59 protein-coding genes (2 of these 59 only partly in view) are annotated in these 53,519 nt (G+C 64.2%); 24 read left to right on the top strand and 35 right to left on the bottom strand.

Annotated features, from left to right (window positions below):
• Positions 1 to 104, bottom strand: the beginning of a protein-coding gene (locus C1A35_RS29210; RefSeq protein ID WP_104667739.1) for an MmcQ/YjbR family DNA-binding protein. The gene continues 277 nt to the left of window position 1, outside the view; the window shows 104 of its 381 coding nt (coding positions 1-104); the start codon lies at positions 102 to 104; the stop codon falls past the left edge of the window.
• A gap of 38 nt (positions 105 to 142) precedes the next feature.
• Positions 143 to 337, bottom strand: a complete 195-nt coding sequence (locus tag C1A35_RS29205; protein WP_104667738.1) for a hypothetical protein — start codon at positions 335 to 337, stop codon at positions 143 to 145.
• Between the two features lie 89 nt (positions 338 to 426).
• Between C1A35_RS29205 and C1A35_RS29200 the strand changes: the two genes are divergently transcribed.
• The gene (locus C1A35_RS29200; RefSeq protein WP_104667737.1) at positions 427 to 1,365 is read left to right on the top strand and encodes a LysR substrate-binding domain-containing protein; all 939 of its coding nucleotides are present in this window, start codon (positions 427 to 429) and stop codon (positions 1,363 to 1,365) included.
• A 25-nt stretch (positions 1,366 to 1,390) separates the two neighbouring features.
• On the opposite strand, the gene C1A35_RS29195 is transcribed toward C1A35_RS29200, so the two are convergent.
• The gene (locus C1A35_RS29195) at positions 1,391 to 2,053 is read right to left on the bottom strand and encodes a glutathione S-transferase family protein (protein WP_104667736.1); all 663 of its coding nucleotides are present in this window, start codon (positions 2,051 to 2,053) and stop codon (positions 1,391 to 1,393) included.
• A gap of 200 nt (positions 2,054 to 2,253) precedes the next feature.
• Between C1A35_RS29195 and C1A35_RS29190 the strand changes: the two genes are divergently transcribed.
• From C1A35_RS29190 to C1A35_RS29175, 4 genes are all read left to right on the top strand, one after another.
• On the top strand, positions 2,254 to 2,622 hold the full coding sequence (locus tag C1A35_RS29190) for a hypothetical protein (RefSeq protein WP_104667735.1): 369 nt from the start codon (positions 2,254 to 2,256) through the stop codon (positions 2,620 to 2,622).
• A gap of 127 nt (positions 2,623 to 2,749) precedes the next feature.
• Positions 2,750 to 4,120: a PepSY-associated TM helix domain-containing protein gene (locus tag C1A35_RS29185; RefSeq protein ID WP_104667734.1), complete on the top strand. Its 1,371-nt coding sequence runs from the start codon at positions 2,750 to 2,752 to the stop codon at positions 4,118 to 4,120.
• A gap of 174 nt (positions 4,121 to 4,294) precedes the next feature.
• Positions 4,295 to 6,628, top strand: a complete 2,334-nt coding sequence (locus C1A35_RS29180; protein ID WP_104667733.1) for a putative bifunctional diguanylate cyclase/phosphodiesterase — start codon at positions 4,295 to 4,297, stop codon at positions 6,626 to 6,628.
• A 140-nt stretch (positions 6,629 to 6,768) separates the two neighbouring features.
• On the top strand, positions 6,769 to 7,557 hold the full coding sequence (locus tag C1A35_RS29175; RefSeq protein WP_104667732.1) for a L,D-transpeptidase family protein: 789 nt from the start codon (positions 6,769 to 6,771) through the stop codon (positions 7,555 to 7,557).
• Between the two features lie 74 nt (positions 7,558 to 7,631).
• On the opposite strand, the gene C1A35_RS29170 is transcribed toward C1A35_RS29175, so the two are convergent.
• Positions 7,632 to 8,108, bottom strand: a complete 477-nt coding sequence (locus C1A35_RS29170) for a MarR family winged helix-turn-helix transcriptional regulator (protein ID WP_104667731.1) — start codon at positions 8,106 to 8,108, stop codon at positions 7,632 to 7,634.
• A 116-nt stretch (positions 8,109 to 8,224) separates the two neighbouring features.
• On the opposite strand from C1A35_RS29170, the gene C1A35_RS29165 reads away from it, so the two are divergent.
• On the top strand, positions 8,225 to 8,647 hold the full coding sequence (locus C1A35_RS29165) for an organic hydroperoxide resistance protein (protein ID WP_104667730.1): 423 nt from the start codon (positions 8,225 to 8,227) through the stop codon (positions 8,645 to 8,647).
• 79 nt (positions 8,648 to 8,726) lie between these two features.
• Here C1A35_RS29165 and C1A35_RS29160 read toward each other — a convergent pair whose 3' ends face one another.
• Positions 8,727 to 9,014: a DUF1236 domain-containing protein gene (locus tag C1A35_RS29160; protein WP_104667729.1), complete on the bottom strand. Its 288-nt coding sequence runs from the start codon at positions 9,012 to 9,014 to the stop codon at positions 8,727 to 8,729.
• Positions 9,015 to 9,122: 108 nt separating this feature from the next.
• On the opposite strand from C1A35_RS29160, the gene C1A35_RS29155 reads away from it, so the two are divergent.
• A complete protein-coding gene (locus C1A35_RS29155) occupies positions 9,123 to 9,365 on the top strand; it encodes a hypothetical protein (RefSeq protein ID WP_104667728.1) in 243 nt (80 codons plus the stop codon).
• Between the two features lie 56 nt (positions 9,366 to 9,421).
• Here C1A35_RS29155 and C1A35_RS29150 read toward each other — a convergent pair whose 3' ends face one another.
• Together C1A35_RS29150 and C1A35_RS29145 are read right to left on the bottom strand one after the other, a co-directional pair.
• The gene (locus C1A35_RS29150; protein ID WP_104667727.1) at positions 9,422 to 9,634 is read right to left on the bottom strand and encodes an alkylphosphonate utilization protein; all 213 of its coding nucleotides are present in this window, start codon (positions 9,632 to 9,634) and stop codon (positions 9,422 to 9,424) included.
• Between the two features lie 85 nt (positions 9,635 to 9,719).
• Positions 9,720 to 11,294 (bottom strand): helicase HerA-like C-terminal domain-containing protein, encoded by a 1,575-nt coding sequence (locus C1A35_RS29145; RefSeq protein ID WP_104667726.1) that lies wholly within the window; start codon positions 11,292 to 11,294, stop codon positions 9,720 to 9,722.
• Between the two features lie 249 nt (positions 11,295 to 11,543).
• On the opposite strand from C1A35_RS29145, the gene C1A35_RS29140 reads away from it, so the two are divergent.
• Positions 11,544 to 11,936, top strand: a complete 393-nt coding sequence (locus C1A35_RS29140) for a hypothetical protein (protein WP_104667725.1) — start codon at positions 11,544 to 11,546, stop codon at positions 11,934 to 11,936.
• A 75-nt stretch (positions 11,937 to 12,011) separates the two neighbouring features.
• On the opposite strand, the gene C1A35_RS29135 is transcribed toward C1A35_RS29140, so the two are convergent.
• Both C1A35_RS29135 and wrbA read right to left on the bottom strand, forming a co-directional pair.
• Positions 12,012 to 13,214 carry an MFS transporter gene (locus C1A35_RS29135; protein ID WP_104667724.1) on the bottom strand — a complete coding sequence of 401 codons (1,203 nt, stop codon included), beginning with the start codon at positions 13,212 to 13,214 and terminating at the stop codon, positions 12,012 to 12,014.
• The gene (wrbA, locus tag C1A35_RS29130; RefSeq protein WP_104667723.1) at positions 13,214 to 13,846 is read right to left on the bottom strand and encodes an NAD(P)H:quinone oxidoreductase; all 633 of its coding nucleotides are present in this window, start codon (positions 13,844 to 13,846) and stop codon (positions 13,214 to 13,216) included. The genes C1A35_RS29135 and wrbA overlap by 1 nt, the downstream gene beginning before the upstream one ends.
• Before the next feature lie 100 nt (positions 13,847 to 13,946).
• Between wrbA and C1A35_RS29125 the strand changes: the two genes are divergently transcribed.
• The gene (locus C1A35_RS29125) at positions 13,947 to 14,858 is read left to right on the top strand and encodes a LysR family transcriptional regulator (protein WP_104667778.1); all 912 of its coding nucleotides are present in this window, start codon (positions 13,947 to 13,949) and stop codon (positions 14,856 to 14,858) included.
• Positions 14,859 to 14,900: 42 nt separating this feature from the next.
• On the opposite strand, the gene C1A35_RS29120 is transcribed toward C1A35_RS29125, so the two are convergent.
• The 3 genes from C1A35_RS29120 to C1A35_RS29110 form a co-directional block, all read right to left on the bottom strand.
• Complete coding sequence (locus C1A35_RS29120) at positions 14,901 to 16,061, bottom strand: MFS transporter (RefSeq protein WP_104667722.1); 1,161 nt, start codon at positions 16,059 to 16,061, stop codon at positions 14,901 to 14,903.
• Positions 16,062 to 16,327: 266 nt separating this feature from the next.
• The gene (locus tag C1A35_RS29115; protein WP_104667777.1) at positions 16,328 to 17,164 is read right to left on the bottom strand and encodes an aldo/keto reductase; all 837 of its coding nucleotides are present in this window, start codon (positions 17,162 to 17,164) and stop codon (positions 16,328 to 16,330) included.
• 97 nt (positions 17,165 to 17,261) lie between these two features.
• Positions 17,262 to 18,443: an MFS transporter gene (locus C1A35_RS29110; RefSeq protein ID WP_104667721.1), complete on the bottom strand. Its 1,182-nt coding sequence runs from the start codon at positions 18,441 to 18,443 to the stop codon at positions 17,262 to 17,264.
• A gap of 139 nt (positions 18,444 to 18,582) precedes the next feature.
• Here C1A35_RS29110 and C1A35_RS29105 point away from each other — a divergent pair, with 139 nt between their 5' ends.
• Positions 18,583 to 19,476 (top strand): LysR family transcriptional regulator, encoded by an 894-nt coding sequence (locus C1A35_RS29105; RefSeq protein ID WP_104667720.1) that lies wholly within the window; start codon positions 18,583 to 18,585, stop codon positions 19,474 to 19,476.
• Between the two features lie 11 nt (positions 19,477 to 19,487).
• Here the strand turns inward: C1A35_RS29105 and tam are convergent, their stop codons facing one another.
• The 6 genes from tam to C1A35_RS29075 form a co-directional block, all read right to left on the bottom strand.
• Positions 19,488 to 20,258 carry a trans-aconitate 2-methyltransferase gene (gene tam / locus C1A35_RS29100; RefSeq protein ID WP_104667719.1) on the bottom strand — a complete coding sequence of 257 codons (771 nt, stop codon included), beginning with the start codon at positions 20,256 to 20,258 and terminating at the stop codon, positions 19,488 to 19,490.
• 11 nt (positions 20,259 to 20,269) lie between these two features.
• Positions 20,270 to 20,932: a haloacid dehalogenase type II gene (locus C1A35_RS29095; protein ID WP_104667718.1), complete on the bottom strand. Its 663-nt coding sequence runs from the start codon at positions 20,930 to 20,932 to the stop codon at positions 20,270 to 20,272.
• A gap of 191 nt (positions 20,933 to 21,123) precedes the next feature.
• Positions 21,124 to 21,684 (bottom strand): phosphatase, encoded by a 561-nt coding sequence (locus tag C1A35_RS29090; protein ID WP_104667717.1) that lies wholly within the window; start codon positions 21,682 to 21,684, stop codon positions 21,124 to 21,126.
• 106 nt (positions 21,685 to 21,790) lie between these two features.
• Positions 21,791 to 22,474 (bottom strand): YoaK family protein, encoded by a 684-nt coding sequence (locus tag C1A35_RS29085; RefSeq protein ID WP_104667716.1) that lies wholly within the window; start codon positions 22,472 to 22,474, stop codon positions 21,791 to 21,793.
• A gap of 108 nt (positions 22,475 to 22,582) precedes the next feature.
• The gene (locus tag C1A35_RS29080; protein ID WP_104667715.1) at positions 22,583 to 23,623 is read right to left on the bottom strand and encodes a zinc-dependent alcohol dehydrogenase family protein; all 1,041 of its coding nucleotides are present in this window, start codon (positions 23,621 to 23,623) and stop codon (positions 22,583 to 22,585) included.
• The gene (locus tag C1A35_RS29075; RefSeq protein WP_104667714.1) at positions 23,620 to 24,147 is read right to left on the bottom strand and encodes a GNAT family N-acetyltransferase; all 528 of its coding nucleotides are present in this window, start codon (positions 24,145 to 24,147) and stop codon (positions 23,620 to 23,622) included. Before C1A35_RS29075 ends, C1A35_RS29080 begins: the two co-directional genes overlap by 4 nt.
• A 153-nt stretch (positions 24,148 to 24,300) precedes the next feature.
• Here C1A35_RS29075 and C1A35_RS29070 point away from each other — a divergent pair, with 153 nt between their 5' ends.
• Positions 24,301 to 25,182 carry a branched-chain amino acid aminotransferase gene (locus C1A35_RS29070; RefSeq protein WP_104667713.1) on the top strand — a complete coding sequence of 294 codons (882 nt, stop codon included), beginning with the start codon at positions 24,301 to 24,303 and terminating at the stop codon, positions 25,180 to 25,182.
• A gap of 16 nt (positions 25,183 to 25,198) precedes the next feature.
• Here C1A35_RS29070 and C1A35_RS29065 read toward each other — a convergent pair whose 3' ends face one another.
• Together C1A35_RS29065 and C1A35_RS29060 are read right to left on the bottom strand one after the other, a co-directional pair.
• Positions 25,199 to 26,080, bottom strand: coding sequence for a phosphotransferase family protein (locus tag C1A35_RS29065; protein WP_104667712.1), 882 nt, complete (start codon positions 26,078 to 26,080; stop codon positions 25,199 to 25,201).
• A gap of 2 nt (positions 26,081 to 26,082) precedes the next feature.
• Entirely contained in the window at positions 26,083 to 26,421 is a 339-nt protein-coding gene (locus C1A35_RS29060; RefSeq protein WP_104667711.1) for a hypothetical protein, read from the bottom strand.
• A gap of 218 nt (positions 26,422 to 26,639) precedes the next feature.
• Between C1A35_RS29060 and C1A35_RS29055 the strand changes: the two genes are divergently transcribed.
• On the top strand, positions 26,640 to 27,242 hold the full coding sequence (locus C1A35_RS29055) for a superoxide dismutase (protein ID WP_104667710.1): 603 nt from the start codon (positions 26,640 to 26,642) through the stop codon (positions 27,240 to 27,242).
• An 84-nt stretch (positions 27,243 to 27,326) separates the two neighbouring features.
• Here C1A35_RS29055 and C1A35_RS29050 read toward each other — a convergent pair whose 3' ends face one another.
• Positions 27,327 to 28,022: a helix-turn-helix transcriptional regulator gene (locus C1A35_RS29050; RefSeq protein WP_104667709.1), complete on the bottom strand. Its 696-nt coding sequence runs from the start codon at positions 28,020 to 28,022 to the stop codon at positions 27,327 to 27,329.
• Positions 28,023 to 28,153: 131 nt separating this feature from the next.
• Here C1A35_RS29050 and C1A35_RS29045 point away from each other — a divergent pair, with 131 nt between their 5' ends.
• The 4 genes from C1A35_RS29045 to C1A35_RS29030 all read left to right on the top strand — a co-directional run bounded on the left by C1A35_RS29045 (position 28,154) and on the right by C1A35_RS29030 (position 31,222).
• Positions 28,154 to 28,789 carry a LysE family translocator gene (locus C1A35_RS29045; protein WP_104667708.1) on the top strand — a complete coding sequence of 212 codons (636 nt, stop codon included), beginning with the start codon at positions 28,154 to 28,156 and terminating at the stop codon, positions 28,787 to 28,789.
• Between the two features lie 231 nt (positions 28,790 to 29,020).
• Entirely contained in the window at positions 29,021 to 29,467 is a 447-nt protein-coding gene (locus tag C1A35_RS29040) for a c-type cytochrome (protein WP_104667707.1), read from the top strand.
• Positions 29,468 to 29,574: 107 nt separating this feature from the next.
• Positions 29,575 to 30,489, top strand: a complete 915-nt coding sequence (locus C1A35_RS29035; protein ID WP_104667706.1) for a c-type cytochrome — start codon at positions 29,575 to 29,577, stop codon at positions 30,487 to 30,489.
• 58 nt (positions 30,490 to 30,547) lie between these two features.
• Entirely contained in the window at positions 30,548 to 31,222 is a 675-nt protein-coding gene (locus C1A35_RS29030; protein WP_104667705.1) for a nitroreductase family protein, read from the top strand.
• 59 nt (positions 31,223 to 31,281) lie between these two features.
• On the opposite strand, the gene C1A35_RS29025 is transcribed toward C1A35_RS29030, so the two are convergent.
• The 4 genes from C1A35_RS29025 to C1A35_RS29010 form a co-directional block, all read right to left on the bottom strand.
• Positions 31,282 to 31,869: a DJ-1/PfpI family protein gene (locus C1A35_RS29025; protein WP_104667704.1), complete on the bottom strand. Its 588-nt coding sequence runs from the start codon at positions 31,867 to 31,869 to the stop codon at positions 31,282 to 31,284.
• A gap of 10 nt (positions 31,870 to 31,879) precedes the next feature.
• Complete coding sequence (locus tag C1A35_RS29020; protein ID WP_104667703.1) at positions 31,880 to 32,383, bottom strand: GNAT family N-acetyltransferase; 504 nt, start codon at positions 32,381 to 32,383, stop codon at positions 31,880 to 31,882.
• A 226-nt stretch (positions 32,384 to 32,609) separates the two neighbouring features.
• Positions 32,610 to 33,023 carry a MerR family transcriptional regulator gene (locus C1A35_RS29015; RefSeq protein ID WP_104667702.1) on the bottom strand — a complete coding sequence of 138 codons (414 nt, stop codon included), beginning with the start codon at positions 33,021 to 33,023 and terminating at the stop codon, positions 32,610 to 32,612.
• A 125-nt stretch (positions 33,024 to 33,148) separates the two neighbouring features.
• Complete coding sequence (locus C1A35_RS29010; protein WP_104667701.1) at positions 33,149 to 34,030, bottom strand: alpha/beta fold hydrolase; 882 nt, start codon at positions 34,028 to 34,030, stop codon at positions 33,149 to 33,151.
• Positions 34,031 to 34,369: 339 nt separating this feature from the next.
• Between C1A35_RS29010 and bla the strand changes: the two genes are divergently transcribed.
• Positions 34,370 to 35,260, top strand: coding sequence for a class A beta-lactamase (bla, locus tag C1A35_RS29005; protein WP_104667700.1), 891 nt, complete (start codon positions 34,370 to 34,372; stop codon positions 35,258 to 35,260).
• 98 nt (positions 35,261 to 35,358) lie between these two features.
• Here bla and C1A35_RS29000 read toward each other — a convergent pair whose 3' ends face one another.
• The 4 genes from C1A35_RS29000 to C1A35_RS28985 all read right to left on the bottom strand — a co-directional run bounded on the left by C1A35_RS29000 (position 35,359) and on the right by C1A35_RS28985 (position 41,315).
• On the bottom strand, positions 35,359 to 35,823 hold the full coding sequence (locus C1A35_RS29000) for a hypothetical protein (protein WP_104667699.1): 465 nt from the start codon (positions 35,821 to 35,823) through the stop codon (positions 35,359 to 35,361).
• Positions 35,824 to 35,927: 104 nt separating this feature from the next.
• Positions 35,928 to 38,261: a glucose/quinate/shikimate family membrane-bound PQQ-dependent dehydrogenase gene (locus tag C1A35_RS28995; protein WP_440271574.1), complete on the bottom strand. Its 2,334-nt coding sequence runs from the start codon at positions 38,259 to 38,261 to the stop codon at positions 35,928 to 35,930.
• A gap of 438 nt (positions 38,262 to 38,699) precedes the next feature.
• A complete protein-coding gene (locus C1A35_RS28990; RefSeq protein WP_104667698.1) occupies positions 38,700 to 40,205 on the bottom strand; it encodes a protein adenylyltransferase SelO in 1,506 nt (501 codons plus the stop codon).
• 153 nt (positions 40,206 to 40,358) lie between these two features.
• Complete coding sequence (locus tag C1A35_RS28985) at positions 40,359 to 41,315, bottom strand: homocysteine S-methyltransferase family protein (protein ID WP_199773063.1); 957 nt, start codon at positions 41,313 to 41,315, stop codon at positions 40,359 to 40,361.
• A 236-nt stretch (positions 41,316 to 41,551) separates the two neighbouring features.
• Here C1A35_RS28985 and C1A35_RS28980 point away from each other — a divergent pair, with 236 nt between their 5' ends.
• The gene (locus tag C1A35_RS28980; protein ID WP_077962036.1) at positions 41,552 to 42,169 is read left to right on the top strand and encodes a TetR/AcrR family transcriptional regulator; all 618 of its coding nucleotides are present in this window, start codon (positions 41,552 to 41,554) and stop codon (positions 42,167 to 42,169) included.
• Between the two features lie 46 nt (positions 42,170 to 42,215).
• On the opposite strand, the gene C1A35_RS28975 is transcribed toward C1A35_RS28980, so the two are convergent.
• The 3 genes from C1A35_RS28975 to C1A35_RS28965 all read right to left on the bottom strand — a co-directional run bounded on the left by C1A35_RS28975 (position 42,216) and on the right by C1A35_RS28965 (position 45,948).
• Entirely contained in the window at positions 42,216 to 42,734 is a 519-nt protein-coding gene (locus C1A35_RS28975) for a DUF1697 domain-containing protein (RefSeq protein WP_104667696.1), read from the bottom strand.
• Positions 42,735 to 42,807: 73 nt separating this feature from the next.
• Positions 42,808 to 44,916, bottom strand: a complete 2,109-nt coding sequence (locus tag C1A35_RS28970; protein ID WP_104667695.1) for a S9 family peptidase — start codon at positions 44,914 to 44,916, stop codon at positions 42,808 to 42,810.
• A 111-nt stretch (positions 44,917 to 45,027) separates the two neighbouring features.
• Positions 45,028 to 45,948, bottom strand: coding sequence for a LysR family transcriptional regulator (locus C1A35_RS28965; RefSeq protein WP_199773062.1), 921 nt, complete (start codon positions 45,946 to 45,948; stop codon positions 45,028 to 45,030).
• Positions 45,949 to 46,097: 149 nt separating this feature from the next.
• On the opposite strand from C1A35_RS28965, the gene C1A35_RS28960 reads away from it, so the two are divergent.
• From C1A35_RS28960 to C1A35_RS28950, 3 genes are all read left to right on the top strand, one after another.
• A complete protein-coding gene (locus C1A35_RS28960; protein WP_104667693.1) occupies positions 46,098 to 46,370 on the top strand; it encodes a DUF2798 domain-containing protein in 273 nt (90 codons plus the stop codon).
• A 167-nt stretch (positions 46,371 to 46,537) separates the two neighbouring features.
• On the top strand, positions 46,538 to 46,900 hold the full coding sequence (locus C1A35_RS28955) for an SH3 domain-containing protein (protein WP_234823047.1): 363 nt from the start codon (positions 46,538 to 46,540) through the stop codon (positions 46,898 to 46,900).
• Positions 46,901 to 47,011: 111 nt separating this feature from the next.
• Positions 47,012 to 47,770, top strand: a complete 759-nt coding sequence (locus tag C1A35_RS28950; RefSeq protein WP_104667692.1) for a class I SAM-dependent methyltransferase — start codon at positions 47,012 to 47,014, stop codon at positions 47,768 to 47,770.
• Between the two features lie 62 nt (positions 47,771 to 47,832).
• Here the strand turns inward: C1A35_RS28950 and C1A35_RS28945 are convergent, their stop codons facing one another.
• Both C1A35_RS28945 and C1A35_RS28940 read right to left on the bottom strand, forming a co-directional pair.
• On the bottom strand, positions 47,833 to 49,992 hold the full coding sequence (locus tag C1A35_RS28945) for a right-handed parallel beta-helix repeat-containing protein (RefSeq protein ID WP_158665191.1): 2,160 nt from the start codon (positions 49,990 to 49,992) through the stop codon (positions 47,833 to 47,835).
• 222 nt (positions 49,993 to 50,214) lie between these two features.
• Entirely contained in the window at positions 50,215 to 51,054 is an 840-nt protein-coding gene (locus tag C1A35_RS28940; RefSeq protein WP_104667690.1) for an SDR family oxidoreductase, read from the bottom strand.
• Between the two features lie 131 nt (positions 51,055 to 51,185).
• Between C1A35_RS28940 and C1A35_RS28935 the strand changes: the two genes are divergently transcribed.
• Complete coding sequence (locus C1A35_RS28935; protein WP_104667689.1) at positions 51,186 to 51,542, top strand: winged helix-turn-helix transcriptional regulator; 357 nt, start codon at positions 51,186 to 51,188, stop codon at positions 51,540 to 51,542.
• A gap of 63 nt (positions 51,543 to 51,605) precedes the next feature.
• Here the strand turns inward: C1A35_RS28935 and C1A35_RS28930 are convergent, their stop codons facing one another.
• On the bottom strand, positions 51,606 to 52,484 hold the full coding sequence (locus C1A35_RS28930; RefSeq protein WP_104667688.1) for a VOC family protein: 879 nt from the start codon (positions 52,482 to 52,484) through the stop codon (positions 51,606 to 51,608).
• 301 nt (positions 52,485 to 52,785) lie between these two features.
• Between C1A35_RS28930 and C1A35_RS28925 the strand changes: the two genes are divergently transcribed.
• Positions 52,786 to 53,208 (top strand): universal stress protein, encoded by a 423-nt coding sequence (locus C1A35_RS28925; protein ID WP_104667687.1) that lies wholly within the window; start codon positions 52,786 to 52,788, stop codon positions 53,206 to 53,208.
• 62 nt (positions 53,209 to 53,270) lie between these two features.
• Positions 53,271 to 53,519 carry the 5' portion of a TraR/DksA family transcriptional regulator gene (locus C1A35_RS28920; RefSeq protein WP_104667686.1) on the top strand. The gene runs 96 nt beyond the window's last position, so the window shows 249 of its 345 coding nt (coding positions 1-249); its start codon is at positions 53,271 to 53,273; its stop codon lies beyond the right edge, outside the window.

The raw sequence follows: 53,519 nt of genomic DNA, 5'->3' as shown, positions 1-53,519 counted from the left end.
AGCGCAGGTGTGCCGTAGGAGGTGCCGACCGTCACTTCGGGCAGGCCCGCCGCCTCGGCCAGCCTGACGACACGGGCGAAATTGCTGTCGAGATCCTCGCTCATTCCAACAGCATACCACGGCACGGCTTGCCGTCATCGCCCTACAGGCATCGTCCGGTGCACTCGGCCGTGCGGGGCCACGGCCAGCCGGGAAACGGCAGGTCGCCGAGTTCGCGCTCGTCCATGCGCTCCAGATCCGGATGCATGAGCGGATCGCGCGCCCAGGTGAGCGGCCCATCGTCCTTATGGCCCTCCGGTGTTTTGAGCAGGATCAGCTTCGAGAGAAACTTCAACATGGCGGTTCATCCTTTCCACGCCTGGATGATCCGCCTGTCCGGTCTTCTTTTCAATTGAGAATGGCAGAGAACGGGTTTAGAAAAACTATATGAGAGATCTGAATTCCGTCCATCTGAACGGGTTGCGCGCCGTCGAGGCCGCCGGTCGGCTGGGATCGCTGGCCGCCGCCGCCGAGGAGCTTGGCGTGACCCCCGGTGCCGTCAGCCAGCAGATTGCCAAGGCGGAGGCCCAACTTGGTCGCACAGTGTTCGAGCGCACGCCGCGCGGCCTCGTGCCGACCGACTTCGGCCAACGGTTCCTCGCGCGCATCAGCAATGCCTTTCACGAACTGGCGGAGGCCGTGGCGTCGGCGCGGCGGCGTGACGAGTCGGTCTTGACGATTTCGGTGGCGCCGGTCTTTGCGGCCCGCTGGCTGGTCTATCGGCTGAACCGTTTTGCCGAGCGCCATCCCGACATTCGACTGCGCATCGACGCGACGACGAAGCTCGTCAATCTCGACACGTCCGACGTGGATGTCGGCATTCGCGTCGGCACCGGGGAGTGGCCGGGCGTGAGGTCCGAGCTGCTGTTGCAACAGGAAGTGTTTCCGGTCTGCTCGCCGGCGATGGCATCCGGTCTGCGGGTGCCTGCAGATATTCTAAAATTGCCTGCCGTCATCGACGGCCACTCGATGTTCAGCTGGGAAGTGTGGTTTCGCGAGGTCGGGCTCTCGGGCGCGCAGATGAGCGTGCGCCACACCTTCAACGAGGCGTCGCTGGTGCTCGATGCGGCGATCTCCGGGCAGGGGGTGATGCTCGCCTGGCAGACGCTTGCCGGTTTCGCGATCGCGCAAGGCAGCCTGGTGGTGCCGTTCGGTATCCGGGTGGAGACGGGTTTCGGCCACTACTTCGTCAGTTCGCCGTCGCGGCGCGAGAGCAAGGCTGCGAGGGCCTTCAAGCGCTGGGTGCGTGACGAGGTGGAGGAAGGCATGCGCCTGATCGACATCAAGGCGCCGCGCGTCCGCTTCGACGCGGCGACCATGGGCTGATCGTCGGAAGCGCCTTTTTGTCCGCTCAATCCGCCGGCTCTTTCAGCCGCTCCTCCATCATCGCCTTGAACGCCGGGCGGGCATGGCAGCGGGCAAGCCAGGCCGAAACGCGCGGATGCGTCTGAAACAGCTGCGTCTGGCTCATGGCGTAGCGGAAGACTTCCGCGAGATTGAGGTCGGCGACGGTGAAGCGGTCGCCGACGAGATAGTCGCGCCCGTCGAGGTGCTGTTCCATGCGGGCAAACACCCGTTCGAGCGACTTCGCGCAGGCCGCGATCGTGGCCTTGCCCGCCGCGGTTTCCTCGGCGCCATAGTCATAGGTCAGGATGATCTCGACGGCATGCGGCTCGACCTCCGTCGCCGCCCACATCGTCCAGTTGCCGATCAGCCCCTCCTCGGCGATGTCGGCGGGTGCGAGCGGGCCACCATGCTTGCGCGCGAGATAGAGATTGTTGGCAAGCGATTCCGTCAGCACGACGCCGTCATCTTCGATCGCCGGGATCAGCCCCATCGGATTGACGGCGAGAAAGGCGGGAGACTTGGTGTTGATCGGCGCGTCGGCGGCCAGCGGATCGGCGACCCGCCGCGCCTGTAGGACCGGGACGGACTTGAAGGGAATGCCGAGCTCCCGCGCCATCCAGTAGTTGCGCGATGCGCGCGAGCGATAGACCCCATAGATCGTCAGCATGCCGAATTTCTCCCGTCGTTGCCGTGCGCTTGTCTTAGGCAAGTGCGACCAGGGGCGAAAGTGCATGCCGCTGATGTCACGCATGAAATGTTTTGATGCGAGCTGCGGCTCATTGCCCGCTTGCCATTCGTGCCCCGGGCCTTTAGCTGTCGCTCTCGATTATGGGGGCACATTTGGCGCGACGGTTTCTGGGGGATCGGTTGACGGACTGGGCGGCGCGCACGCTGTGCGCGCTGGTTCTCATCCTGTCGGCGCTCGTCCAGCAGCCTGCCGTCGCGATGCCGGTCGCACCGGACATGGCGGCTTATGTCCTTCCCGACGGCACCCTTGCGGACCTCTGCCTTTCGGATCATGCCGACAGCGATGGCAAGGATGGCAAGACGTGCCACGGGTGCCAGTCGTGCTGCCTGGTCGCGCCGGGCGCGTTGCCGACGCCGTATCGACTTTCGGCCCCGCCACAACTGCCGGCGGTCCAGCCGTCCCTCCCATCGGGCGCGCTTGTGCTCGTTCGTGCCGTTCGTTTGACCGGTGCCGGACCAAGAGCGCCCCCGTCGGCCTTCTCCGCCTGATATCCGCTAGACGGCGACTGACCGGCCGCAGAGGCGTCGAACTTGTTTCGGCGCGGTTGCGCGGTCCAGAGCCGCCCCGGTCCTCAAGAGGCGAAGGCGCACAAGGCGGCCTTCCCCGGAGACATCCATGACAACCGCATCCTTCACCGGCGCCGCTGCGCAGCCGATGGCCGCCGAGCGCGGCATTTCGCTCTATCGCGCCATCTGGCGCTGGCACTTCTTTGCCGGCCTGCTGGTCATTCCTTTCATGATCAGCCTGGCACTCACAGGCGGCCTCTACCTTTTCAACGATGAGATCGACGACACCGTCTTTGCCTATCGCAACATTGTGCCTGTCGGTGCCGAACGGCTGTCGCCCTCGGCGATCGTCGCCACCGCCGTGGAGTCCGTGCCCGGCAGCGCTGCCGTCTCCTACCGCACGCCGGCCGGCGCGGACCGCTCCGCGCGGGTCACGGTCGGCATCGGCAAGGCCCGCCTGCTGGTCTTCGTCGATCCCTACACCGGCGCCGTCCTCGATCGGGTCGCACCATCCGAGGAGTTCAACCAGGTGGTCGAGGACCTGCATAGTCTCGACTATTTCGGCAAGTCGGTCGAAAAGATCATCGAGATCGTCGCGGGCTTTGCGATCCTGCTGGTCTTTACCGGCATCTATCTCTGGTGGCCGCGCCAGCAGACAGGCGGCGTCCTGACGGTGCGCGGAACGCCCGCGCGCCGCGTCTTCTGGCGCGACCTTCACGCCGTGACCGGTATCGGCGCGGGCCTGCTGATCGTTTTCCTCGCGTTCTCGGGGCTTTTGTGGTCCGGCTACTGGGGCGCAACCGTCAACGGCAAGCTGACGGCGATGGGCCTTGGTTATCCCGCAGCGCTCTGGGACGAGGTTCCGAGCTCCGGCAAGGTCTCGACCGACGTGCTGCCGAGGGCCAATTGGCTGATGGAGAACGCTCCGGTTCCGGCATCGAGCGGTGATCCGGCCGAACCGGTCGGCGTCGACCGCGCCGTCGCGATCGCCGATGCCGCCGGCATGCTGCCGGGCTACGAACTGGCGATCCCGCTGGACGAGACCGGCGTCTATACCGCGGCGATTTTTCCCGCCGATCTCGCGCGCGAGCGCACGATCCATATCGACCAGTATTCCGGCAAGCCGCTGGTCGACATTGCCTTCGGCGACTACCCGGCGCTCGGCAAGGCCATCGAATGGAGCATCAACGTGCACAAGGGGCAGGAGTGGGGACGCTTCAACCAGCTCCTGATGCTGGGCGCCTGCATCGCGATCGTGCTCGTTTCCCTTTCCGCCGTCGTCATGTGGTGGAAGCGCCGCCCGGCCGGGCAGATCGGCGTGCCGCCGATGCCGCCGAGGCGCAGCGTCTATGTAGGATTGTGGCTCATGGCCATTCTCTTCGGGCTGGCGTTTCCGTTGACGGGAATTGCCATCGTCGTCATGGTGGTCCTCGATCAATTGCTGATGCGGATACCGACGGCGCGCCGGCGGCTGTCCTGAGCCGACACGGGAGGGTGGTGTCGTCCACCCTTTTCATCGGCTGGTGCGACTTGGAGATTGCAACCTCTACACGATTTTTCTACAGTTATTTAGGAAGAGCTAACTCTTGCTCGTCTAACGTGAAGTGGGGAAAGATCGACCAGCGACGCGGCGAAAAGCGTCGGGAGGCCTTGCTTGGCGAAGAACACGTCCCGCAATCCGCGATACGCCGCCCTCAACGCCGGCGGCAACGAGGAAACGCGTCGCCTGATCGATGCCAGCACGCGGCTGGCCGAGGAGGTGGCGCGCATCTTTCCGAGCGAACCCGACATCGCCGACCGCCACTACTGGTTGGAAACGATGATCAACCATGTGCCCGACTACATCTATGCCAAGGATGTCGATGGCCGGTTTCTGATCGCCAATCAGGTGACCGTCGCCGACAACGGGCTCGAAACCCTGAAGGATATCGTCGGCAAGACCGATTTCGATCTCCATCCGCCGCAGATGGCCAAGGCGATCGCCGACATCGAACGTCGCGTGATTGAAACCGGCGAGCCGATTTTCGGCATCGAGGAGCGCGCCATCGTCAGCAAGGGCCGCGACCGCTGGCTGATGACCTCCAAGGTGCCGCTGCGCAACAAACGCGGCAAGATCGTCGGTATCGTTGGCGTATCGCGCGACATATCCGACCGCAAGGCGGCCGAACGGCTGCTCGAAGGGCAGGCGCGCCTGCTCGAGATGATCGCCAACGGCCGGCCGCTCGACGCTTTCTTCCGCGACATGATCCTCTTGATCGAAGCCTTGATGCCGGGCATCAAGGGATCTGTGCTGTTGCTGTCGGCCGATGGCCGCTATCTGTTCCATGGCGCGGCGCCGAGCCTGGACGAGGCCTATTGCGCGACGATCCACGGCGTCGAGATCGGCCCCAAAATGGGCTCCTGCGGCACCGCCGCCTGGCGCGGCGAGCAGGTGATCGTGTCGGATATTCTGACCGATCCGCTCTGGGACGACTACCGCGAGTTCGTCCGCCCCTACGGCTTCCGCTCCTGCTGGTCGACCCCGATCCATTCGCGCGAACGCAAGGTGCTCGGCACCTTCGCGCTCTATTCCGAATCGGTCGGCGTGCCCAATGACCCGCAGAAGGAACTGATCGCCATGGCGGCGCATCTCGCCGGCATCGCGATCGAGCGCAAGCAGGCCGATGATCGCATCAGCTTCATGGCGCATCACGACGCACTGACCGGCCTGCCGAACCGCGCGCTGTTCGAGGAACAGGTCGCCGAGGCGTTGGAAGCCCTGCGCGGCAGCGGCCAATGGGCCGTGCTCGCCTTTCTCGATCTCGACAACTTCAAGCTGGTCAACGATACGCTCGGCCATGCGGCCGGCGACGAGCTGTTGAAGGTTACCGCCTCGCGCATGCGCGCCTCGGTGCGCAAGTCCGACATGGTCGTGCGTGTCGGCGGTGACGAATTCATCCTGCTTTTGAACGGGCTCCCCTGCGAACGCGACATCGTGCTGGCGAGACTCGAGGACATCAGGCGGGCGATCGCCGCGCCGATGCAGATCGAGGGTCGCAGCCTGCAGGTCACCTGCAGCATGGGGGTTGCCTGTTTTCCCAACCAGGGCAAGACGGTCGGCGAGCTGCTCGCCAATGCCGACATGGCGATGTACCGGGCCAAGGAGCTCGGCCGCAACAACCTGCAGGTCTTCACCGAAGAGATGGCCGCAAAGGCCCATGAGAAGCTCAGGCAACAGGAAGAATTGCGCACGGCGCTCGCGCGGGAGGAGTTCTTCCTGCAGTTTCAGCCGCAAATGAACCTCGCGAATGGGCGAGTTTTTGCGGCCGAAGCCTTGCTGCGCTGGCGTCATCCCGAACGCGGCGCGGTCTCGCCGGCAGAGTTCATTCCGCTTGCCGAGGAGACCGGGCTGATCGTGCCGATCGGCGACTGGGTGCTGCATGCCGCCTGCCGGCAGGCCAGGGCCTGGCAGGATGCCGGCCTGCCGCCGCTGATCATCAGCGTCAACGTTTCGGCGCGCCAGTTCCGCGAGCGCAACTGGGCCGGTCACGTGGCAGCGATCCTCGCCGAGACCGGGCTTGATCCGTTCTGCCTCGAACTCGAGTTGACCGAGAGCCTGATCATGCAGGACGTTCCGGGCGCGATCGCCACCATGCACGAGTTGCAGACGATCGGCGTGCACCTGGCGATCGATGACTTCGGCACCGGCTATTCGAGCTTGAGCGCGCTCAAGCGTTTCCCGGTGCGCCGCCTGAAGATCGACAGGTCCTTCGTCGCCGACATTCCGACCGATCTCGACGACAACGCGATCACCGCCGCGATCATTTCGCTTGCGCGGAACCTCGGCCTTCGTGTCATTGCCGAGGGTGTGGAAAACCAGGCCCAGGTGGAGTTCCTTCGCCAGAGCGGTTGCGACGAGATCCAGGGCTACTTCTTTAGCCACCCGCTCTCCGCAGCGGATTTCGAAACGCTGATGCGCCAGCCGCGGTTCAGTATCCACAGCGTTTGAACGTTGCCGCCCGCCGCGACGCAAGCCTCGTTCCAGCCGTAAATGCAAGCATCGCACCGATCCGTGGGGGCTGTGCGTAGCATTTCGTTAAGCAAATTCATGCAGCACTCCTCATGCCGCACTCAAGCCCCCAGAGTTCGATGTCCTCTTCAATCCTTTTCTCCCGTCGCCAGTTTCTTCGCTCGTCCGGTGTGGCGCTCGCCTCCGCCGGTCTTGCAAGCTGCACTTCGTCGATGAACACGGATGTCTTTCGTTATGAGACGGCGCCGGTGTTCCGCAATCCAGCGGTCGAGGGGCGCTTTACCGATCCGCGCGCCGAAGGCATCTATGAAAGGCAGGATGGCCCAGGGCCAGTTCCAACCGGTCTGCCGCCGCAGGGCCTCTACGTCTCGGACATCTATGCCTCCGTGAGCGACAGTGGCTACCAGGTGCCGGAAATTCCGTATCGCCAGATCGACGCGCGCTTCTACCGCCAGGAGGTCAGCGATCCCTTCGGCGAGCAGCCGGGCACGATCGTCGTCGATACCGGCGACCGCTACCTCTATCTGATCCAGCCGGGTGGCCGGGCGTTGCGTTACGGCGTCGGCCTCGGTCGCGAGGGGTTTGCCTGGTCGGGTCGCGGCGTCATCCAGTGGAAACAGAAGTGGCCGCGCTGGACGCCGCCCGACAGCATGGTCGCCCGCCAGCCGCAGCTAAAACCCTATTCGGCCAAGAACGGCGGCATGGCCCCAGGCCTCAACAATCCGCTCGGTTCACGCGCGCTCTACATCTTCCAGAATGGCCAGGACACGCTCTACCGCGTCCACGGCACGCCGGAATGGAAATCGATCGGCAAGGCGGTCTCGTCCGGCTGCGTGCGCATGCTCAACCAGGACGTCATGGATCTCTACGATCGCGTCCGCGGCAAGGCGCCGATCCTCGTTATCTGATGACGGGCAGGGGCGGATATCCGCCTCTCACATTTCCGCGCAGCACCCACCGCGTCGAGCGGAAGGCCGCTTGGTCAATCCTCACCGGGGCCAGCATTGAGCTGTCGCGTCAGTTGATGCAGCGTCTCGCGAATGTCTTCCGCTTGCTTCAGGCTGCATCCCGAGGCCTTGCTGATGCCCACAAGGATGCCGAAGGCCTCGTTCTTCAGGTCCTGGCCCTTGTCCGTCAGCCGCACGATCACCTGACGCTCGTCGCTCGGGTCGCGCTGGCGGCCGACATAGCCGGCTGCCTCCAGGCGCTTAAGAAGCGGCGACAGCGTTCCTGAATCCAGGCCGATCTCCTCGCCGATCCGCTTGACCGTCATCTCGTCCTGTTGCCAGAGCGCCAGGAGCACGAGATATTGGGGATAGGTGAGGCCGAAACGGTCGAGCAGCGGCTTGTAGGCGCGGTTGAATGCATGCGCCGCGGAGTAGACCGCAAAACACAGCTGCTTGCCGAGCGCGAGTGCTTCCTCGGGGATGGTGTCGCTATGTACTGCCTTGTTCGCCATGCAGTCATTGTCGCAAAAAGACGCCGAAAATGCAATTTGCAAAATTAATTTGCGTACAATTGAATTTTGCGCTATCTAAAACGCATCCACTCGGAAACGCAAAGGAGACCCCGCCAATGCCCATTCTTTACCGCACCACTGCATCCGCAACCGGTGGCCGAGCCGGCCAGGCCAAGAGCGCCGACGGCGTGCTCGATGTCACGCTCACCGTCCCGAAGGAACTCGGCGGCGACGGCGCCCGTGGCACCAACCCCGAACAGCTCTTCGCAGCCGGTTATTCGGCCTGCTTCCTCGGCGCGCTGAAATTCGTTGCCGGCAAGGAGAAGGTAAAGCTGCCGGAAGACACCACGGTGACGGGGACCGTCGGCATAGGCCCGCGCGAAGACGGCACCGGCTTCGGCATCGACGCAGCACTTCAGATCTCGTCGCCGGGCGTAGACAAGGCAGTGCTCGAAGACCTGGTCCAGAAGGCGCATATCGTCTGCCCCTACAGCCACGCGACCAAGGGCAACATCGACGTCAAGCTGACCGTCGCCTGAGTCTTCTCAGATCCCCTTTTGAAAGAAGCCCGGCAGTCCTTGCCGGGCTTCTTCTTTTCCGGGCATGCTGTCTGCCGGTCTACTGCAGAACCTCGATCACCCGCCTGCTTTGCGGATCGACCAGTACCCTTTGCTCGTTGACGACGACATAGCCGTAGGACGGCTGCTGCGGGATCGGGTAGACCTCGACTGTGTCGGGCAAGGGTTCGCCCACGACGACAGTGCCGTCATAGGTCGCCGATGGGCTGGTTTGCTGAAGGACGTATGTTTTGACCTCGCCGGGAACGACGATCGTCGTGGTCTGAGCCAGGGCGACGCCGGAAAAGACAAGGCTTGCGGCAAAACTGGCTAGGATGATTTTCCTCATGACAATGCCTCCTGTCCCTAGCCAACGGCCCGGGAGGCGTTTGGTTCCCGTCGCGCTGCGCTGGAACCTTAGCTCTGGCTGGGAGTTGATGAGCAGGAGGTGCGATGGATGATCGCCAGGCCGAAAACCAGAACCTGCACGCTCGCGCAGCGCGAACTCGAATGCGCAACCGCTTTACGCGAGGAGTTCGAACTGCTGACGGATCTCGCCGAGCGGGTGGGATGGCATTGGGACGAGATCGCCTTGGCTCTTTTGGAGCTGACGGACGAATACGCTGCTACCCAGCGGGCCGCCGTTGCGGTGGGCGGGCGCCGCTTGAGCACAGTCACTGTCACCAAGACGCGGCATTGACGGCGGCAGGGCCGGCCGTCAGGTCATCTTTTGCCGCGCCGGCATCCGCGCCAGCCTCAGGCCTTCTTCAGAAATTCGGTACGCAGCACCAGACCCTTGATCTTTTCCACACGGCATTCGACCTCGTCGGGGTTGTCGGTGAGGCGAATGCCCTTGACCATCGTCCCGCGCTTCAGCGTCGTCGAGGTTCCCTTCACTTTCAGGTCCTTGATCAGGGTGACGCTGTCGCCGTCCTTGAGAATGGCGCCGTTTGAATCCTTCACGTCCATGGCAATGCTCCTTTCAGAAATGACGACGCGCCCTGATGGGTTCAGGGCGCGCGAGAATGGTTGGCCGCGTCGTTGGCGGCCCTGGTTAGCGCCGGCTGAGACTGCCGAGGATGCCGCGCACCAGGGCGCGGCCGACCTGGGTCGCGACGGTGCGGGCGACCGATTTCATCGCCGCTTCCACGACCGTTTCGCGCTGGTAGCCCGAGCTGCGCGGCCGAGCCTGCTTGCCGGCCGGCGCTGCCTGCTCGTCGTCGCCAAAGCCCGGCAGCGTCCAGCGGCTGCCGCCGCTATTGGCCTCGCTCGTCTGTTGTTCGGCCTGGGCTTGCGCCTCGGCCTGCGCGTCGGCTGCCTTCTTGGCGCGTGCCGTCAGGATCTCGTAGGCGGACTCACGATCGAAATCCTCGTCGTAAAGGCCGCGGACGGGGCTGACGTCCATCACCTTCTGCCGCTCCGCCTCGGTCAGTGGGCCGACGCGCGATTGCGGTGGGCGCACCAGCGTACGCTCGACCATCGAGGGGGCACCCTTGCCTTCAAGCGTCGAGACAAGAGCCTCGCCGGTGCCGAGATTGGTGATGACGGTGGCGCAGTCGAAGTCCGGGTTCGGGCGGAAGGTGTCGGCGGCGGTCTTCACCGCCTTCTGGTCGCGCGGCGTATAGGCGCGCAGCGCATGCTGGACGCGGTTGCCGAGCTGGCCGAGCACCGTGTCCGGCACGTCGAGCGGGTTCTGGGTGACGAAGTAGACGCCCACACCCTTGGAGCGGATCAGGCGCACGACCTGTTCGACGCGTTCGACCAGCGCCTTCGGCGCATCGTTGAAGAGCAGATGCGCCTCGTCGAAGAAGAAGACCAGCTTCGGCTTGTCCGGGTCACCGACCTCCGGCAGTTCCTCGAAGAGTTCCGACAGCAGCCAGAGCAGGAAGGTCGCGTAAAGCCGCGGGTTCATCATCAGCTTGTCGGCGGCCAGCACCGAGATCGCGCCGCGGCCGTCATTGGTGGTGCGCATGATGTCGGTGATCTTCAGCGCCGGCTCGCCGAAGAAATGTTCGGCACCCTGCTGCTCAAGGATCAGCAGTTCGCGCTGGATCGAGCCGACGGAGGCTTTGGAGATGAAGCCGAACTGGTTGGAAAGCGCGCTGGCATTGTCGCCCATGTAGTTGAGCAGCGCCTGCAGGTCCTTCAGGTCGAGCAGCGGCAGCCCGCCCTCGTCGGCGATCTTGAAGGCGATGTTGAGCACGCCTTCCTGCGCGTCGGTCGCATTCATCAGCCGCGACAGGAGAAGGGGGCCCATCTCCGACATGGTGGTGCGGACACGGTGGCCTTTCTCGCCGTAAAGATCCCAGAAGATGACCGGGAACTCCTGGAACTCGTAAGGGTTCGTCGGCAGGCCGATCTGTTCCGCGCGCTTCAGGATGAAATCCTTGGGCTCGCCGATCGCGCCGATGCCGGAGAGATCGCCCTTCACGTCGGCGCAGAAGACCGGGACGCCAGCGTTGGAAAACCCTTCGGCCAGCACCTGCAGGGTGATCGTCTTGCCGGTACCCGTCGCGCCGGTGACCAGGCCGTGGCGGTTGCCGAACTTGAGCTCCAGATACTCGCCCTTGTTGATCGAATCATCAGGCTTGCGGCTGGTGCCGATAAAGAGCTTGCCTTCTTCCAACATGTGGGCTTCATCTCCGTTTCTTCAATGAAAGCGGGCGCTTCGCAGTGTCGCAGGGGCCCGCCGTCATCGAAATGTGGCTGGATTTCTGTTATAGGTGGTGCGGTTGCGCCCGGCAACAAGGCTGTGCCCATCCGCAGCCGGAAAGCGGCGACATCGATGGGCCGATAGTCACTGCTCACGGCTTGTTATTTGCCGAGCGATCATTTACCTTGACGTCAACGTCAAAAATCCAAATGAGGGAGTTTGTCCATGAATGAACTGGTCACGCGCGTTGCTGAGAACGTCGGCATCGAGCCGGCAACGGCCGAAAAGGCCGTCGGCATGATCCTCGGCTTTCTGCAGCGCGAAGCCGCAGACGGTCCGGTCGCCCAGATGATCGAAGCCATCCCGGGCGCCAGCGATCTGATTGCCCAGTACAATGGCGAAGGCACCGGCGGCGGCGGTCTGCTCGGCGGCCTGATGTCGGCGATCGGTGGCGGCGGCGTCATGGCGCTCGGCCAGCAGCTGATGAGCCAGGGCCTCGGCATGGGTGAAATCACCGGGCTTGCCAAGGAAACCATTGCATTTGCCAAGGAAAAGGCCGGCGCTGACGTGGTCGACGAAGTCGTCGCCTCGGTTCCGGGCCTCAGCCAGTTCGTCTGATCCACGGATCGTCCCGGCTGCTCTGCGAAACCCACCGGCCTTGGCCGGTGGGTTTTTTGTTGCCGGCGGCGACCGTCAGCGTTCCGGCCGGGTGGCCCGCAGCGCGCGTTCAAGCGTGGGTGCCAGCGCGATGAAGAGGAGCGCTCCGGCGCCGATGAAGACCGCGCCCGACGTCCACCCGTAGAACTCGATGGCCGTACCGACCGCGACGGGGCCGACGAGCTGACCGAGGTTGCTGCCCTGCATCAAAAGCCCCATTGCCATTGGCGCAAGCGCGGGACGCGGTGACAGGAGCGGCACCGATGAAATCAGTGTTGCCGGAATGAGCCCGCCGATCGCGGAAAACAGAACGCAGAGCGCCAGGACCAGATGTCCGCCCGACGGGCTCAGGAAGATCCACAGGCCGGACACGCCCGTCAGCACCGCGGCGCTTGCGACCAGCCGGCCGCGGGCGACGCCGCGCGACAGCAGATGGCCGGCGGCAAGATTGCCGAAGACGTTGACCAGCGTGATGATGGCACTCAAGAGGCCGACGGTTCCGAGCGAGACCTGCAGGCGCTCGATCAACAGGATCGGCAGAAAACTCGAAAGCGTGAAGCTCATCAGGCTGTAGAGCGAAAACAGCACGAAGAGCAGAACCGGACCGCGGCTCGTCAGCGTTTCGGCCACATCATCCCGGAAGCGGGACGCGACGCGGGGGGATTGCCCGGACGGCGACACGGCCAGGAAGATGGAGACGAGGCTTGCGAGCGCAAGCAGCCCGTTGCTCCACCAGATCGCCTGCCAATCGGCAAAAGCGGGCCCCGTCAGCATGGCGATCGCCATGCCTGCGGGCATGAAACAGCTCCAGAGCGCAAAGACGAGGTCGCGACGCTCTGACGTCACCAGGCGCATGAGGATGGCGGGGCCGGCGACGACGACGAGCAGAAAGCCGAAACCCTCGACAATGCGTGACAGCAGAAGCAGCGTGAATGCCGGGCTGGCCGCACCGGCGAAGGAACCGAGAGCCAGCAGCGCCATGCCGGCGCCGAGCAGGCGCCGGTCGCCGGCCACAGTGACGAATGCGCCAGCCGCCATGCCCCCGACGACGCCGACGATGGCGAAAACCGAGGTGATCCAGCCGAGGGCGGAGAGGTCGAGGCCAAGGTCGGACTGAAGCATGGGGCCGGCAATCAGCCCCTTGCCGACCTGCATCGCGGCGACGATGCCGGCCGCAACGACGGTCGTCACGCCGCTCCAGTCGGTTCTTTCTCGAATGAGGCTCACAGCAATGGTCATCACGCGGGCTCCGGTACCCGCGCACGACCGGCGACGAGGGCGGCTGACAGTTCTGCAATGTGGCGCCCCTGGAAGCGTGCGCCGTTCAGTTCGTTGGCACTCGGCTGGCGATCGCCACCATGGCCGTTGTCGGCAAGCGTGGTGGCGCCATAGGGAGATCCGCCGGTGATTTCGTCCATGCGCATCTGATCCTTGAAGGTGTAGGGCAGGCCGGCGATCACCATGCCGAGATGCAGCAGCACCGTGTGGGTGGCGAGGATCGTCGCTTCCTGGCCGCCGTGCTGGCTCCCGCTTGAGGTGAAGACGCCGCCGACGCGCCCCACCAGTGCATCCTGCGCCCAGATGCCGCCCGCCTGGTCGAGAAAGTTCTTCATCTGGGCCGCCATGCTGCCGAACCGCGTCGGCGTGCCGATGATGATCGCATCGTAGTCGGGCAGTTCGGCGACCGTGGCGACGGGCGCCTCCTGGTCGCGCTTGTAGCCCGCCTTGATCGCCACCGCCTCGGGCACGATCTCCGGCACGCGCTTCAACGCGACGTCGGCGCCGGCGGCGCGGGCCCCCTCGGCGACGGCCTTCGCCATGGTCTCGATATGGCCGTAGGAAGAATAGTAGAGCACGAGCACCTTGGTCATTCCGCTGTCCTTCTGGATCGCTGTTCAGGGATAAGATGGGTGCTTTTCTTGATCTCTTGGAGTGATATAATTTTCATCAAGATGATCTATGGAATCGATCATGCTGGACGCACTCACCCTCGACCAGATGCGGACCTTCGTGACCGTCGCCGAAAGCGGGAGCTTCCGCGCCGGCGCTGCCAGGCTTTCACGGGTGCAATCGGCCGTCAGCCACGCCATCGCCAACATGGAGGCCGAACTGGGTGTCGCCCTGTTCGACCGATCCGGGCATCGGCCGTCCTTGACCGCGGAGGGGCGGGCGCTGCTCGCCAATGCCCGCGATATCCTGTTGCGGGTGGACGCGATGCGTGCCCGGGCCCGCGGGCTCGGCGAAGGTATCGAGCTCGAGCTTTCGCTGGTCGTCGATACGCTGTTTCCGATCGAGACAGTCGGCCTGGCGCTGAAGGAGATGCGCGGCGTCTATCCCGATGTGTCCATCCGGCTCGCTGTCCTGCCGCTCGGCGGGCCGCTCGATGGTCTTGTCGATCGCCGCTTCACGCTCGGTATCACCGTCGGCGAGGATTTCCGCGATGCGGCGATCGCCCGCCGGGCGCTGTCGACGGTCGAACTCGTTGCGGTCGTTGCCGCCCATCATCCCCTTGGCCTGCGGGCGGGGGGCGAGGTGCTCGACAATGCCGAGCTTGCCGACCATCTGCAGATCGTCCAGTCGGATCCGTCGCAGCGCACCGTCGGCCGCGACTTCGGCGTGCTCTCGCCGCAAACCTGCCGTGTCAGCAGCCAGGACACGAAACATGCGATGATCCGCTCCGGCCTCGGCTGGGGCCGGCTGCCATCCTGGCAGGTGAAGCGCGACCTTGCGGAAGGCCGGCTCGTGCGCATGCCGACGGCCGCCCTTGGGCGCAACAGCCAGGTGAGCGCGGAGGCCTATCTCATCCACCGGATCGACGAGCCGCTCGGACCGGCCGCACGCGTTTTCGGCGAGGCGCTCGCGCAGCTTTGTGCCGGCCCCTGAAGCCGGGTGCTGGCTACCGTCGCGCACGCGCGCGCCAGCGCTTCAGCGCCGGCCGTTCAGCGCGAAGGCGAGCGTGAAGACCACGAGCACGACGCCGACGCCGATCGGGCCGGCGACGGGGTTGATGAAGTTCATCAGCGCACCGGTTGCACCGGAACCAGCGGCACTGCCGGCGGCATAGGCGAGCGAGAAGGCGGCGCTGCCGGCAACCAGCATGCTGCCGCGATATTCCTCGCCGAGCATGGTGAGGGCGGCGGTGTAAAGCGCGAAGCTGGCAGCGCCGATAAAGGCGAAGGTCAGCAGCAGCGCGATATCGGACGAGAGGAACGGCACAAGCAGGTAGCCTGTCGCAGCGACGGCGGCCGCCGAGATCGCCACCCGGCGGCGCGGCAGCCGGTCGAGAAGCACGCCGATGAAAGGCTGGGCAAGCGCCGTCGGTATCGCCAGCGCCGTGACGCTGAGCGCGGCAAAGGCCTGGCTATGGCCGGTCTTGACGAAATAGACGGGCATCGCGGAGATCGCCGCGATATCGGCAAAGCCGAACATCAGCACCATGAGGATCAGCATCGGCGCCTTGGTGAAGAAGGCGAAAAGGTCGCGCGTCGAGGACGGCTCGGGCCGTGTGCGCGCGCCCATGGTGAGGAGCCCGGTGAGGAAGGCGACGAGCGCGATATAGATCGCAAGCAGCGCGAAGCCGAGACCGCCGCTCGTGCCGAGCAGGGGGATTGCCAGCGGACCGGCGGCAAAGCCGCCGCACATGCCGGCGCCGTAGAGGCCGGAAACGCGGCCGCGCAGCCGGTCGGGGCAGGCGGTGTTCAGCCAGGCTTCGCCAAGCATGAAGACCATGCTGACGAAGAAGCCGAGAGCGAAGCGCGCCACGAACCAGATGGCGAGTTCCGAGGTCGAGGCAAGCGTCGCGAGGCAGGTGGAGCAGCCGATGAGGCTGGCGATGATCAGCTTGTCGGCTGAAGCAAGCCGCGTCAGCCGGCCGAGAACGAGGGTCGCGACGCCGAGGCCGGCGGCAAAGCCCATGGCATTGAGACCGATCATGCCGGCCGAAACGCCGCGGCCTTCAAGCGAAAGCGATATCAGCGGATAGGTGAGCCCCTGTGCGACCGAGAAGGCGGTCACGCCGAGAACGACGGCGATGATCGCCGGCCAGTCAGGAGCGAAATCGCTCGCCTGTGCCTCGTGCAACGACATCGCCCCCTCCCTCTGATCGGTGTCCTGGAGGCGATGTCCATAACCTATCCGCCGCCGGCTGGAAATGGACCGGCGGCGAAATGCCGGGGCGGGATTAGGAAAAGTGCATGCGGTTTTCCGCCCGCATCCCGCTCCAATCCAAGAGAGCGGGATGAGGAAAAGTGTAAGCGGTTTTCCGCCCGCATCCCGCTCCAACCGAAGAGGGCGGGATGAGGAAAAGTGTAAGCGGTGTTCCGCCCGCATTCCGCTCGATCCAAGCGATGAGATCAGGCAGCCTTGTCCCAGACCGGCGCGAGGCCTTCCGGGTTGACGATGCGGCCGTCGGCTCGGGCAAGGGCGTGGATCTCGGCCATTTCGCCGTCGCCGAGCGCGAAGTCGAAGATCGCGAAGTTTTCCTTCAGCCGATCGACCGTCGCGGTCTTCGACAGCGTGATCACGTCCTTCTGCTGCACCAGCCAGCGCAGCGCCACCTGGGCGGCGGTCTTGCCGTGGCGGGCGCCGATCTCCTTCAAGAGCGGATCGTTCGGCACCTTGCCGTTCGCCATCGCGTAGTAGGCGGTGATCGACATGCCGTGCTTGCGGGCGGTCTGCAGCACCTTGGTCTGGTCGAGATAAGGGTGGTACTCGACCTGGTTGGTGGCGATAGGCGCGTCGCTGAGCTTCACCGCCTCTTCCATCTGCGCCGCGTTGAAGTTGCTGACGCCGATGTGGCGGACCTTGCCGGCCTTGTGCACCTCGTTGAGGGCGCCGATGCGCTCGGCCATCGGCACGTCGCTGCCGCCCGGCCAATGCAGGAGAAGCAGATCGACATGGTCGGTCTTCAGCTTTTTCAGGCTCTCGTCGACCGAGGCGAGGAAGTCGCGGTGCGCATATTTGTCGACCCAGACCTTGGTGGTGAGGAAGATATCGGCGCGTGCGACGCCGGACGCGTGGATGGCTTCGCCGACTTCGGCCTCGTTGCCGTAGATCTGCGCCGTGTCGACATGGTGGAAGCCGAGCTTCAGGGCTTCGGGCAGCACGCGCAGCACGTCGGCGCCGGGCATGCGGAAGGTGCCGAAACCGAGCGCCGGGATGTTGGCGCCGTTGGAATTGACGGAATGCATGGTGAGTAACTCCTTGTACATGGCATGTTAGGCGTCGCCCGGCCGGTGGCCGGGCGTGAAAGGAACGATGCTATAGGTGGTCTTCTGGTCCGACTGTTCAAGCCGGTTGGTAGGCCGCACCCTGACGACGATCGAGGGCGCCGCTCAAGAGCGTGAGCAGCAGGGCGGCGGCGACGAGCAGGGCGCCGATGAAGGGCGTCATGCCAAGGCCGAGCGGCGAGGCGACGATGACGCCACCGAGCCAGGCGCCGACGGCGATGCCGAGGTTGAAGGCTGCGATGTTGAGCGCGGAGGCGACATCGACGGCGCCGGGGCGATGCTGCTTGGCAAGCTGCACGACATAGAGCTGCAGGCCAGGCACATTGGCGAAGGACAGGAAGCCGAGGGCCGCGAGCGTGACCAGCGTCAGCACCGGCGACGGGGCCGTGAAGGTGAAGAGCACCAGGACGGCCGCCTGCGCGAGGAACAGGCCGACAAGCGCCTTGACCGGATCACGGTTGGCGATCCTGCCGCCGGCAATGTTGCCGATGGCGATCGCGACGCCATAGAGCACCAGGATCAGGCTGACGGCGCTTTCCGAAAAGCCGGTGATGTCCTGCAGGATCGGCGCCAGGAAGGTGAAGGCGACGAAGGTGCCGCCATAGCCGAGCGCGGTCATGGCAAAGACGATCAGCAGACGGCCGGAGCCGAGTACGCGCACCTGGTCGACGAGCTTGGCCGGCGGCGCCTTGGAAAGCGTGTTCGGCAGAAGGGTGGCGATCGCGGTGAGCGCGATGACGCCGAGACCGGTCACGGCCCAGAACGTGGCGCGCCAGCCGAATGTCTGGCCGATCCAGGTGCCGAGCGGCACGCCGGTGACGATCGCGACGGTCAGGCCCATGAACATCATGGCAATGGCCGAGGCCCGGCGGTCTTCCGGAACGAGGTCGGCGGCAATGGTCGAGCCGACCGAGAAGAACACGCCATGGGCAAAGGCGGAAATGACGCGGGCGACGAGCAGCGGTTCATAGCTCGGCGACAATGCTGCGGCGGCATTGCCGACGATGAACAACGCCATCAGGCCGATCAGCAGCGGCTTGCGCTCGATCCGGCCGGTGAGCGCCGTCAGTACCGGCGCGCCGAAGGTGACGCCGAGCGCATAGACGCTGACGATCAGGCCGGCGAGCGGCAGGGTGACATTGAGGTCGGTGGCGACCGTCGGAAGCAGGCCGACGATCACGAATTCCGTGGTTCCGATCGCGTAGGCCGCGATCGTCAGCGCAAGAATGGCAATAGGCACGACGAGACCTTTCCCACCCGGCTGGGAGCACCGGGCGTGTGGGTTGTTGTTGAAGTCGGGCGGAATATGAGCCTTGGCACTCATTATGATAATCAGCATAATGGTACAAAGGACTGTGAATTTGATTCAAAGGTGATGCATGGACAATCGGGCGGGGGAGATGGAGGTCTTCGTGGCCGTTTCGGAGATGCGCAGCTTTTCCGCTGCCGCGCGCCGCCTGAAGCTTTCGCCGTCGGCCGTCAGCAAGCTGGTGACCCGTATCGAAGACCGGTTGGGCACGCGCCTGCTCGTGCGCTCGACCCGGACACTGCAGCTGACGCCCGAAGGCGAGGTTTACTTCCAGAGGGCGCAGCGGATCCTCGGCGAAATCGCCGAGACGGAACATGTCGTTGCCGCCGGCGGACGCATGGCGCCGCGCGGGCTCTTGCGCGTCAATGCAGCCGTCGGCTTCGGCGAGCGCTACATCATGCCGCTCGCGCCGGAGTTCCTGGCGCGATACCCGGAGGTCCAGCTCGACCTGACGCTGACCGACAGCATGATCGATGTCGTCGGCGAGCGGACGGACGTGGCGATCCGCACCGGACCGCTGCGTGATTCATCGCTCAAGGCGCGCAAGCTGATGGAAACCCGGCCGGTGGTGATCGCCTCGCCCGCCTATCTGGAAAAGCATGGCGTCCCACAGACCCCCGACGATCTCGACGGCCACAATTGCATTCGCTTCAATTTCCGCCGCAGCGTCGACGAATGGGCGTTTCGCGGGCCGGGTCAGTCTCAGGTGGAGCACCGTACGGTCTTCGGCAACATGCAGGTTTCGAGCGGCTCGATCGTCCGCCAGCTTTGCCTTGCCGGCGTCGGCATCGGCCGTATCGGACGGTTCCATGTCGAGCCGGATTTCGAGGCCGGCACGCTCGTGCCGTTGCTCGAAGACCATCGATCGGGCGAAATCGAGACCGTTTATGCCGTCTATGCCGGCCACGAGCATCTGGCCGCCCGCATCCGCGCCTTCATCGATTTCCTGGCCGGGCGCATGTAGCGCCGCCGGCGCTACGCCTTCACGGCGACGATGAAGAATCGTGGGAAACGCAGAAGAACCTTGCCGTCGTTCATGGCCGGATAGGCAGCCCGGATCCGATCCGTATAGGAAGCAACAAAGGCGTCGCGCCTGTCCTCCGGCAGGGTATCGAGATAGGGGCGCAGCCCCGTGCCTTTCACCCATTCGACGATTGCTTCTGCGTTGGCGAGGCGGTGGTGGTAGATCGTGTGCCACACCTCGATATTGGCCGCCCGCGGCGCCAGGCATTCGACATAGGTTGCCGGGCCGGGCATGGGATTGCGGCGGATCGTCTTCTCCGCGAAGGCGTCCGCGAATGCCGGGCTGCGCGCGGTTTCCTCCATCAGCAGATGGCTCGGCTCGCCAAGATTGTCGGGCATCTGCGCCGCGAGCGTACCGCCCGACACGAGTGCGGACATCAGTCTTTCGAAGATGGTGAGGTGGTTCGGAAGCCATTGGAAGACGGCGTTGCCGTAAAACAGCGACGCACCGGCCGGGGGGACCCAGCTTGCAAGATCCGCCTTCTCGAAGGTGATGCCCGGCAGTCGCTTTGCCGCCGCAACGAGCATGTTCTCGTCGCTGTCGAGGCCGGAAAGCGTGGCCCAGGGGAACCGGTCGCGGATGAGCTCGGTGGAGTTGCCCGGGCCGCAGCCGAGGTCGAAGGCGACGCCGTCGGGCAGGTCGGGCACTTGGGCGAGGAGGTCTCGGGCTGGTCGGGTGCGTTCGTCTTCGAACTTCAGATACTGCGCGGGCGACCAGGCCATGGAGAACTCCTTCAGATACCGAATTGCAGGCTTTCGAGAGAGGGCAGGATCAGCGCCGGCCCGTGATCGCGATATTCGTCGGGCATGTCCGCCCGATTGATCCACACGGTGCGGAAGCCGAACCTGGTTGCGCCGGCGATGTCCCAGCGGTTCGACGACTGGAAGGACACCGCGTGCGGGTAGAGCCGATAGCTGGTGGTGACGAGATCGTAGACGGCAGGGGCCGTCTTGAACGCCTTCACGGCGTCGACCGAAAAGACGTCGTCGATGACGATATCGAGTGCTGCATTGCGCACCGCCGAGGCGAGCATCGCCGGCGAGCCGTTGGAGAGGATCGCGATCCTTGCGCCGCGCTCCTTGAGGCCTTTCAGAACCGCCGGCACTTCCGGGTAACAGTCGAGCGTCCAATAGGCGTCGAGCAATCTCTTGCGCAGTTTCGGATCGGCGGAGGGAAAGCGCGCGAAGGCGTAGTCGAGCGCCTGTTCGGTCAGTTGCCAGAAATCCTGGTAGCTGCCCATCAACGAGCGCACCCAGGAATATTCGAGCTGCTTGGCCCGCCAGAGTTCGGAGAAAGCCTGACCGTCCGGGCCGATCTCCTCAGCGTGGCGCCTGACGGCCGCATGCACGTCGAAGAGCGTGCCGTAGGCGTCAAACACATAGGCCGCGTGGGACATCGTTTCCTCCCGTATCTTGTCTTCGGCGCTGGCATGTCACGGCAGCATGGCCGCGTCAAAGCCCATCCGAAAACAAAGGCTTACAGCATCATGCCCGATCGAGCAGCCCACTGTCACCGTTCTTTACGCGGATCATGTCAAATATTTGTGCATCGCACAACGGCCGGTCGCGCGACCGAAGGTTTCTCGCTTCAGCTCTTGGCAGGTTTCCAGACTTTCGCCGGGAACCGCAGCGCCTGCTTGGCGAGCTTGCCCTTGAGCCCGAGCGTTGTGTCGCACAGATTGACCACATGCCGGTTCGGCTTGGCTTCCGGGCGAAGCGCATGCAGGGCCGCGGCCGCGTCTTCCGGCGGCATGGAGCGGGCGAGAATGCCGAGGGTAAGCGCCGTGGCCCGTCCGATACCGCGCAGGCAATGGACGAGCAGATGCGCGTCTTCCGGCAAGCGGTCGACGAAGGCGAAGGCCGCTTCGATCGCCTCCAGGCGGGCCGCATCCGGTTCGTCCGGATCGGTGGTGTCGCCGAAATAGAGCTCCAGGTGACGCTCCGGCGGCAGCTCGATCATCGACAGGAGCCGGCTGCCGGGCGCGCGGATGGAGATCAGGTGCGTCGGCGCCCAGAGCGCGCGATTGTGCCGCGCTTCGGTCTGCGAGCTGACGATGATCCGGATGGGCCAGCCGGCCGGATGCGCCGGATTGGCCTTGAGGAGGGGATGGTAGAGTTCATCCGCAGTAACGGCTGCCGCTAGCGCCATGGCAGGACCTCGCTCGTGATTCTTCAGCGCGGATTTTGCCCTGAAACCGGCTTGGGCTTAAGGGCAAAATCTTGGGGAGGGGCGAAAAGCTGTGGCTGGAAGGGGGTCAACCCGGGTTGATGTAGCGCTTCGACCAGCGCGACGGCACGAGAATGGTGGCCAGCGTGAGCGCTGTGCTGAGAGCGAAGGAAGCCCAGAGCGATGCCGGGCCGAAGTGGCGCTGCAACACCGCGCCGGCGACGGCGCCAGAGAACATGCCGAGCCAGGGCACGATCTGCATGAGCCATTGACGGTTGGTGTTGCCGAGTAGCCAGCGCCCGAGGCCGCGCCCGAAACGGGAAAGGGCGCCGGTCACATAGGTGAGCCCGATCGGCAGGCCCTCGATATGCTCGACCGCCGCGTTGACCAGGCCCATGGCAAGCACGATGCCGTAGAAATAGAAGGGCCGCGGCATCGAGGTTCCGAGGCCGGCGCAGAGCATCAGCACGAGACTGACCATCGAGAGGACGCCGACGACCCCGAGACGCGCCGCCGCTATCACGCCGAGTGCGTTGCCGATGATGAACGCTCCGAGCGCACCCACAAGCAGCAGGGCGCCGGTAAAATCGCCGTCGCCGAGCGCGATCGCCGCCCGCGTGGTGTTGCCGCTCATGAAGGAGACGAAGTCGCCGATGCTCAAGAGCCCGATCGCGTCGGTCATGCCGGCGAGAAACGAGATCGTGGCGGCAACGGCCAGCGCCGTGCCGGTGCGCTGCCGCTTGATCAGTCTTCGCCGTCTCGCAATGGTCATCTGCCTTGTCCCCGATTGGGGACAAGGCTAGCGCATGCGGACGGTGAGTCGGAATGGGTGCCCCTCATATTGCCTGCCGGATGGAGTGATCCGGGCTTGCCGTGGTCTTCAGAACCGCGTGATGACGCTGATGCCGAGGTCGGTCGCGCGGTCCATGGCGGTGAGGGCAGGGATCGCCTCTTCAAGCGAGATCTCCCGGCCGATCAGCTGCTGCGGCTTCAGCTTGCCGTCTGCGATCATTGTCAGCATGGCGTCGTAACGCCAGGCCTGCATGCCATGGCTGCCGTAGATCTCGAGCTCGTGGCCGATCACCTGCGCCATCGGGATCGCGGGCGTCGCCTGGTCGCCGAGCATCAGCCCGACCTGGACGTGGCGTCCGCGTCGGCGCAGGTTCTTGATCGAGTTGAAGCAGGTCACCGGATTACCGAGCGCGTCGATCGACACATGCGCGCCGCCGCCGGTAATCTCCTTCACCGCCGCTGCAACGTCCTCGACCTCGCGGCCGTTGATGACAGCGACCGCGCCGAGCTTGCGCGCGAAGGCGAGCTTGTCTTCGGCGATGTCGATGGCGATCGGCTGGGCGCCGAGGGCCGCCGCGATCATGATCGCCGACAGGCCGACACCGCCGCAGCCATGCACCGCCACCCACTCGCCGCCCTTGACCTTGGCCTGGTCGGCGACGGCGCGGAACGAGGTGGCGAAGCGGCAGCCAAGGCTTGCGGCTGTGGTGAAGTCCATGCTTTCAGGCAGATGCACGAGGTTCTGGTCGGCAAAGTCGAGCGCCACGTATTCGGCAAAAGAACCCCAATGGGTAAAGCCCGGCTGGAACTGCGCCTCGCAGACCTGCTGGTTGCCCGAGCGGCACTCACCGCAGCGGCCGCAGCCGGAAACGAAGGGCACGGTGACGCGGTCGCCGACCTTGTAGCGCATGACGCCGCGGCCGGTCGCGGTGACGACGCCCGCCAGTTCGTGGCCCGGCACATGCGGCAGGCGGATGTCGGCGTCGTGGCCCATCCAGCCATGCCAGTCGGAACGGCAGAGCCCTGTCGCCTCGACCTTGATGACCACGCCGTTTTCGGTCGGGGTCGGATCTGGAAGTGTGCGGATTTCCGGCGTCTTCTCGAAGGCGTCGTAATACATCGCTCTCATTTGGGTACTCCTTGCCCTGCCGGCGCGTCGCGGCCGTCGATATGCCGTGCCATCAAGATCTCGTCGACTTCTTTCTCGCCATCGAACATCCCGCCCGGCACACGGCCGATCTCGCGAAAGCCCTCGCGCGTGTAGAAGCGGATAGCCGCGGGGTTGTCTGCACGCACGACGAGTTCGAGCAGACGGATGCCGGAGGCGCGAGCTTGGTCGGTCAGATGGGTCAGAAGACGCCGCGCCACGCCGGAACCGCGCGCTTCGTCGCGCACATAAACCATGATGATCGTGGCCCGGTGCGCCAGCCGGCTCGCGCGTTCGCGCATCAGCCCCATGATCCCCAGAGGCCGGTCGTCTTCGAACGCGACAAAGACGGCATTGGCGGTCAACCGCGCACGCCATTCCTCGGTCGAAAGCCGCTCCCAGTCGGCGGCCGTCGACGCGAAGGCCTCGGGCGCGCGGTTGAGCGCCTCCAGCCTGATCTGGCGGAAGACGTCCACGTCGTCCTGGTCGAGATGCTTGATGCGCACGGTTGCTCCCTTCTTTGAAGCGAGAGACTAAGCGAGAGCTCGCCTGCCGACCAGAATGGCCGCCATGACATTTTTTGATAGACCCATTCACCACGATGCTGTTTTTTCGGGTTATGCCGAGGAATGAGAACAAAAAACCTGAAGGAGACGCCAATGGCCGTCGATACATCCCCCCGCTCAGTGACCTGGACCTATGTCGATGGTGAATGGCTCTCGGGCAATCCGCCGCTGATCGGCCCGACCTCGCACGCGATGTGGCTGGGTTCGACGGTGTTCGACGGCGCTCGTGTCTTCGATGGCGTCGCGCCCGATCTCGACCTGCATTGCCAGCGCGTCAACCGCTCGGCAACGGCGCTTGGCCTGAAGCCGACGATGGCTGCGGAAGAAATCGAGGCGCTGACCTGGGAAGGCGCCAAGAAGTTCGACGGCAAGACGGCGCTCTACGTCAAGCCGATGTACTGGGCCGAGCACGGCGCGGCCGGTGTTGTCGCCATCGATCCGGAATCGACCCGTTTCGCGCTCTGCCTGTTCGAAGCGCCGATGGGCAATGGCCATGGCGGCTCGTCGCTGACGCTTTCGCCGTTCCGCCGGCCGACGCTGGAATCGATGCCGACCGACGCCAAGGCCGGCTGCCTCTATCCGAACAATGCGCGCATCCTGACCGAAGCCCGCTCGCGCGGCTTCGACAACGCACTGGTGCGCGACATGCTCGGCAATATTGCCGAGACCGGCTCCTCCAACGTCTTCCTGGTCAAGGACGGCGTCGTCTTCACGCCGGCTGCCAACCGCACCTTCCTTGCCGGCATCACCCGCTTCCGCGTGATGACGCTCTTGCGCGCGGCCGGTTTCGAAGTCGTTGAAGCGACGCTGACGATGGCCGACTTCGAAGCGGCCGACGAGATCTTCACGTCAGGCAACTATTCCAAGGTCCTGCCGGTGACGCGCCTCGAAAGCCGCGACCTGCAGGCCGGTCCGGTCGCAGCCAAGGCCCGCGACCTTTACATGGACTGGGCGCACGCGGCGCGCGACATCTGAGCATAAACGTCGGCGTCTAGAGCAGGGCGCCGGCGGTCTCCGCCCAGCGATTGAAGAAGCGGACCATCTCGGGCGCATGTTCGGGATCATCCGCAAGCTCGGCAAGCTCCGTCAGCCGGTGCATTCCCGAGAGCACAAGGATGCGGCGGCGATCGAGTGAACGCCCGGTCAGCCGCTCGTAATGGGTGACGATCCGTTCGGTCAGGTCGCTTGAGATCAGGTTCGAATAGATGAACTCGCGGTGCAGCGGACCAATGCCGCTGTCGGCAAAGTCGTAAATACCGTTCAATTCTTGCCGGGCATGGTCGAAGGCCATGTTCCAGCCGTGGCCGTCGAAGAACCCGTAGGTCGAGCCGCAGGGGTCCGGCGCCATCGCCTCGAATGCGGCGATCGTCGTCTCCGCCAGCCGCCTGTGTTCGGCGGGCACAGCCGGCAGAGCCTTCGCCCTGATCTCCCGAGGTGTCAGCCAGGGCTCGAGCGCGCCGGCGCCGGCCGCCGCCATTGCTTGACCATCGAGCGCATGAATCTCTGCATAGAACTGCGCGAGCTTTCGCCCGAGCCGCTCGCGCGCCGCTTCCGGAAGGGCCCCGTAGGCATCGGGGGGAAGGTGCTCGCCCTTCAGCTTCCCGTGCACGGAGAACAGCGGCGGCCCGTCGTGCAGCGTCAGGTCCGGTACCGGCATCGCGACGGCCGGACGGATGAGCGCGAGCAGGGCCGCCTCCTTGACCAGCGCCGCGCGGGCAATGTCGTGGCGTGGAAACTTGAAGATCAGGCGATCATCGACATCCACCGCGACAGAATGCCAGCCGGCTGTTGCGAGCGTGAAGGCTGCGCCCACAAGGTCTGGATAGACGCGGGTGATCGCCTGGCGCAGGCTGTCGAGGGACGAATTGTCCAAGCCTATTGCGCCTTGGTTGGAACGGCGATGTTCACCGTATCGGGTGTCAGTTCGCCGCCGAGTTCGACCGTCTTCTTCTGCTTGTCGAAGACGCAGATCTGGGTCACGGCCGCCTCGGAGCCTTTCGGCGTGCCGATCACCAGCGCCAGGCCGAAACTTTCCGAGCCGAAGGGGTCGACGACGGTGCTGGCCTTTTCGAGCGATGAGGCGGCCGCCAGGCACTTTTGCGAAACCTCTGCGCGAAAGCTCTCCCATGCGTCGCCGGAGGAGGCTGCGGCATTGGATGCGAAGAGCGCTGCGGCTGCGGAAAGGGAAAGGGCGGTCATCAGGCGCTGCGGCATAGGCTGTCCTTTATGCATGGTTGTGGTCGGCGGCAGGCTGCAAGCAAACCGTGGCATGAATGTGCTCGAAAGCGTCATGCTTTCAAAATGATGTTGAAAGTATATTCCGTGGGTTGAGGAAAAATTGGCATTGCATCGGTTGCCTCCATGGGGGCCGGTGCCTATGTTCCCGCTCACGGATTTCCCGACGAAATTCCATGCCAAGAGGAGATGCCCACATGGCCTTCGAATTGCCGAACCTTCCCTACGACTACGATGCGCTGGCCCCCTACATGTCGCGCGAGACGCTCGAGTACCACCACGACAAGCACCACCTTGCCTACGTGACCAACGGCAACAAGCTTGCAGAAGAAGCTGGCCTCTCCGACCTGTCCCTGGAGGAAGTCGTCAAGAAGTCCTACGGCACCAACCAGCCGCTGTTCAACAATGCCGGCCAGCACTACAACCACATCCACTTCTGGAAGTGGATGAAGAAGGGCGGCGGGGGCACCAGCCTGCCGGCCAAGCTCGAAGCAGCCATCAAGTCCGATCTCGGCGGCTACGACAAGTTCCGGGCCGATTTCATCGCCGCCGGCACCGGCCAGTTCGGCTCGGGCTGGGCCTGGCTCTCGGTCAAGAACGGCAAGCTCGAAATCTCCAAGACCCCGAACGGCGAAAACCCGCTCGTGCACGGCGCCTCGCCGATCCTCGGCGTCGATGTCTGGGAACACTCCTATTACATCGACTACCGCAACGCGCGTCCGAAGTACCTCGAAGCCTTCGTCGACAGCCTGATCAACTGGGACTACGTGCTTGAAATGTACGAAGCGGCTTCCAAGTAAGCGGCTCGTGTTCGATGCATGACCTCTGGACCCGGCGCTTGCGCCGGGTCTTTTCGTTCGGGGCGCACGCTGTGAGGCGCGGCCTCAGGCTGCCGTGGGTGGCGTCTGCCAGCCGCTGACCCAGAGTTCCCTCAGACGGTTGCCGTCGCCTGGAAAATAGGCGTCGACCGCCTCGCAATGTTCGACACGATCGGCGCGGAAGTTGCGGATCGCCTGCCTGAGCTCGCACCAGGCAACGATGTTGGCGGTTTCCGAATAGTAGATCAGCGCCACCGGCCGGATCGTTCGTTCGGTCGCGCGGCCGAGTTCGTCTCGATAGTCGAGTTCGAGCTTCTGCTCGTCGCGGATCGCCCGGCGTACCAAAGCGAGATCGATGCCCGCGGGCGAGGGGGCGATCGTCCCCCACGCATGCAGCGCTTGTGAGCGGAAGGCGAGCCTGAGCGGCTCGGGCACGGCGGCGGTGATCTTCTGGTTGACACGACCGGCCGCCGCCTTCAGTTCCGCGTCGCCGGTGCGCGACAACAGCGCCAGCGCCACGGCGATCGCCTCCGTTTCCTCGATCGAAAACATCAGCGGCGGCAGGTCGAAACCGGGCCTGAGGATGTAGCCGATACCGCGGCCGCCCTCGATCGGCACGCGCATGGCCTGCAGCGCTGCGATATCGCGGTAGATCGAACGGACGGTGACTTCCAGCGCTTCGGCCATCTCAGCGCCGGTCACCGGCTTTCGCGCAAGCCTGAGGATCTGGATGATCTCGAAAAGCCGTGCCGCCTTGCGCATCGAAAACCGCTCCCGTCGTCAACGCTCCTGACACAACCTTGTCAGTTGCCCGGATTTATACCATCAGCCAACGAATTGAAAAAACAGCAATTCGTCTCGAGAAATGAAAACCCAGACGACGGACAACTGACATGACCTATACGGAAAATCTCTGGCTCTTCTTCACCCTTCTGTTCGGCATCATCATCGTGCCTGGCATGGACATGGTCTTCGTTCTGGCGAATGCGCTGACGGGAGGGCGGGCCTCCGGCCTGTCGGCGACGGCCGGCATCATGGCCGGCGGCGTCCTGCACACGCTCTATGCGGCGCTCGGCGTCAGCGTCGTCCTGCATCTGGTGCCCGGCCTCTTCAACGTGCTGCTCATAGCGGGGGCCGCTTACATCGCCTGGATCGGCTTTTCCCTGGTCAAGAGCTCGATCACCATCGGTGGCATCGATGGGGCGGGGGCGCTCTCGCGCTGGGCGAGTTTCCGCCAGGGCACATTGACGAGCCTGATGAACCCGAAAGCCTATCTCTTCATGCTGGCCGTCTACCCGCAATTCCTCAAACCCCAGTTCGGGCCGATCTGGTCGCAAGCCCTGGTCATGGCCGCGATGATCGCGGTGACGCAGCTTGCCGTCTACGGTGGCCTTGCGCTTGCTGCCGGCCGCGGTCGCGATTTTCTGGTCGGGAGCCCCGGGGCGACCGTGTGGATCGGCCGGGCCGCAGGCGCCGTGCTTGTTCTGGTCGCGGCCTTCACGGTGTGGCAGGGCTGGACAATGCAGTGACGTTGTCCCGGTTTGCGGGAAGTATAAACATGAACATTAAAGTCATGTTATAGGAGGCTGCTGTCAAAATCCCGGGGTAAGGGCGATAGACGGAAATTTCGCTGTGCTAACAAGCACATCAAAAAAATGTTACTTCCGTCGAATACTCAAGATGACATCATGCCGGCGCATTGGGCATGAAGGCCAGACAGGCAGAATCGCCGAATAGATTTCATTGACCGGGAGATCCTGATGAAAATACGCGCACTCCTATTGGCCGCCGCTCTTGCGGGCCTGGGTGTTACTGCCGTGACCGCAGCCGACGAGCCGCAGGTGGTTCGCCAGCAGGCGATGAAGAAGGTGGGTGCTGCGACCGGAGCGCTTGCCGGCATCGCCAAGGGCGAGAAGCCCTATGACGCCGAGGTCGTCAAGGCATCGCTGACGACGATCAGCGAAACCATGAAGACCTTCCCGGACCACTTCCCGACCGGTTCGGAAACGGGCCATGAGACCGAAGCAAGCCCGAAGATCTGGGAAAACCTGGATGACTTCAAGGCCAAGGCGGCCAAGCTCGGCACCGATGCTTCGGCGGTTCTGGCGCAACTCCCCGCCGATCAGGCAGGCGTTGGTGCGGCCCTCGGCGGCATCGGCAAGGACTGCGGCAGCTGTCATGAGAGCTACCGCCTGAAGAAGGATTGAGCGGCGGCGACGTCGCGTCACGTGAGACGGGAGGCACGCGACTTCGAGCCGCGTGCCTCCATTCGTATTTGCGGGCAGCCCACCTGTAGCAGGGCATGAGGGTGACAATGGGTCGTCGGACGAGGAAGCTGATTTCGGGTCTTGTGGTGCTGGGCGTCGTCGGCGGTGCAGCCTTCTGGTGGCTGACGAAACCGGCGCCCTGGAGTCCTTCCCACTGGGAAGGCCTGGGAGAGCCGGATCTCGCCAATGGCGAACAGGTCTTCTGGGCCGGCGGCTGCGCCAGCTGTCATGCCAAAAAGGGTGCAGAGGGCGAGGCGCGTCTCGTGTTGTCGGGCGGTGCACCGCTGAAGAGCCCCTTTGGAACCTTCCACGCACCGAACATCTCCTCCGACGAAACCGCCGGCATCGGGGCATGGACGCTCGCCGAGTTCGGCAACGCCATGACACGCGGTGTCGGGCGCAACGGCGAGCATCTCTACCCGTCCTTTCCCTACGGCTCCTATGCGCGCATGACGGTGAAGGACATCAACGACCTCTGGGGCTTCATGAAAACGCTGCCGAAGAGCACCGAGGTCGCGCCGCCGCACGAACTGCCGTTCCCCTACAACATGCGGGTCGCCCTGGGTGGCTGGAAGCTCCTGTTCCTGACAGACAAGCCACGCGCCGCAGTGGACGCCAGCGACCCGAAGCTCGCCCGTGGCCAGTATCTCGTCGAGGGGCCGGGCCATTGCGGCGAGTGCCATACGCCGAGAAACGCGCTCGGCGGCTTCGAGCCCGATCAATGGCTGGCCGGCGCGCCGAACCCGGAAGGCGAGGGGCGCATTCCCGATATCACGCCGGGTTCGAAGAGCATCGGCGGCTGGAGCGCATCGGACATTGCCTCCTATCTGGAGACCGGCTTCACGCCGGAGTTCGATTCCGTCGGCGGCTCGATGGTGGAAGTGCAGAAGAACATGGCGAAACTCGCACCCGCCGACCGCGAGGCGATCGCCGCCTATCTCAAGGCGGTGCCGGCGCTCTGACGCTTGATCTTCTCGGCAAGGCGCGCTCAACTCGGCATCACAACGAGGAGGAGACTGAATGCGTCCACACGAAACCGCGCCCTATGACCAGTGGATCGAGCGCAGCCCGGAGGAGATGGTGGCCCGCGCCGCGGACTTCTATGAAGAGGTCAACCGCCGCCGCACCACGCGCTACTTCAGCGATCGCCCGGTGCCGCGCGAAGTGATCGAGACCTGTCTGAAGGCGGCGGGTACGGCGCCGAGCGGCGCCAACCATCAGCCCTGGCATTTCACAGTCATCGAAAGCGCCCGCATCAAGGCCGAGGTGCGCCACGCGGCGGAAGAGGAGGAGCGCGTCTTTTATCGGGAGAAGGCGCCGCAGGAGTGGCTCGACGCGCTGGCGCCGCTCGGAACCGACGAGGACAAGCCTTTTCTTGAGACCGCTCCCTACCTGATCGTCGTCTTCTCGCAGAAGCGCGGCGGCCCCAATCCGGGCGATCTCAAGAAGAACTACTACATCAACGAAAGCGTCGGCATCGCCACCGGCATCCTGATCACGGCGCTGCACCACGCCGGGCTTGCGACCCTCACCCATACGCCGGCGCCAATGAACTTTCTCAACGAGATCTGCGGTCGGCCGGACAGCGAGAAGCCGTTCCTGATCCTGGTGGTCGGCTATCCCGCGCCGGATGCCACCGTGCCGATTGCCGGCAAGGTGAAGAAGCCGCTCGACCAGATTTCGAACTGGTTGTAGGGGGCGTTCCGGAAACCAAGGGGCTGCTTTCTGTCAGGAAGCCCCTTGTGGACAGTGGCTTATCCGATGCTGGCGCTTTCGTTCATCTGATGCTCCCGACCATAGAGCGCGAGAAAACCGTCGAGATCCGGTGAACCGAGGCCGAGGCCATGCAGGATCTCGCCGGTAAAGCTGATCGGCGCCGTGCCGGCGGCGGTGACGACATGGCTGCTGCGCACGGCCTGCGGCTGATCGCGATAGTGCGAAGCACCATGATAGCCGGGCAGCGCCGCAAGGCTTTCGGCGCTGTTGCCGGTATGGTCGACACGGTCGAGAAGGCCGCATGTCGCAAGGGCATGGACGCCGCCGCAAATGGCTGCGACCACACGCTTGTTGCGATCGAAGGCGCGGATCGTCGAGGACAGATCAGGCGCCTCGTTCGTGTCCCAGATTGCGCCGCCGCAGATCACCAGCCCGTCGAAGCCGGCCGGGTCGAGGGCATCGACGGAGAGATGCGCCGAGACGTCGAGGCCGCCCATCGAGGTGACACGCGCGCCGTCGACGGTGGCAACCTCGATATCGACGCCGAGATGGGTGCGCGCCGCCGCCATCAACAGCGCACATTCCCAATCGGCGAAGCCTTCGCACAGGACGATTGCAAGACGCATCGGCCGCTCCTCAGCCAAGCTTCTGCATATAGCGCATGCCGGTCACCGGGCGAGGGACGAAGCGCTCGGATTCGTAGAAATGGTGTGCCTGGAAGTTGCCCGTGGCGGCGCTGACCGAGAGGAAGTCGCAACCGGCCATCTTCGCCTGCTCGCGCGCCTTGGCGACCAGGTGGCGGCCAATGCCGGTGCCGCGGCTGTCCGGGCGAACGAAGAGGTGATGCAGCTCCATGCCGCGTGCGCCCTCGGCAGCCCTGTAGATCGGCACCAGGATCGCGTAGCCGATCAGCCGATTGCCGGCCTCGGCGACGAGCGCCGTGATCCAGGGCGTGCGGCCGAACAGATCGCGCTCGAGCTGTTCCGGCGTGATCGGGGCGGCGTCGCCGTGATGCGCCGAAAGCTCTGCGATCATGTCGCGCAGTTCCGGCAGGTCGCGCTGCTTGGCGCATCGGATGGTGACCATCGGCGGCCGCGTCGACGGGACGGGATGAAGGGAAGGGATGGCGGTCTGTAGCATGTCTCGGCTCCTCGGGTTTTCTCGCCATCAGGAGCCGGAAAAACAAAAGCCGCCTGATGGCGGCCTTGTTGAATATGATCAGCAGGCCGCTCCTATCGGAACAGCCAAAAATACACGCGGCAAATGGGTGCGTTGTTGATCATGGGCGCTAGATTGTTTGTTTTCGCGATTTTGTCAACGGGGATTTTTCGACCGTCGATCACAGCCCGCTTTCCGGCTTGAAGACTCAATGCTCGCTTTCGCACATGGAATGGTCGGCCAAGGCCCGGATCACATAGCAGTCGCCGACGGTGTGGTTGCCGTCGCAGGCGACGATCCGCTCAAGTTCCTGCTCCAGCTTCTTCAACCGGGCAATCTTCTCGCGCACGGTCGCCAGATGCTCGCTGGCAATGCGATCGGCCTCGCCGCAGGGGCGCTCCGGATGCTGGCTGAGAGCGAGCAGATCCTTGATCGAATCGATCGACAGGCCAAGGTCGCGCGCATGGCGAATGAAGGCCAGCCGCTCGAGTTCGCTTCTCTCGTAGCGGCGCTGGTTGCCTTCGGAGCGCTCGGGCGCGGCGATGAGCCCCATCTGCTCGTAGTAGCGGATCGTCGGGATTTTGACGCCGGTGCGCCGGGAGAGATCGCCGATGGAATACATGTTCGCCTCAAACCTATAGCTTCTGGAGCAATAGATAATTGCATGCGACCTGGTGTCAATGGTCGGCGTGAGGGAAGGGCCGTCTCGGCCCTTCCCGAATGCAGGAGATCACAGGTCGGCTGGATCTAGCGGCGCTCGCGCTCGTCTTTGAGGAACGAAAGCAGGACCTCGTCGAAGCGGTTGCTTTCTTCAAGCTGCGGTGTGTGCCCGCTCTCCTCGAAGGTTCGCACCGTCAGGTCCGCGAAGTCGTCTCGATACTCGTCCCAGGTGAAGGCCGGAGCGACGAGATAGTCCGACCGGCCGAGCGCCAGCAGCACCGGCGCCGTCAGCGCGTTCAACCCCTTGCGGACATCGATGTCGCGAAAAACCTCGCCCCAGAGATGATCGAAGACCGGATTGTTGACGGTGACGTCGGACCAGAGGTGCGATGCATCGAAGTCCGGCCGATGCCAGCTCTTCGCGCCAAGGCGGATCAGCAGCGATTTGAAGCGGTCCTCCGGTCGCGCGGCGATGTCGTCGCCGAGCTTCGCCATCTCCCGCGCAAAGATTGCCTTTCGGGCGGGCGACACCGTCTCTTCCCAGATCCGCTCGGCGAGCGCCATGTGGCGCGCAGAGTGGCTCGGCCCGGTGCCGACCATGATCAGGTGGCTGACCCGCTCCGGGTGCCGTTTGGCATATTCGAGCGCCATGTAGCCATGGCCGGAATGGCCGAGGATGGCAAAACGTTCGAGACCCAGATGCGCCCGCATCCGCTCGATATCATCGAGCACCGTCCCGAAGCCGTAGTCGCCGGCGGCATACTCGGTTCGGGCCGGGGCGAAGCCGCGGTGGTCGATGAAGATCAGCCGCAACGTCTCGCGAAGCGCTCTGGAGAAGGTGCTTGGATAGTAGATGGCGCTACCGACGACGATGAGAGGCATGCCGCTGCCCTCGATCGTGTAGCCAAGGTCGAAGGGGCCGGCGCGAAGGCTGCCGGTTTCGGAAACAAATCCGTCTTTGGTGGTCATGATGATGATCCCAGCGATGGCCGGTGAACGGTCATGTCGATGTCAGGCGTTCAGCCGGCCGGAAAAAAGCCATGCCGAGAGCCGCCGAAGGGCGGCCAGGGCTCGGTGAATTTTCTGGCGATGAACGTCGCTAACGGATCAGGCGCACGGATCTTGGTCCTTGTTGATCGGCTAGCAATATCACCCCTGACCGCGGCGCGACAAGGTGGGGCTGCTCTGGGCATGAGCACAAGGTCGCCATATTCGGCCCTTAGCCCCCGGCGGCCGCTTCTCGAGCGGCTATTCCGAATCAGTAATTTAGGTCGGCCTCGTCAAGGCGCCGATCGCATGGAGAATGGCGTGCCCCTGCTCATCAATCGTCGAAATCTGCTCGTAAAATCCGCATTGCTCTATCCGGCACTCATGCTCGCACCGAAAGCCGCGGCTGCCGGCGCAGGGAGTGACGACATCGACAGGCGACTGGCGGAACTCGAAGGCCGCACAGGCGGGCGCCTGGGTGTTTCCGTGCTCGATACGCAGACCAACATCTCCTTCGGCAGACGCGAGAATGAGCGTTTTGCCATGTGCTCCAGTTTCAAGGCGCTGGCCGCCGGTTTCATCCTCGCGCGCGTCGATCAGGGGACGGAGACGCTCGACCGGCGCATTCCGTTCCAGGAGAAGGATTTGGTCACTTACTCACCGGTCACTGAAAAGCATGTCGGCGGCGCAGGCATGACGATTGCAGAACTCTGCGCTGCGACGATAACGACGAGCGATAACACTGCAGCCAATCTCCTTCTTGACAGCTTCGGCGGCCCGTCGGCCCTGACGGCCTGGCTGCGCTCGATCGGGGACGAGAACACGCGGCTGGACCGGATCGAGCCCGCGCTGAACGAGGCGAAAAAGGGCGATCCGCGTGACACGACGACGCCGGCCGCGATGCTCGACACCCTCGGCAAGCTGACGGTGGGTTCGGCTTTGACCGAGAGTTCCCGCAAGCAACTGAACGCATGGATGGTCGCCAATACGACCGGCGACCTGCGCATTCGCGCCGGCCTGCCGGCAGCGTGGAGGGTCGGAGACAAGACCGGTACGAACGCAACGGGCGAGGCGTCTGACATTGCCATCGTCTGGCCTGAGGGACGGTCGCCGTTGCTGATCACCGTCTACATCGCCGAGGCGACCGCAGAGGTCAAAGACCTGAACCCGATATTTGCCGAGGTCGGCCGTATGGCCGCGGAAATGGTCTAGCGGCCGGCTGGTTGCCGGCGATCTCACCCTCGGCCGGTGGATCAACAAAGCGAATGGAGCGCGTCTGCCTCAGGCAGAGGCGCCTTGCAGAGGCGGTGTCAGGCGACACCGCCGCCGCTGGCGAGGTCGGCGGTCGCGGCGTCCCGCTGCTCCTCGACGCCCATCGCGCGTTCGACAGCCTTGCGGATCTCTTCCTCGACGGCCTGCCGCTGCTCAGGATCCATTTCCTTGAGGTCGCCTTCCGTAAGGCCCATCGCCTTGAGGACCTGTTCGCGGATTTTTTCAGCGAGGCTCTTCTTCGCTTCTTGCAGAAACTCGTCGCTGACCGAGCCGTCCGAGGCCGCGGGGCCCTGCTTTTCGGAAATGGAAGCGGTGCTCTCGCCGTCGCGCGCCGCGGTCATCCAGAGAGCGCTGGAAAGCGCGTTCGAGGTCGAAGGCGGCGCGATCGTCGGGGTCTGACGCGGGCGCGCGTCACCGCCGCTTTCTTCGATCGGTGTGATGGTGCCGGCCTGCTGGCGGCGCTGGGAGAAATAGTAGCTCGCAATGCTGTTGTCGATCTTCATGGGAATCCCCCGGAATCTGTCGTCCGGGGGAAGCTGCTGCCGCGGGCTTGCGCGGGGCTTGCCTTTGCAACCCCCTAGCGAGAATTAGGGATGCTTCGCGCGCCTCAGGGCAGGGTGTAGGCGATGATGTAGTCGCCCGGCCTGGTTCCGATCGAGCCATGGCCACCGGCAACGATCAGCACATACTGCTTGTCGCCGACCGCATAGCTCATCGGCGTCGATTGCCCGCCGGCCGGAAGACGCGCCTCCCAGAGCTGGCGGCCGGTCGTCAGGTCATAGGCCCGCAGATAGTCGTCGACCGCCGCACCGAGGAAGGCGACACCGCCCTTGGTGATCATCGGCCCGCCGATGCCGGGCACGCCCACCTTGAACGGCAGCGGCAGCGGCGTCATGTCCTCGACCGTGCCGTTCTTGTGCTTGTAGGCGATCTTGCCGGTCCTCAGATCGACGCCGGCGACGTAACCCCAGGGCGGCGCCTGGCAGGGAATGCCGAGCGGGCCGAGGAAAGGACCCAAGAACACGCCGTAGGGTGCGCCGTCGTTGCGGTTGAGGCCTTGCTCGGAACCCTTCTCGTCCTGCTCCTTCGGCGGGATCTGATCGCGGGGCACGAGCCGCGAGGTAAACGCGAGATAGGTCGGCATGCCGAACATCACCTGGCGCTCGGGATCGACCGCGACCGATCCCCAGTTGAAGGTGCCGAAATTGCCGGGATAGACGAGCGTGCCTTCGATCGACGGCGGCGTGTAGCGACCTTCGTACTTCAGCGACCGGAAGGCGATGCGGCAGGCAAGCTGGTCGAACAGCGTGATGCCCCACATGTCCTTTTCCTGCAGCGGCGCGGGCACGAAGGTGAGGCCGGAGACCGGTTGCGTCGGGGCGGTGAAATCCTCGGGGATCGCGCCACCCGGTGCCTGGACTTCCTCGACCGGGATGATCGGCTCGCCGCTCCTGCGGTCGAGCACGTAGATGTCGCCCTGTTTGGTCGGTCCGACCAGAGCCGGGACGACCGTGCCGTCCTCCTCGGTGATGTCGAGCAGCGCCGGTTGCGCCGGCACGTCCATGTCCCAGAGGTCGTGATGCACCGTCTGGCGCACCCAGCGCACCGCGCCGGAGTTGATGTCGAGCGCGACGATCGAGGAGGAATACTTCTCGACATGCTCGCTGCGACCCATGCCGAGCTGGTCCGGCACCTGGTTGCCCATGGGGATGTAGACGAGGCCGAGGCTCTCGTCATAGCTCATCACCGACCAGCTGTTCGGGGAGTTGGTCGTGTAAGTCTGGCCTTCGGCAAGTGGCGTCGTCACATCCGGATTGCCGCTGTCCCAGTTCCAGATCAGCGCGCCGGTGTTGATGTCGAAGGCGCGGATGACGCCCGATTGTTCCTGGGTGGAATAGTTGTCGTTGACGGCGCCACCGATGATGAGCTTGCCGGCAACCGCAACCGGCGGAGAGGTCGAATAATAGTAACCGGCCGGATTGTACTTCATGCCCGTTTCGAGATGCAGCACGCCGTTGTCGGCAAAGCCGGAGCAGAGGGCGCCGGTTGCCGCATCGAGTGCTATCAGGCGTGCATCCGAGGTCGGAAGGTACACCCGTTCGGCGCAGGGGCTGCCGGGTGCCGCGGCCGGGTCGGCCCAATAGGTGACGCCGCGGCAGGTCTGGTGCTGGCGGTCCGGGTTCATGCCCGAGTTGGAATCGTATTTCCATTTCTCTTCGCCGGTCGCCGCATCGAGCGCGATCGCCCAGTTGTGCGGCGTGCAGGCGTAAAGCGTGTCCTTGATCTTGAGCGGCGTCACCTGATAGGTCGTCTCGCCCACGTCGTCGGGGCGCTTGACGTCCCCGGTCTGATATTGCCAGGCAATCCTCAACCCCGCGACATTTTCAGGCGTGATCTGTTCGAGCGGCGAATAGCGCTGGCCGAAGGCGGTGCGCCCGTACTGGTGCCATTCGCCTGGCGGCACCGAGCCGCCGAGCGGAGGATTGGCGGCGATCACATCGCTCGGCAGATCGCCACGGATATCGTGCGGATCCTGCATGATCGCATAACCGGCAACACCGATCGCGACGAGCACGGAAATGGCGAGCGGCCAGCCACTCACGGCATAGCGCTCGCCGGTCGGGCTCTCGAAGCCGAGCGGGCGGCGCACGGGCGGCAGCAGCAGCCAGAGCCCCAGAAGCACGGTGACGCCGCCGCGCGGGCCAAGCTGCCACCAGTCGAAACCGACCTCGGAGATCGCCCAACCGAGCGAGCCCAGGATCATGACCGAGTAAAGCCAGATCGCCGCCGATTTCCGCATGAACAGAAGCACTGCCGTCAGCAGGAAGCCGATGCCGATCACGAGGTAATAGGGGCTGCCGCCAAGGACCAGCAGCTTCGCGCCGCCGCCGCCAAGCACAAGGCCGACGAGAGCAAAGACGATGACCGTCAGAATGAGCATGATGGGAACTCCCGCATTGAAGAACGGTGCCGTGGCACGGTTTTTTCCATTGCGGCGGTCCTTCGCCGGGGCCGCGTGAGACAGGTGGGCTTCGATGCGGCGGTCGCGAGCCATGTCGCGGCAGCCCGGTCGGGGGGAGGCGCAGGGCGCCTGTCCGTTAGCACCTAACGCGGCGCACCTGCCTTTCAATAGCCACATTCCGCAGCGCGGCATTTTCGCAGGCCCGCAATGGGGTTGCGCTCAAGGCGATGCGGTCAGTCGATGACGGATGGTCGTGCTGAGGCGTGTCACCGCTGGCGGGCGCGGGGCCGCGGTGGGCTCCGGTTCGCTCGTCTGTAAAAACAGGCGGATAGAGCGATTTGGTGAATCGGTCTCAGAGGAGAAGTCGAAAACCGCCGGCACGCAGGATTGCCGGCGCGTTCCCCCCAAGGCAGACGCCTACGTACCGCAGAAGGTCCGCTGGACTTCCTCTTCCGGGCTTGGTGGAGCCTGGTAGCGGGCAAATTGCGGCTGGTCGGCGTAGGGGTTGGCGGTGACCTCGACCAGCGCCTCGAAGAGCGAGAAATCCGCATCCTCGGTCGCCGCCACGATCGCTTCTTCGATCCGGTGGTTGCGCGGGATATAGGCCGGGTTGACCGCTTTCATGGCTGTCGAGCGCTCGTCGGGCGTCGTCGTCTCGCGGCCAAGCCGCTCACGCCAGTCCCCAAGCCATGTCCCGATCGCCTCGGCCGAAGCGAAGGTCGAGGCGAGCACCATGTCGGCCGCCGGGTCGCGGGCGCTGTCGCAGAGCCGCCGGAAGGTGAGGGTGAAATCGGCCTCTCCCTGGTGCATGGCCGTCAGCAGTGCCTGCACCAGATCGAGGTCGCCCTCCTCGCTCGTCGCCAATCCGATCTTGCGCCGCATGCCGTCCAGCCAATGGCGCTGGAAGATCGCGCCATATTCGCCGAGCGCGTCGTTTGCCAGTTCGACTGCCGTGTCCTGGTTGTCGTCGAAGAGCGGTACCAATGTTTCTGCAAGGCGCGCCAGGTTCCATTGCCCGATCGCCGGCTGGCTCGCATAAGCGTAGCGGCCGATCTGGTCGATCGAGGAGAAGACTTTTTTCGGATCGTATGCGTCGAGGAAGGCGCAGGGGCCGAAGTCGATCGTCTCGCCCGAAATCGTCATGTTGTCGGTGTTCATCACCCCATGGATGAAGCCGACATGGAGCCAGCGGGCGATCAGTTCCGCCTGGCGCGCAGTCACAGCCTTGTAGAAGGCGAGATAAGGCCGCTCTTCGTCCCTGACGTCAGGGTAGTGGCGATCGATCGCGTAGTCGGCAAGTACTTTCACCGACGCCATGTCGCCGCGGGCGGCAAAGAACTGGAAGGTGCCGACGCGCATGTGGCTTGCCGCGACCCGCGTGACGATGGCGCCGGGCAGGATCTGCTCGCGGTAGACCGGCTGTCCGGTGACGACGGCGGCAAGTGCACGCGTGGTCGGAATACCGAGCGCAAACATCGCCTCGCTGACGATGTATTCACGCAGCACCGGCCCGAGCGCCGCGCGCCCGTCGCCGCGCCGCGAAAACGGCGTCTGGCCCGGTCCCTTGAGCTGGATGTCGCGCCGCTGTCCGTTGCGATCGATGACCTCGCCGAGGAGGATCGCCCGGCCGTCGCCGAGCTGCGGCACGAAGGTGCCGAACTGGTGGCCGGCATAGGCCATGGCAATCGGGTCGGCGCCCGCAGGCAGGCGGTTGCCCGAGAAGATCGCTGCGCCCTCGCGCTCGAGCGTGGCGACGCCGAGCCCGAGTTCCTCGGCGAGCGGCCTGTTGAACTTGATCAGCCAGGGCTCCGCGACAGGGGTCGGTTCGATGCGCGCGAAGAACTGTTGCGGCAGGCGCGCATAGCTGTTGTCGAAGGCAAAGGCTTCGGCGTTTCCGGTCGGCGACGGGGGGACATAGTTCATGACAGGGCGGTCAACGGCTTCTGCCGGGATGGTCCGGCTGCCGTCCTTTCGACGCAAGTCTACACGAGCCGTGTGGCTTTCGCGAGGGTGAGGACCGCAAGGTGCCCTCCCGCAATTGCTTGCGAGAGGGCTGGGAGGGCGGGGCCACGCGCCTCAGGCGCTGAGCGCCGTCGGTGGAAGGCAGGCCTCGCAGATTGCCGCGATGTGGCGATGGTCGGTGCCGCAGCAGCCGCCAAGGATGCGCAATCGTGGCAAATGTGTCGTCAATGTTCGATAACGCCGGCCGAGGTCGATTGGATCCCCGGCATCGAGTGTTTCGCTTTCGTCGAGCTCGGCATGGCTCTTGGTCGAGGCGTTGGCACGGATGCCGGCGATGCGCTGAACCCAGATACTCTCGGGATCGAGGCTCGTCTCGAAATGGTCGGGATGGGCGCAATTGACCATGTAATAGTGCGGATAGCCGCCGGTCGCCGCATCCACGGTCTCGATCGCGACCTGAATGGTGCGGCCGTCCGGCAGCCGGCCGTCGGTTTCCACCGTGAAGGCAATCGAGCAGGGCATGCCGTGGCTCTGGGCCGCCCGGGCAATGCCGGTCGCCTCGTCGATGCTCGTCAGCGTATAGGCGCTGACGATATCGGCGTCGCTGGCGGCAAAGGTGGAAATCTGTGGCGCGTGATAATCCTCGGCCTCGTCGGCGCCCATGCGGCCCAGGCGGTAGCCGTCGCCGCGTGGCCCGATGGCGCCGCTAAGCACGATCGGCGCCTGCGGGCGTTCGTACTCGGCGCGCAGTTCCGCCAGCATGTAGATGGCGTTCTGGTTGGCCTCGGCGAGATCGGCGCCATTGTAGCCGAGCTTCTTGCCCCAGTCGGCGCTGGCGCGCCAGGTGGGCGTGTCGAGCACGAAGCCTGTGCCGTGTTGCTGCGCGATCGCGAGGTACCGCCTGTAGTAGTCGAGCAGGCGCCGGCGTCCGTCCGCCGTCGAAATGAGCACGAAGGCTGCAAAATGCGGAAGGGCGATGCCCTCATGGAAGATCAGCGTCGTTTCTATGCCGCCGTCACTCAGGAACAGTCCACCCTTCAACAGCGGCAGGCTGCGTCTGTACTTGGCCATATCGGTCTCCACCGGTTCAGTCTTGCTGATGGGCTGGGGGACGCCTCCTTTCCCCAGAGCCAAGTAAATTTCTGCCTTATCATCATCTTCTAAACTAGACGACTTGCGGTATACTATTGCTAATATACTAAATTACTGTCGTAAAATCAGTGGCTTGCTGCCGGGTTCTCGTCACTGCGCTATGGGCTGGTCGCCGTGTTGTTGCTGGAAACCGTACCAATGGTAGGGAGCGGCTAATGCGAAAGGGTGAGGAAACGCGGGCGAGAATCCTCGATGTTGCCGAGGCTGCGGTGCTGGCCAAGGGTTTCGGCGCGACCTCGATCGATGAACTGATCGCCGAAACCGGCATCACCAAGAGCGGTTTTTTCTACCATTTCCGGGACAAGAACGAACTCGCGCGCGCGCTGCTCGAACGCTACATCGAGAACGACGAGCGCATTTACGACGAGATCTTCGGCCGCGCCCATCAACTGGCCGACGATCCGTTGCAGGCCTTTCTTTTGGGACTGAAGATGCTGTCGGAAATCCTGGCCGACTTACCGAACGGCCATCCGGGCTGCCTGGTCGCCGTCATGTGTACGCAGGAGCGCGCCTTCGATCGCGAGATCCAGGAAATCAACCGGCAGGCCGCGCTGATGTGGCGCCGGCGCTTCGGCTCGATGTTTGAGGAGATCATGCGCATCTACCGGCCGCGCGAGGCGCTCGACGTCGACCAGCTTGCCGACATGGTTTCGACCGTGCTCGAAGGCGGCATCATCCTGTCGAAGGCGCTGAAGCAGCCCGAAAGCCTGCCGCAGCAACTGCTCGTGCTCCGGTCTTTCGTCCGGCTGCTGTTCCAGCCGGCGTCAGCCTAGAAGAGTTTGGCGCGTTTTTGGTCGGAAATTGCGTCCTTGCGGAGCGTCAGCGCTCCATGTCGAGCGCCAGATCTGCGAGCTTGCGCACCGTGTTGAGATTTCGCGCCGTGCCGGGTTTCGCAGCCGGCAGCTTGAACTTCGACCGGCCGGAGCCGTTCGGAAAATGGATGTAGATTTCGCTTCCCGCGATCTCCACTTCTTCGCCGTCGGGGGCGACGAGCCTGTCGAGCGCGTCGGCCGGCGGTGGATCACTCAGGAACACGACATGCAGAAGGTTGGGCTTTGCGTCGGGGAAGGGCGCCCGATCCGCGATTGCCTGCAACTGTGCACCGGTCCGGATCATCACGCCCGGCGCTTTGCCGAGCTTTTCGCGAAGCGCATCGTCCAGCATTGTTGCGACATCCCCGGCGGACCGATCCGAGCGGAACAGCACATTGCCGCTCTGGATATAGGTCTTCACATCGGCAAAGCCGAGCCCCTCGCAGATCCCCTTGAGGTCGGCCATCGAAAGCGAGGAGGTGCCGCCGACATTGACGGCACGCAGCAGGGCGACATGGACGGGCATGGCAGGCCTCTTGGGAACCAGGTGAGGGGCAGGATGAGGAAGACCGCAAACGGCATTCCTCATCCTGTTCTGCTTACATCTTGCCGGCGACCTTGATGGCGAAGGCGTATTCGAAGGCGATCTCCTCGAGCCGCTGGAAGCGTCCCGAGGCGCCGCCGTGGCCGGCGTCCATGTTGGTCTTCATCAGGATCGGCTCGTCAGCGGTGGTCTTCTCGCGCAGCCGTGCGACCCATTTCGCCGGTTCCCAATAGGTGACGCGCGGATCGGTCAGCCCGCCGAGCGCCAGGATCGCCGGATAGGGTTTGGCGTCGACATTGTCATAGGGCGAGTAGCTGGCGATGATGTCGTAGAACTCGCGGCTGTCGATCGGGTTGCCCCATTCCGGCCATTCCGGTGGGGTCAGCGGCAGCGTGTCGTCGAGCATGGTGTTGAGCACGTCGACGAAGGGCACGGCAGCGATGATGCCGGCGAACTTTTCCGGCGCCATGTTGGCGATTGCGCCCATCAGCATGCCGCCTGCCGAGCCGCCCTCGGCGACGATCTTCGCGTAGGACGTGAACTTCTGTTGATTCAGATAGTCAGCGGCGGCGATGAAATCCTTGAAGGTATTGGTCTTCTTGGCCATCTTGCCGTCTTCGTACCAGGCAAAGCCGCGATCCTTGCCGCCGCGGATATGGGCGATGGCATAGACGAAGCCGCGGTCCGCGAGCGAAAGGCAATTGGTGTTGAAGCCGGCGGGAATGGTGATGCCGTAAGCGCCGTAGCCATAGAGCAGGCAGGGCGCCGACCCGTCGAGCGGCGTGTCCTTGCGATAGAGCAGCGTCACCGGCACTTCTGTGCCATCCCACGACGGAGCGAAGACGCGCCGGGTGACGTAGTCGTCCGGATCGTGGCCGGAGGGCACTTCCTGGGTCTTCAGCAGCGTGCGCTGGCGCGTCGCCATGTCGTAGTCGAACAGCTGCGACGGCGTCGTCATCGACGAATAGGAGAAGCGGATGACGTCGGTGTCGTACTCGGCAGCCCCCGAAAGGCCGAGCGAATAGGCCTCTTCGGCAAAGGCGATTGCGTGTTCCTCGCCGGTCTTGCGGTCGCGGATCACGATCTCCGGCAGGCCCTCGCAGCGCTGCAGCCAGACGAGGTGGCGGGCATAGGCCATGTGGCTGAGGACCAGCGTGCCGGGCTTGTGCGGTACCACCTCACGCCAGTTTTCCTTGGCCGGTGCGTCAACCGGCGCTTCGACGATCTTGAAGTCCTTGGCGCCATCGGCATTGGTGAGGATATAGAAGACGTCGCCGCCTTCGGTCATCGAGTATTCGAGGCCGGTGATGCGCTCGGCGACGAGCTTCGGCTCGGCCAGGAGATCCTTGGTCGAAAGCAGCCGGTACTCGCTCGTCTCATGGTCATGGATGTCGATATAGATGAAGTCGTCGAGCAGCGAGCCGCCGACCGACATGAAGAAGCCCGGATCCGCCTCCTCGAAGACCAGCCGATCGTCCGCCTGGGCGGTGCCGAGGATATGATGGAAGATCTTCGATGGGCGATGGTTGTCGTCGAGGACCGTATAGAAGAAGCTCTTGCCATCAGGCGCCCAGGCGCCGCCGCCACCGGTGTTCTCGATCACGTCTGCCAGGTCTTCACCTGTCGCCAGGTCGCGAACGCGCAGCGTGAAATACTCCGACCCCTTGTCGTCATAGCCCCAGATGCCGAGGCTGTGGTCGGTCGAATGGTCCAGGCCGGCGAGACGGAAATAGGCCTTGCCATCGGCTTCCTTGTCGCCGTCGAGCAGCAGGTGCCGGATCCCCTCGTTCTTGTGGTCGCCATCGCGGGGAATGCGGAAGTAACGCGGTTGCTCGCCGCCGGTGACATAGGCATGGCCATAGGCAAACGGGCCGTCCTTGACCGGGATCGAGCTGTCGTCTTCCTTGATCCTTCCGCGCATCTCCGAAAACAGAGTCTTTTGCAGCGCCTTCGTGTCGTCCATCGCCGCGTTCATATAGGCGTTTTCAGCTTCGAGATGCTTGCGGATATCGGGGTCGAGGATGGATGGATCCTTGAACATCGCCTGCCAATTGTCCGCGCGCAGCCAGGCATAGTCGTCGGTGCGGGTGATGCCGTGCCGGGTGTCGCTGACTGGCTTCTTTGCGGCGACGGGAGCTTTGGGGAGGTTGCTGAATACGGACAAGATGCGTCTCCGGGATCGATGCGGCGGGAGACAATGAGATAGAGAGCCTGCCGATGGGGATCAAGCGCAAAGCTGCCTCCGGCGAGTGTTCGCGGCGGCGGCAGATGACGCCTACCAGCGCCCCTTCAGCGATTGTGCCGCATGCTCGATGAAGGCACGCACTTTCGGGGTTTGCGCCTGGCGGTCGGCAAAGCAGGCGTAGAAATCGAAGGGTTCGTGGTCGGTGTTGGCCACGCCTGCCTCTGGCAGCTCGCCGAACAGCGGCACGACCAGCCCGCGTTCGATCAGCGGTGCCGCGATGAAGGCGCCGAGCCGGGCAATGCCGGCACCGGCGATCGCCATCTCGGCGAGCGTGTCGATGTCGTTGCTGACGATCGTCGCCTTCAGGTCCGGCTCGAAGCGCAGGCCGTCGCGGTTGAACGCCCAGCGAAAGATGCGGCCGTGGCCGGCATAGCGGTAGACGAGGCAATCATGGTGCGCGAGGTCTTCCGGCCGTTGCGGCCGGCCGCGGCGTTCGAGGTAGGAAGGCGCCGCGCAGATGATCATCGGCACAGAGGCAAGCTTGCGCGCGATCAGCCCCTGTTCCAGCTGCAGGCCGAAGCGCACGCTGATGTCGATGCCTTCGCCGATGTGATCGATCTCCCGGTCGGTGACGACGAGTTCGATCGAGACATCAGGATACCGGGCGGCGAAGGACGGCACGAGCGGCGCCACCACATGGCGGCCGAAGGCGACGGACGAGGCGATCTTCAGCGGCCCGCGCGGCTCGGTGCTCAGCGCCGAAACGGCCGCCGCCGCAAGCTCCAGCTCTTGCACCACGCCGCGCACGCGTTCGTAGTAGATCCGGCCGCTCTCGGTCAGACCAAGCTGGCGCGTGGTGCGGCTGAGCAGCCGGCTGCCGAGCGTGCGTTCCAGCCGCGCGATGTTCTGGCTTGCGGCAGCCGGGGTGATCCCCAACCTTCGTGCGGCCGCAGCGATGCTGCCTTCCTCGACACTCCGGACAAAACTCTCCACTCCGCGCAACGTATCCATAATGACATCCATCGAATAATATTCGCCATTCGATAGTTTTGCCTATTTCTGAAGGAGGCTGCAATGGCCTACCTGGCCGCGGCGCGATCCGTATAGTGCGGCCGTGAAGCGAGGGGATAGTCCCCTCGATCAATCCCTGGAGACTTCTGATGGAAGACACCCTATCGGCGCCGCGGCTCGCACGCCGCCGCAAGTTGCCGCCGCGCACAGCACCCATTGCCTTTGCCTTCTTCATGTCAGCGATCATGGCGTTGCTGATGTGCTGCGTCATCGTCGGCGCCAACACCGGCATCGACGCCGGCTACCCAGCCCGCGTGTTCAATTCCTATGCGCTCGCCATGCCGGTCGCCTTCATCTGCGTGCTGCTCGTCCGCCCATTGGTCGCACGGCTGGTCGGCGCCGTGTGCCGCCTGCCGGGCTGACAAAGCACCGTCCCGGAAAACCGGGACGGGCAGCTTCCTGTGCTTCGGACCGGTAAGGCACGCCACATCCCTTGTGAAATCCGTTCAGTTGCAATTCAGCCGAGTGGTCGCATTCTGTTTTAGCCGCAACCACGGGCGGCCTGAACCAAGGGGCAATCGAGATGGGCATGTTGAACAAGCTGGTGCCGGCCATTCTGGCCGGGGCGCTCTCCGCGGCACTTCCTGCCGGTGCAAGTACGTTTGTCGCCTGGGAAGTCTCCGGCGTCGACTGGAACGATGTGCTCAACGCACGCGCCTGGCCATCATCATCCTCGGCCGTTCGCGCCGGCTATCCCAATGGCACGAAGCTGCAGATGACCGGCCGATGCATGAACGGCGTCGACCTCAAGCGCATCGCCCGTTGGTCGGCCTCCGCCCAGCGCCAGGCCGTACGCGCGACATGGTGTCAGATCTGGCACGATCCGCAGCGCAATGGGAACTGGCAGGAAGGCTGGGTCTACGGCAAGTTCATTCGGCCGGCGCGCTTCTAGCGTCTCTGCAGAAACGATAAACCGCAAGCGTGGCCCGCAAACAACAACGCGCGATCTTGCGCTCTTGTACAAGAGCGGCGTTGTTTTATTTTTTGCCGGGAGCCGGATATCGTGAACAATACCTATGGCAGGCTTGCCTCTCACGTTTATAATTTAGACAAATATATTGGAAAGACCTTCGGCGATATCGACTATTACCGAGAGAGGCTTCTCGGCTGTCGCGGGCCGATCCTCGAGCCAGCTGTCGGCAACGGGCGGGCGCTGATCCCGTTGCTGGAGGCCGGCTTCGACGTCTCCGGTTTCGACGCTTCGCAGGACATGCTCGACTATTGCCGCGCGCACTGCACGGACCGCGGCCTTGCGCCCGCCCTGTCGCGCCAGACCTTCGAGACCTTCACCTACGCGCAGCGCTTCAATGCGATCGTCGTTCCCGCCGGGTCCTTGCAACTGATCGCCGACCATGGCGTGGCATCCGCCGTGCTGACGCGCTTTTTCGATCAGCTGGCGCCGGGCGGCCGGTTGATCTTCGATCTCTACCCGGGCGACATGGTCGCGGACCTGCAGCCCAATATCCGCAGCTGGCAGACGGAGACGGGCGACCTCTTGACCCTGACCAGCCAGCGGGTCAAGACCGACGTTATCGGCCAGACGACGGTCTCGCATCTGCGCTACGAGCTCTGGCAGGAGGGGCGGCTGGCGTCGAGCGAGCTTGAATTCTTCACCATGCGCTGGTGGGGCGTTCAGGAAATGATGCTGACGCTGCGGGCGGTCGGCTTCGCCGATATCGTCGTTTCCGGCGATTATGCCTTCGGTAGAGTTCCACAAGATCGTGACCACGTCGCCACCTTCGAGTGCCGCCGGCCGGAATAGCGCGCGCCGGAGCAATTCGGGCAGAAGTGCCACGCCCGGTCGGCCGGGCGTGGCTTCAGCGATCAGCGGCAACGGGCCGCCGCATTGCTCTGGTCGAGCTTCGCGCCGTTGACGGTCAGCACCGAACTCGGCGACTGGGTGATCGTTCCGGGCGACATGTCGGCGTCGAGCGCGCAATCCTTCGGCGTGTTGGTGACGTTGACGTTGCCGGTGATGTCCTCGGCTGGGCCGGCGAAATAGAGGCCGGCGATGCCGGCCTTGTCGACCGACATGTTTTTCAGCACGATGTTGTTCGCCGGGCCGCCGAAGGATCCCCAGGCGTCGCCGTAGATGTGAGCTCCATAGGTTCCGGCATTGGTGACCGTGACGTCCTGCAGCGAAATGCCGGAGACGGGGTTGAAGAAAATGCCGGCCCGGAGCGGGCGGTCGACCTGAAGTCCCTTTACGTTCACATTCGTGGTCTGCACGTTGAGATTGGGGCTGGCAATGAGCATCAGGCCGTTGATCCCGCCGGTCAGGCGCATGTCGTTGATCACCACGTCCGATGTGCCCTGCAGTGCCACGAGATCCATGTCCCGGTCCTGCTTGGAATTGTCGACGGTCACCCGGTCGAGTTTGACATTCTTGCCGGCGACGAGCAGCACCCCTTCGCGTCGCGAGTTGCTGATGGTGACGTTATCGAGTGTCACGTTCTCCGTGCCCTTGATCAGTTGATGTTCGGTACGGCTGATCTTCTTGAACTCGCCGCCGGCGAAGACGCCGTAGGTGACATTGTCGATCTTGGTATCGCGAATGGTGAGGTTGCGGCCGCCGACCGAACTGATCGCAGCAAAGGGCGCCTTGTTCGGATTGTAGATCGAGAACTCGCAGCTCGTGTTGTTCTCGCAAATGTAGAGATCGTGGATACGGCTGTCCTGAACCAGCGCGCCGTCGACGTGCGTGAAGCGGATGCCGTCGTGGTTGGTGGCGCCAATGTCGACATTGTCGACGGTGACGTTCGCAGCGTTGGTGGCAGCGATGCCGGCAAGGCCGCCGCGCACCGAAAGCGACGATACGGTGCTGCCCGACGCCATGGCGATGACGTCCTGGGCGGGGTTGTAGCCGGTGATCGTCGTGGCGGCACCCTGGTTGACGAAGGTCGCGGTCGCGCCGCTCATTGCGCCGCGCACCGTGATCGCGCCGCCGCCGCCGAGAAGCGTCTGGCCGTTACCGAGCGCAAGCGTCCGGTCGAGGCCGAGGTCCCCGTCCGTCAGGATCAGCGCGTCGCTGCCGGCAGCGCCGATCAGGGCGTTGATGTCGGAGGCATTGCCCGAAGCCGAGGAAAGCGTGACGACCCGGCCGGCGTTGCGGCCGCTGCCACCAAGCTGCGCCGCCTCGACGTCGCCGGTGGCGCCGGCATGGGTGCGGATCCGGGTTGCGCGCTCGACGCGTCGGGTCATCGGATCGAAGGCGTCGGCCGTTGCTCCCTCCGCGCCGAAGGGGATGCGCAGCCGCGCCATGACGGCGCCCTTCAGTTTGTCCTCGTTGTCATAGGTGCCGGTGACGCCGAGCGAGACGGTCGAGCCTTCGGAAAGGCCGGGCAGATCGGCAAAGGTCAGTTCCGCGCGCAGTTTTGCACCGAACATGTCGCCGAGATTGCGGCCGCCATACCAGTAGCTGCCGCCGAAGACCTTGAGCTGGACGTTGGAGTCGTCCTCAAACACCGGCAGCCGTCCGCCGATTTCGGCGTCGATACCGCGCCGCGCCCGTTCCTTGCCTTCCTGGAAGACGAGCACGTGGTCGCGCACATAGGCGGCGTTGAAGGCGCTGAGCGTCTTTGCGCCGGTCAGCGGCAGATAGAAGTTGCTGCGCATCTCGAGGTCGCCGCTGAGCGCTTCCAGGCCGAAGGAAAGCTGGCTGAAGGCATTGCCGTGGTCGCTCTTCAGATAGTCGTAGTAGCCGTAGCCGCCGATCACCCATTGATCGTCGGCACGGAAGCGGTAGCCCGCGCCGATCGAGCCTTGGCGAACGGACCCGTTGGCAACTGTCCCGCGTGTATCGATGAAAATCGCATTGCCCGAATCGAGCACGAAGGGGAGGAAGAAGCCGCCGCCGGCGCCCGAGCCGCCGCTGAAGAAGCCGCCCTCTATTTCCGCCTGCGGACGAAAGTCGACCGCAAGTGCGGGGCTCGAAAGCAGGGTGCTGCTTGCCAGGGCAGCTGCAAGAAAACTCTTATTTTTCATATTATTAACTCCGCATGTACGCGGCCTTGGGCGAGGCCGGTTGGGCATGCGGTTAAAATATGTGAGTATAATACTCAAGTTTATTGATCGAATGCCGGGGAGCTATCCAGCGACGCGTTGACGCAGGCGACGGCTGCGGCCGGGCTGCGATACGGGGGCGCTCGAAGCGGAAAATGCAGGCCGCCCGCGGATGGCGGGTGGCCCTGTCCAAAACCGGCCAGGTCAGGCCGTGAGGGCCGCGACATTGTCCCTGGCATAGGTTTCCAGGCTGCGCGGCGCATGGCCGGTCAGCGCCTCCACGTCGCCGGTGGGGTTTGCCACCCAGCCTTCACGCACGGGATGGAAGATCGACGCGAGGAAGCGCGCGTAGTCGTCGGGCACCCCGGCGCCCACCAATATGCCGATGAAGGTCTCGTCATCGACGGGCGCGTAGGCGATCGGCTTGCCGGCCACGCGCGACAGGATCGCTGCCGCTTCGCCATAGCTCAGCGCTTCCGGCCCGGTGAGATTGAAGGCGCGACCGTTGAAGGCCTCGCTCGTCAGCGCTGCCACGACGCTTTCGGCGATGTCGCGGGTGTCGATGAAGCTCGTCCTGCCCTCGGCCGCCGGAACCGCGATCGCGCCGTGGCGAATACCCTCGATCCAGTAGCTCTGGAAATTGTCGGAGAACCAGTTCGGCCGCAGGATGACGAAGGGCGTGCCGCTCTTCTCGAGCTGCAGCTCGAGCTGGCGATAGGGGATGCTGTCGTCCGCATCGACACCGATGACGGTCATCAGCACGATCTTGATGCCGCGGGCGGCAGCGGCGGTCACGATCGGTCCGACCAGCCCGACTGGGTCGAGGTATCCCGCCGGCGTCAGAACGAACAGGCGGTCGACGCCATCAAGGGCCGGGCCGAAAGTTGCGGCATCCTCGTAGTCGAAAGCGACGGCTTGCGCGCCATCGACGGCTGTCGCCTTGCGCGATGCGGCCTTCACCGCTTCGCCACGGGCGACCAGCGCCCGCACCACCTTGCTGCCGATCGTTCCGTTCGATCCAAGAACCAGAATCTTGCCTGCCATCGCTTTTCTCCTAAGTATCAAAATGAAACCATATTACGAATGGGTACTAGATATTGGTGCCGGAAAGTGCTGTAAAGGAGGCAGTTTTTGGTGACATGGTTTCCGTCCGGAAACCGCGAGTGGGGTGTCCCATGGAGTACGACGTCTATGTGCAGGCCTGCCCGACCCGCCTGGTGCTGGACCGGCTTGCCGACAAATGGGCCGTTCTCGTGCTCGGAAAGCTCGACGAACAGCCGGTGCGCTTCAACCAGTTGAAGCGCGAGATCGACGGCATTTCGCAAAAGGTGCTGTCGCAAACCCTGAAGAAGCTGGAGCGCGATGGTCTCGTCAGCCGCAGTGTCTTTGCGACAGTGCCGGTGACCGTCGAATATGCGATCACGCCGCTCGGTCGCACGCTGACCTCGACGGTCGCAGCGCTGACGCGCTGGGCGGAGAACAACATCGAGGCGGTGCTTGCGGCCCAGCAAAAATACGACCGCAGCGCCTGAGGCGGCCGCGGCCGGCAAGTTTGCCGCCGGCGCCATGACGCCGGCGGCGCTGGGAGAGCAGGATCAGGCGACGAGCTTGAGGCCGATGCCCCAGGGATCGATGAGGCTGTGGCCATTGCCGTTGCGGCTGACGGCGATTTCCAGCGCGTCGAGCTTCGCGAGCGCCGCGGTGAGTTCGGCCGGCTCCTTGTACTGGATCGTATAGTCCGACAGTCCGGTCATGTGGCCTTCGCGCTTCGGTGCGCCGCGCGAGTTCCAGATGTTGGCGGCGACGTGATGGTGATACTTGCCGGCGCCGAAGAAGCTGGCGCCGGGATAGCGCGCCATCAGCCCGAGACCGAGCACGTCGCGGAAGAAGGCGTCCGCTTCGGGTATATTGGAAACCTGCAGGTGGATGTGGCCGATGGCGGTGCCGTCGGCCATGCCGCCCCAATTGCCCTTGGGCGCTTCGTCGTAGAGCGCCTGCAGATCGAGCGGCAGCGTATCCATGCCGACGGTGCCGTCGGGCTTAAAGCTCCATTCTGCCCGCGGCCGGTCGCGATAGACCTCGATGCCGTTGCCTTCGGGGTCGGCAAGGTAGATCGCCTCGCTGACCAGATGGTCGGAAGCGCCCTGCAGCCTGATGTTGTTGTGCGCCACATGGGCAAGCCAGCGGCCGAGTTCCTCGCGGTTCGGCACCAGAAAGGCGTTGTGGAAGAGGCCCGGCGCATTGCGCGGCGCCCGGGCGGCGTTGCCCTCGGTCGTTAGCGTCAGCAGCGGGCGGCCATTGACGCCAAGGGTCTCGCCGCTCTTGCTGTTCGCAATCGGGCTCAGGCCCATGATCTTCTGATACCAGGCGGAAACAGCCGGCAGATCCTGGACGACCAGATGCGCATGCTCGACATGTGCGGGCATGGCCAGCGCATGGTCGGTCGGCATGTCGAAGGTCTCGTGCGACGTCATAAACTGTCTCCTTGGCATCCAATCTGCGGCCGGTTCGCCGTTTCAGTTTCATCGAAACTGCTGAGGAATATGGGCTGCCTCGCTCGTTCACGGAAGCCTGTCAGTCACTTGATGTTGTGTTCGACATGCGTTGACAGTGGTTGTCTTCGCCCTACCTCATTTCGAGTGGGGCATGCGCGCGCAGCGCTTTCGATTTGATTTCAATCAAAGCCGAAAATGCCGTCGAGGCGCAATCTTGAGACGAGGGATTGGCCCGTGGCAACGGCCCGGCGATCCACGTGGGCAAAAGAAGGAGTACAGCATGTACAAGAAGATTATCGTCCCGATCGCCATGGATCAGCTGGAACACGGTGAATCCGTGCTCGGCATCGCCGAAAAGCTGGTCGACGAAGGGGGCGAGATTGTCCTGCTCAATGTCGTCGAGGATCTGAATGCCTATGCACAGGGCTACATGATCGTCGATTTCCCGTTGGAGATGGTCGAGGAATCCCGCAAGCAGGCAAAAAAGACGCTCGACGACATGAAGGCCAAACACGGCATCAACGGCCGCGTCGAAATTCGCACCGGCGGTGCTGCCGGCACCATCAACGCCTTCGCGAGCGAAGAGAATGCCGATCTTGTGATCATCGCCTCCCATCGGCCGGGTCTGATCGATTATTTCATCGGGTCGACGGCAAGCCGGGTCGTCAGCCATTGCCCCTGCGCCGTTCTCGTCGACCGGTAAGCCACCAAGAATAAGAGCGCATGCGGCGCGACCTCGCGCCGCCACCGCCAAGGAGTGTTCAAATGGACAAACATGCGCTTGACGACTTTCGCGACCGCCTTACCAGCCGCAAGGCGGAGTTGCAGGGGCGCCTTGTCAAGATCGAGCACGACCTCGATCAGCCGATGAATGCGGACGTGCCGGATCGGGTGACCGAGCGGGAAGGGGATGAGGTTCTGGAAGGGCTTGGCCTGGCAGGCCAGGAGGAAATCCGCGCGATCGACGCTGCGCTCGATCGGGTCGCGGCCGGCACCTTCGGAACCTGTGTGCGG

Origin of the sequence: Ensifer adhaerens, assembly GCF_002940685.1 — a bacterium.
Taxonomy (GTDB): domain Bacteria; phylum Pseudomonadota; class Alphaproteobacteria; order Rhizobiales; family Rhizobiaceae; genus Ensifer; species Ensifer adhaerens_E.
This window is presented reverse-complemented; position numbering and strand designations above follow the sequence as displayed.

Bases quoted from the DNA above. Each gene is read 5' to 3' on its own strand.
- C1A35_RS29105 (WP_104667720.1), top strand. From the start codon at position 18,583: ATGGACAATCGGGCGGGGGAGATGGAGGTCTTCGTGGCCGTTTCGGAG.
- C1A35_RS29015 (WP_104667702.1), bottom strand. From the start codon at position 33,023: ATGTATTCCATCGGCGATCTCTCCCGGCGCACCGGCGTCAAAATCCCG.
- C1A35_RS29120 (WP_104667722.1), bottom strand. From the start codon at position 16,061: ATGTCGTTGCACGAGGCACAGGCGAGCGATTTCGCTCCTGACTGGCCG.
- C1A35_RS29125 (WP_104667778.1), top strand. From the start codon at position 13,947: ATGCTGGACGCACTCACCCTCGACCAGATGCGGACCTTCGTGACCGTC.
- C1A35_RS29000 (WP_104667699.1), bottom strand. From the start codon at position 35,823: ATGAAGATCGACAACAGCATTGCGAGCTACTATTTCTCCCAGCGCCGC.
- C1A35_RS29070 (WP_104667713.1), top strand. From the start codon at position 24,301: ATGGCCGTCGATACATCCCCCCGCTCAGTGACCTGGACCTATGTCGAT.
- C1A35_RS28935 (WP_104667689.1), top strand. From the start codon at position 51,186: ATGGAGTACGACGTCTATGTGCAGGCCTGCCCGACCCGCCTGGTGCTG.
- C1A35_RS29150 (WP_104667727.1), bottom strand. From the start codon at position 9,634: ATGGACGTGAAGGATTCAAACGGCGCCATTCTCAAGGACGGCGACAGC.
- C1A35_RS29060 (WP_104667711.1), bottom strand. From the start codon at position 26,421: ATGCCGCAGCGCCTGATGACCGCCCTTTCCCTTTCCGCAGCCGCAGCG.
- C1A35_RS29055 (WP_104667710.1), top strand. From the start codon at position 26,640: ATGGCCTTCGAATTGCCGAACCTTCCCTACGACTACGATGCGCTGGCC.
- C1A35_RS29085 (WP_104667716.1), bottom strand. From the start codon at position 22,474: ATGACCATTGCGAGACGGCGAAGACTGATCAAGCGGCAGCGCACCGGC.
- C1A35_RS29115 (WP_104667777.1), bottom strand. From the start codon at position 17,164: ATGCATTCCGTCAATTCCAACGGCGCCAACATCCCGGCGCTCGGTTTC.
- C1A35_RS29095 (WP_104667718.1), bottom strand. From the start codon at position 20,932: ATGTCCCACGCGGCCTATGTGTTTGACGCCTACGGCACGCTCTTCGAC.
- C1A35_RS29160 (WP_104667729.1), bottom strand. From the start codon at position 9,014: ATGAGGAAAATCATCCTAGCCAGTTTTGCCGCAAGCCTTGTCTTTTCC.
- C1A35_RS29045 (WP_104667708.1), top strand. From the start codon at position 28,154: ATGACCTATACGGAAAATCTCTGGCTCTTCTTCACCCTTCTGTTCGGC.
- C1A35_RS29170 (WP_104667731.1), bottom strand. From the start codon at position 8,108: ATGGCGAACAAGGCAGTACATAGCGACACCATCCCCGAGGAAGCACTC.
- C1A35_RS28945 (WP_158665191.1), bottom strand. From the start codon at position 49,992: ATGAAAAATAAGAGTTTTCTTGCAGCTGCCCTGGCAAGCAGCACCCTG.
- C1A35_RS29140 (WP_104667725.1), top strand. From the start codon at position 11,544: ATGAATGAACTGGTCACGCGCGTTGCTGAGAACGTCGGCATCGAGCCG.
- C1A35_RS28925 (WP_104667687.1), top strand. From the start codon at position 52,786: ATGTACAAGAAGATTATCGTCCCGATCGCCATGGATCAGCTGGAACAC.
- C1A35_RS28975 (WP_104667696.1), bottom strand. From the start codon at position 42,734: ATGCCCGTCCATGTCGCCCTGCTGCGTGCCGTCAATGTCGGCGGCACC.
- C1A35_RS29050 (WP_104667709.1), bottom strand. From the start codon at position 28,022: ATGCGCAAGGCGGCACGGCTTTTCGAGATCATCCAGATCCTCAGGCTT.
- C1A35_RS28965 (WP_199773062.1), bottom strand. From the start codon at position 45,948: ATGGATACGTTGCGCGGAGTGGAGAGTTTTGTCCGGAGTGTCGAGGAA.
- C1A35_RS29195 (WP_104667736.1), bottom strand. From the start codon at position 2,053: ATGCTGACGATCTATGGGGTCTATCGCTCGCGCGCATCGCGCAACTAC.
- C1A35_RS29155 (WP_104667728.1), top strand. From the start codon at position 9,123: ATGATCGCCAGGCCGAAAACCAGAACCTGCACGCTCGCGCAGCGCGAA.
- C1A35_RS29025 (WP_104667704.1), bottom strand. From the start codon at position 31,869: ATGCGTCTTGCAATCGTCCTGTGCGAAGGCTTCGCCGATTGGGAATGT.
- C1A35_RS28990 (WP_104667698.1), bottom strand. From the start codon at position 40,205: ATGAACTATGTCCCCCCGTCGCCGACCGGAAACGCCGAAGCCTTTGCC.
- C1A35_RS29090 (WP_104667717.1), bottom strand. From the start codon at position 21,684: ATGGCGCTAGCGGCAGCCGTTACTGCGGATGAACTCTACCATCCCCTC.
- C1A35_RS28930 (WP_104667688.1), bottom strand. From the start codon at position 52,484: ATGACGTCGCACGAGACCTTCGACATGCCGACCGACCATGCGCTGGCC.
- C1A35_RS28980 (WP_077962036.1), top strand. From the start codon at position 41,552: ATGCGAAAGGGTGAGGAAACGCGGGCGAGAATCCTCGATGTTGCCGAG.
- C1A35_RS28985 (WP_199773063.1), bottom strand. From the start codon at position 41,315: ATGGCCAAGTACAGACGCAGCCTGCCGCTGTTGAAGGGTGGACTGTTC.
- wrbA (WP_104667723.1), bottom strand. From the start codon at position 13,846: ATGACCAAGGTGCTCGTGCTCTACTATTCTTCCTACGGCCATATCGAG.
- C1A35_RS29135 (WP_104667724.1), bottom strand. From the start codon at position 13,214: ATGACCATTGCTGTGAGCCTCATTCGAGAAAGAACCGACTGGAGCGGC.
- C1A35_RS29030 (WP_104667705.1), top strand. From the start codon at position 30,548: ATGCGTCCACACGAAACCGCGCCCTATGACCAGTGGATCGAGCGCAGC.
- C1A35_RS29200 (WP_104667737.1), top strand. From the start codon at position 427: ATGAGAGATCTGAATTCCGTCCATCTGAACGGGTTGCGCGCCGTCGAG.
- C1A35_RS28955 (WP_234823047.1), top strand. From the start codon at position 46,538: ATGTTGAACAAGCTGGTGCCGGCCATTCTGGCCGGGGCGCTCTCCGCG.
- C1A35_RS29175 (WP_104667732.1), top strand. From the start codon at position 6,769: ATGTCCTCTTCAATCCTTTTCTCCCGTCGCCAGTTTCTTCGCTCGTCC.
- C1A35_RS29185 (WP_104667734.1), top strand. From the start codon at position 2,750: ATGACAACCGCATCCTTCACCGGCGCCGCTGCGCAGCCGATGGCCGCC.
- C1A35_RS29080 (WP_104667715.1), bottom strand. From the start codon at position 23,623: ATGAGAGCGATGTATTACGACGCCTTCGAGAAGACGCCGGAAATCCGC.
- C1A35_RS28940 (WP_104667690.1), bottom strand. From the start codon at position 51,054: ATGGCAGGCAAGATTCTGGTTCTTGGATCGAACGGAACGATCGGCAGC.
- C1A35_RS29010 (WP_104667701.1), bottom strand. From the start codon at position 34,030: ATGACCACCAAAGACGGATTTGTTTCCGAAACCGGCAGCCTTCGCGCC.
- C1A35_RS29205 (WP_104667738.1), bottom strand. From the start codon at position 337: ATGTTGAAGTTTCTCTCGAAGCTGATCCTGCTCAAAACACCGGAGGGC.
- C1A35_RS29020 (WP_104667703.1), bottom strand. From the start codon at position 32,383: ATGCTACAGACCGCCATCCCTTCCCTTCATCCCGTCCCGTCGACGCGG.
- C1A35_RS28995 (WP_440271574.1), bottom strand. From the start codon at position 38,261: ATGCTCATTCTGACGGTCATCGTCTTTGCTCTCGTCGGCCTTGTGCTT.
- C1A35_RS28960 (WP_104667693.1), top strand. From the start codon at position 46,098: ATGGAAGACACCCTATCGGCGCCGCGGCTCGCACGCCGCCGCAAGTTG.
- C1A35_RS29165 (WP_104667730.1), top strand. From the start codon at position 8,225: ATGCCCATTCTTTACCGCACCACTGCATCCGCAACCGGTGGCCGAGCC.
- tam (WP_104667719.1), bottom strand. From the start codon at position 20,258: ATGGCCTGGTCGCCCGCGCAGTATCTGAAGTTCGAAGACGAACGCACC.
- C1A35_RS29145 (WP_104667726.1), bottom strand. From the start codon at position 11,294: ATGTTGGAAGAAGGCAAGCTCTTTATCGGCACCAGCCGCAAGCCTGAT.
- C1A35_RS29040 (WP_104667707.1), top strand. From the start codon at position 29,021: ATGAAAATACGCGCACTCCTATTGGCCGCCGCTCTTGCGGGCCTGGGT.
- C1A35_RS29035 (WP_104667706.1), top strand. From the start codon at position 29,575: ATGGGTCGTCGGACGAGGAAGCTGATTTCGGGTCTTGTGGTGCTGGGC.